The sequence below is a fragment of the Mesorhizobium sp. WSM4823 genome, assembly GCF_055811195.1.
The window spans coordinates 8,467-66,137 of the sequence record NZ_JBVVQL010000005.1 but is presented as its reverse complement, the minus strand read 5'-3'; the positions used below and the strand labels follow the sequence as shown (position 1 = coordinate 66,137).

43 protein-coding genes and 2 tRNA genes (1 of these 45 running past the window's edge) are annotated in these 57,671 nt (G+C 62.0%); 16 read left to right on the top strand and 29 right to left on the bottom strand.

The genetic code is table 11. The features are described from left to right. The 5 genes from AC0L26_RS15165 to tagH (AC0L26_RS15145) all read right to left on the bottom strand — a co-directional run. Positions 1-876 carry the start of a serine/threonine-protein kinase gene (locus AC0L26_RS15165; protein ID WP_473633263.1) on the bottom strand. Its footprint begins 1,671 nt before the window's first position, so the window shows 876 of its 2,547 coding nt (coding positions 1-876); it begins with the start codon at positions 874-876; its stop codon lies off the left edge, out of view. After that, a complete protein-coding gene (locus AC0L26_RS15160; protein ID WP_473633543.1) occupies positions 876-1,646 on the bottom strand; it encodes a PP2C family protein-serine/threonine phosphatase in 771 nt (256 codons plus the stop codon). Before AC0L26_RS15160 ends, AC0L26_RS15165 begins: the two co-directional genes overlap by 1 nt. Positions 1,647-1,804: 158 nt before the next feature. Further along, positions 1,805-5,356 (bottom strand): type VI secretion system membrane subunit TssM, encoded by a 3,552-nt coding sequence (gene tssM / locus AC0L26_RS15155; RefSeq protein ID WP_473633262.1) that lies wholly within the window; start codon positions 5,354-5,356, stop codon positions 1,805-1,807. Between the two features lie 22 nt (positions 5,357-5,378). Beyond that, a complete protein-coding gene (tssL, locus tag AC0L26_RS15150; protein WP_473633261.1) occupies positions 5,379-6,896 on the bottom strand; it encodes a type VI secretion system protein TssL, long form in 1,518 nt (505 codons plus the stop codon). A 401-nt stretch (positions 6,897-7,297) separates the two neighbouring features. Continuing rightward, positions 7,298-8,386 (bottom strand): type VI secretion system-associated FHA domain protein TagH, encoded by a 1,089-nt coding sequence (tagH, locus tag AC0L26_RS15145; protein ID WP_473633260.1) that lies wholly within the window; start codon positions 8,384-8,386, stop codon positions 7,298-7,300. Positions 8,387-8,632: 246 nt separating this feature from the next. On the opposite strand from tagH (AC0L26_RS15145), the gene AC0L26_RS15140 reads away from it, so the two are divergent. Genes AC0L26_RS15140 through AC0L26_RS15130 form a run of 3 tightly spaced genes read left to right on the top strand, consistent with a single transcriptional unit; the run spans position 8,633 to position 11,753 of the window. Then, positions 8,633-10,960 carry a type VI secretion system Vgr family protein gene (locus AC0L26_RS15140; RefSeq protein ID WP_473633259.1) on the top strand — a complete coding sequence of 776 codons (2,328 nt, stop codon included), beginning with the start codon at positions 8,633-8,635 and terminating at the stop codon, positions 10,958-10,960. An 8-nt stretch (positions 10,961-10,968) separates the two neighbouring features. Next, positions 10,969-11,409 carry a DUF6484 domain-containing protein gene (locus AC0L26_RS15135; protein ID WP_473633258.1) on the top strand — a complete coding sequence of 147 codons (441 nt, stop codon included), beginning with the start codon at positions 10,969-10,971 and terminating at the stop codon, positions 11,407-11,409. After that, complete coding sequence (locus tag AC0L26_RS15130) at positions 11,409-11,753, top strand: hypothetical protein (protein WP_473633257.1); 345 nt, start codon at positions 11,409-11,411, stop codon at positions 11,751-11,753. The genes AC0L26_RS15135 and AC0L26_RS15130 overlap by 1 nt, the downstream gene beginning before the upstream one ends. 3 nt (positions 11,754-11,756) lie before the next feature. Here AC0L26_RS15130 and AC0L26_RS15125 read toward each other — a convergent pair whose 3' ends face one another. The 17 genes from AC0L26_RS15125 to tssA are packed head-to-tail and all read right to left on the bottom strand — an operon-like array spanning position 11,757 to position 32,051. Then, complete coding sequence (locus tag AC0L26_RS15125) at positions 11,757-12,713, bottom strand: hypothetical protein (RefSeq protein WP_473633256.1); 957 nt, start codon at positions 12,711-12,713, stop codon at positions 11,757-11,759. Positions 12,714-12,744: 31 nt separating this feature from the next. Further along, entirely contained in the window at positions 12,745-13,812 is a 1,068-nt protein-coding gene (locus AC0L26_RS15120; RefSeq protein ID WP_473633542.1) for a DUF4150 domain-containing protein, read from the bottom strand. Next, the gene (locus AC0L26_RS15115; RefSeq protein ID WP_473633255.1) at positions 13,809-14,822 is read right to left on the bottom strand and encodes a 3-oxoacyl-ACP synthase; all 1,014 of its coding nucleotides are present in this window, start codon (positions 14,820-14,822) and stop codon (positions 13,809-13,811) included. The genes AC0L26_RS15120 and AC0L26_RS15115 overlap by 4 nt, the downstream gene beginning before the upstream one ends. Further along, positions 14,819-15,934 carry a DUF2169 family type VI secretion system accessory protein gene (locus AC0L26_RS15110; RefSeq protein ID WP_473633254.1) on the bottom strand — a complete coding sequence of 372 codons (1,116 nt, stop codon included), beginning with the start codon at positions 15,932-15,934 and terminating at the stop codon, positions 14,819-14,821. The genes AC0L26_RS15115 and AC0L26_RS15110 overlap by 4 nt, the downstream gene beginning before the upstream one ends. Continuing rightward, positions 15,934-16,461, bottom strand: coding sequence for a type VI secretion system-associated protein TagF (gene tagF / locus AC0L26_RS15105; RefSeq protein ID WP_473633253.1), 528 nt, complete (start codon positions 16,459-16,461; stop codon positions 15,934-15,936). The genes AC0L26_RS15110 and tagF overlap by 1 nt, the downstream gene beginning before the upstream one ends. After that, complete coding sequence (gene tssM, locus AC0L26_RS15100) at positions 16,458-19,994, bottom strand: type VI secretion system membrane subunit TssM (protein ID WP_473633252.1); 3,537 nt, start codon at positions 19,992-19,994, stop codon at positions 16,458-16,460. The genes tagF and tssM (AC0L26_RS15100) overlap by 4 nt, the downstream gene beginning before the upstream one ends. Before the next feature lies 1 nt (position 19,995). After that, entirely contained in the window at positions 19,996-21,318 is a 1,323-nt protein-coding gene (gene icmH / locus AC0L26_RS15095) for a type IVB secretion system protein IcmH/DotU (RefSeq protein WP_473633251.1), read from the bottom strand. Positions 21,319-21,322: 4 nt separating this feature from the next. Further along, entirely contained in the window at positions 21,323-22,657 is a 1,335-nt protein-coding gene (gene tssK, locus AC0L26_RS15090; protein WP_352931618.1) for a type VI secretion system baseplate subunit TssK, read from the bottom strand. A 39-nt stretch (positions 22,658-22,696) separates the two neighbouring features. Further along, positions 22,697-23,149: a type VI secretion system lipoprotein TssJ gene (gene tssJ / locus AC0L26_RS15085; protein ID WP_473633250.1), complete on the bottom strand. Its 453-nt coding sequence runs from the start codon at positions 23,147-23,149 to the stop codon at positions 22,697-22,699. A gap of 3 nt (positions 23,150-23,152) precedes the next feature. After that, positions 23,153-24,613, bottom strand: a complete 1,461-nt coding sequence (tagH, locus tag AC0L26_RS15080) for a type VI secretion system-associated FHA domain protein TagH (RefSeq protein ID WP_473633249.1) — start codon at positions 24,611-24,613, stop codon at positions 23,153-23,155. Beyond that, entirely contained in the window at positions 24,610-25,731 is a 1,122-nt protein-coding gene (tssG, locus tag AC0L26_RS15075) for a type VI secretion system baseplate subunit TssG (RefSeq protein WP_473633248.1), read from the bottom strand. Before tssG ends, tagH (AC0L26_RS15080) begins: the two co-directional genes overlap by 4 nt. Then, positions 25,695-27,569: a type VI secretion system baseplate subunit TssF gene (gene tssF, locus AC0L26_RS15070; RefSeq protein WP_473633247.1), complete on the bottom strand. Its 1,875-nt coding sequence runs from the start codon at positions 27,567-27,569 to the stop codon at positions 25,695-25,697. Before tssF ends, tssG begins: the two co-directional genes overlap by 37 nt. 1 nt (position 27,570) lies before the next feature. Continuing rightward, positions 27,571-28,326, bottom strand: coding sequence for a type VI secretion system baseplate subunit TssE (gene tssE / locus AC0L26_RS15065; RefSeq protein WP_473633246.1), 756 nt, complete (start codon positions 28,324-28,326; stop codon positions 27,571-27,573). Further along, the gene (locus AC0L26_RS15060) at positions 28,313-28,774 is read right to left on the bottom strand and encodes an Hcp family type VI secretion system effector (RefSeq protein ID WP_006329708.1); all 462 of its coding nucleotides are present in this window, start codon (positions 28,772-28,774) and stop codon (positions 28,313-28,315) included. The genes tssE and AC0L26_RS15060 overlap by 14 nt, the downstream gene beginning before the upstream one ends. Positions 28,775-28,823: 49 nt before the next feature. After that, the gene (tssC, locus tag AC0L26_RS15055; RefSeq protein WP_354487220.1) at positions 28,824-30,329 is read right to left on the bottom strand and encodes a type VI secretion system contractile sheath large subunit; all 1,506 of its coding nucleotides are present in this window, start codon (positions 30,327-30,329) and stop codon (positions 28,824-28,826) included. Between the two features lie 3 nt (positions 30,330-30,332). Further along, positions 30,333-30,872 carry a type VI secretion system contractile sheath small subunit gene (tssB, locus tag AC0L26_RS15050; RefSeq protein ID WP_352931604.1) on the bottom strand — a complete coding sequence of 180 codons (540 nt, stop codon included), beginning with the start codon at positions 30,870-30,872 and terminating at the stop codon, positions 30,333-30,335. Between the two features lie 6 nt (positions 30,873-30,878). Then, entirely contained in the window at positions 30,879-32,051 is a 1,173-nt protein-coding gene (tssA, locus tag AC0L26_RS15045; protein ID WP_473633245.1) for a type VI secretion system protein TssA, read from the bottom strand. Positions 32,052-32,386: 335 nt separating this feature from the next. On the opposite strand from tssA, the gene tssH reads away from it, so the two are divergent. After that, positions 32,387-35,152: a type VI secretion system ATPase TssH gene (tssH, locus tag AC0L26_RS15040; protein WP_473633244.1), complete on the top strand. Its 2,766-nt coding sequence runs from the start codon at positions 32,387-32,389 to the stop codon at positions 35,150-35,152. Between the two features lie 79 nt (positions 35,153-35,231). On the opposite strand, the gene AC0L26_RS15035 is transcribed toward tssH, so the two are convergent. The 3 genes from AC0L26_RS15035 to AC0L26_RS15025 all read right to left on the bottom strand — a co-directional run bounded on the left by AC0L26_RS15035 (position 35,232) and on the right by AC0L26_RS15025 (position 36,719). Beyond that, positions 35,232-35,906, bottom strand: a complete 675-nt coding sequence (locus AC0L26_RS15035) for a hypothetical protein (protein WP_473633243.1) — start codon at positions 35,904-35,906, stop codon at positions 35,232-35,234. Between the two features lie 414 nt (positions 35,907-36,320). Continuing rightward, positions 36,321-36,590 (bottom strand): hypothetical protein, encoded by a 270-nt coding sequence (locus AC0L26_RS15030; protein WP_473633242.1) that lies wholly within the window; start codon positions 36,588-36,590, stop codon positions 36,321-36,323. Between the two features lie 54 nt (positions 36,591-36,644). After that, positions 36,645-36,719, bottom strand: a tRNA-Asn gene (locus AC0L26_RS15025). A gap of 221 nt (positions 36,720-36,940) precedes the next feature. Between AC0L26_RS15025 and AC0L26_RS15020 the strand changes: the two genes are divergently transcribed. The 9 genes from AC0L26_RS15020 (at position 36,941) to AC0L26_RS14980 (ending at position 48,657) form a co-directional block, all read left to right on the top strand. Continuing rightward, on the top strand, positions 36,941-37,201 hold the full coding sequence (locus AC0L26_RS15020) for a hypothetical protein (RefSeq protein WP_473633541.1): 261 nt from the start codon (positions 36,941-36,943) through the stop codon (positions 37,199-37,201). Between the two features lie 331 nt (positions 37,202-37,532). After that, positions 37,533-37,606 (top strand) — tRNA-Cys (locus AC0L26_RS15015). 107 nt (positions 37,607-37,713) lie between these two features. Further along, entirely contained in the window at positions 37,714-38,382 is a 669-nt protein-coding gene (locus AC0L26_RS15010) for a protein-L-isoaspartate O-methyltransferase family protein (RefSeq protein ID WP_473633241.1), read from the top strand. 184 nt (positions 38,383-38,566) lie between these two features. After that, on the top strand, positions 38,567-39,967 hold the full coding sequence (locus tag AC0L26_RS15005) for a TolC family outer membrane protein (protein ID WP_473633240.1): 1,401 nt from the start codon (positions 38,567-38,569) through the stop codon (positions 39,965-39,967). A 212-nt stretch (positions 39,968-40,179) separates the two neighbouring features. After that, positions 40,180-41,040, top strand: a complete 861-nt coding sequence (locus AC0L26_RS15000) for a PopZ family protein (RefSeq protein ID WP_473633239.1) — start codon at positions 40,180-40,182, stop codon at positions 41,038-41,040. A gap of 297 nt (positions 41,041-41,337) precedes the next feature. Continuing rightward, positions 41,338-44,121: a valine--tRNA ligase gene (locus AC0L26_RS14995; RefSeq protein WP_473633238.1), complete on the top strand. Its 2,784-nt coding sequence runs from the start codon at positions 41,338-41,340 to the stop codon at positions 44,119-44,121. A gap of 432 nt (positions 44,122-44,553) precedes the next feature. Next, the gene (locus AC0L26_RS14990) at positions 44,554-45,819 is read left to right on the top strand and encodes an OmpP1/FadL family transporter (RefSeq protein ID WP_473633237.1); all 1,266 of its coding nucleotides are present in this window, start codon (positions 44,554-44,556) and stop codon (positions 45,817-45,819) included. A gap of 290 nt (positions 45,820-46,109) precedes the next feature. After that, a complete protein-coding gene (gene ilvD / locus AC0L26_RS14985) occupies positions 46,110-47,834 on the top strand; it encodes a dihydroxy-acid dehydratase (RefSeq protein ID WP_473633236.1) in 1,725 nt (574 codons plus the stop codon). Further along, positions 47,821-48,657 carry a tetratricopeptide repeat protein gene (locus tag AC0L26_RS14980; protein WP_352931580.1) on the top strand — a complete coding sequence of 279 codons (837 nt, stop codon included), beginning with the start codon at positions 47,821-47,823 and terminating at the stop codon, positions 48,655-48,657. Before ilvD ends, AC0L26_RS14980 begins: the two co-directional genes overlap by 14 nt. A gap of 81 nt (positions 48,658-48,738) precedes the next feature. Here the strand turns inward: AC0L26_RS14980 and AC0L26_RS14975 are convergent, their stop codons facing one another. The 4 genes from AC0L26_RS14975 to erpA form a co-directional block, all read right to left on the bottom strand. Beyond that, entirely contained in the window at positions 48,739-49,032 is a 294-nt protein-coding gene (locus AC0L26_RS14975; RefSeq protein ID WP_473633235.1) for a hypothetical protein, read from the bottom strand. 100 nt (positions 49,033-49,132) lie between these two features. After that, positions 49,133-49,927 (bottom strand): exodeoxyribonuclease III, encoded by a 795-nt coding sequence (xth, locus tag AC0L26_RS14970; protein ID WP_473633233.1) that lies wholly within the window; start codon positions 49,925-49,927, stop codon positions 49,133-49,135. 7 nt (positions 49,928-49,934) lie between these two features. Further along, on the bottom strand, positions 49,935-50,327 hold the full coding sequence (locus tag AC0L26_RS14965; RefSeq protein ID WP_352931574.1) for a VOC family protein: 393 nt from the start codon (positions 50,325-50,327) through the stop codon (positions 49,935-49,937). Between the two features lie 2 nt (positions 50,328-50,329). Next, positions 50,330-50,677: an iron-sulfur cluster insertion protein ErpA gene (erpA, locus tag AC0L26_RS14960; protein WP_126106215.1), complete on the bottom strand. Its 348-nt coding sequence runs from the start codon at positions 50,675-50,677 to the stop codon at positions 50,330-50,332. Positions 50,678-50,750: 73 nt separating this feature from the next. Between erpA and AC0L26_RS14955 the strand changes: the two genes are divergently transcribed. The 3 genes from AC0L26_RS14955 (at position 50,751) to AC0L26_RS14945 (ending at position 57,515) form a co-directional block, all read left to right on the top strand. Next, the gene (locus tag AC0L26_RS14955) at positions 50,751-51,965 is read left to right on the top strand and encodes a deoxyguanosinetriphosphate triphosphohydrolase (RefSeq protein ID WP_473633232.1); all 1,215 of its coding nucleotides are present in this window, start codon (positions 50,751-50,753) and stop codon (positions 51,963-51,965) included. A 62-nt stretch (positions 51,966-52,027) separates the two neighbouring features. Further along, entirely contained in the window at positions 52,028-53,785 is a 1,758-nt protein-coding gene (argS, locus tag AC0L26_RS14950) for an arginine--tRNA ligase (RefSeq protein WP_473633231.1), read from the top strand. A gap of 103 nt (positions 53,786-53,888) precedes the next feature. Next, positions 53,889-57,515 carry an SPOR domain-containing protein gene (locus AC0L26_RS14945; RefSeq protein ID WP_473633230.1) on the top strand — a complete coding sequence of 1,209 codons (3,627 nt, stop codon included), beginning with the start codon at positions 53,889-53,891 and terminating at the stop codon, positions 57,513-57,515. Positions 57,516-57,671: the final 156 nt, after the last annotated feature.

The window sequence follows — 57,671 nt, the reverse complement described above, 5'->3', positions numbered from 1 at the left end:
CGGAGGCGTTGTCTCCTCGCTGTCGTCACGCGTCAGCCTGGCGATGTCTGCCATGCTGACTGGCCGATCCCGCGGGTCCGGTTGCAGCATGGCTTCGACAATCTCGCGAAAATCGGCATCGATGTCGGACAGGTCCGGCACGGTTCGGCGCTTCTCAACGATCTCGAACTGGGAGCCGCCCATATCGATCGGCTTTCCGCGCAACGCAGCGGCCAGCACCAATCCCAGGCTGTAGATGTCGGACTGCTCGCTGACGTCGCCGCCAAACAGCCCGAGCTGTTCGGGAGAAACGTAGCTGTACTTTCCTGCGAACTTTCCGCCGATCAGGGTCTCCCCGCCGACGGTCGCCGATCGCGCGATGCCGAAGTCGATGATCTTTGCACGGTCGACCCGGCCTCCTGGCAGGATGATGTTATCCGGGGAAAGGTCGCGGTGTATTGCTCCCGCCTGGTGCACAGCGCTCAGACCGGATGCAAGGCGGTGGCAGAGCTTGCGCACATCTTCCGTCCGCATCGCGCCACGCCGCATGACGTCGAACAGCGATTCACCGTCGACGAATTCCATGGCAAGGTAGGGCCGGGCGATCCCGGGATCGATCGTGAAGACGTGATATCTGACGACCGCGTCGTGCGACAGGTGGTTGAGGATCGAGGCTTCCTTGCGGAACAGGGACAGGATCGTCTGGTCACGGGCGAACTCGGGCAGGACGATCTTGATCGCGACGTGGTCGCCGGTCTGGATGTTGTGGCCACGGTAAACCTCACCCATGCCGCCGGACGCGATCCGCTCGTCAAGTTCGTAGATGCCGCTGAGTTGCGTACCGACGGCGGTGTTTGCCAGGCCAGGCGATATTCGCGTCTTGTCGTCGGCGCTCATCAGCCTCCAACCTCCGCGGATGGATCAGTACGCGACCCATTGCTGCCGTCTCCGATCTTCACCAGCACAATCGTGACATTGTCTGTCCCGCCGCGCGCCAGCACTGTCTGCAGCAGGTTTTCGCACGCCGCCTGAGGTGTCGCGGACACCGCTGCCGCCTCGATCTCGGCGTCGGAGACGTGCGCCGTCAGCCCGTCGGTGCTCAACACGAAAATGTCCCCCGGCATGATTTCGCCTTGCTGGAAATCGATGACGATCTCGTCGCTGACACCAACCGCATGTGTGATGACATTGCGGCGCGGCCAGGTGAGCGCTTCGGCCGCGCTGATCATGCCTCTGTCGAGAAGTTCCTGAACCTCGGTATGGTCCCTCGAAATCTGCGAGATCGAGCCGTTGCGGATCAGATAGACCCGGCTGTCGCCCGCCCATAGGCAGGCAAACCGCCCATTCATAGCCAGCAAGGCAGCGACGGTGGAGCCTATGGTTACGCCGCGGGACTCCGATATCCCGCGGATTTCAGCATTGGCCCGACTCAGCCGGTCCTCGAAGCGCGCGCGAAGATCCGGTGCCGAACTTGCGATGCCGATCGTTGCCAGATGATCGACGATGCTGGCCGAGGCGACTTCTCCGGCATCATGTCCACCCATTCCGTCGGCCACGACCCAGAGGCCGGTTTCCGGCTCGACCAGATAGCTGTCCTCATTGAGCTCGCGGACACAGCCTCTGTGGCTAACGCCGAAGCTTTCAAAGGGAAGGGCGACATTGTTCATTTGCCACCAAGCGCTTCGCAAGCGTTCTCCGCGGCGCATTTTCCTGCGCTCGCTCGCGCCAGTTTGCCACAGGCGCGGATATTAGAATATCGAAATCAACGTCCGAGCGTCTGCGGCCCCTGGACGGCGTCATCATGCTGGAAAGCCCGAAGGCCATATCAAAAGGCCTTTGGGCAGCTGAACCCGGAAAGCGCGGGAAGGAGGAGGGGGTTGGGGTCCGAACCCGTCTGGATCCTATAGGCGACATCGCGCCCGCCGATCACGAAGCGGGCTTCCGTATTGCCGCCGGTGCTGGTGATATCAGCCTTGTCCAGCAATCGCTTCAGCGCCCACGGACCGTCGAACTTGATGGCGGACTCGCGGCCTGGCATTTCCGGCGTCAAGCTCAGGCTGGCGGACGCCGAAGTCCCGCTGCTCGGCCAGGTCACCGTGGTTGGCGCGTTGCCTGCCTGGTTGCTTTGGACGATCTGGCCGTCGACGTCGAGTATTGCCGCATCGGCATCGCCATGCAGTGAAACCGGCGTAAAGGTGACGCTCACCGACGGGACAGAACCACCGGAGGGAAAGAAGGCGTTGCGGATTTCGGCAGCAAGCTGGAAATCCTTCAAGGTCGACTTCGGAAGGTCGCGCCCCAAGCGCGCATCCTGTTTCCAACTCCAGTCCTGGCCGGTCATGTCGATCAGCGATGCGAGATTCTGTGCGAAGAACCGGTCCATCAGCCCGCCCGGAGCGAACAGTTTCGAGAAATCCGCCATTGCGATGTCCTCGGTGCCGTTGCCGGCGAAGGGATAATGTCCGTTGACCGCCTCTTCGCAGGCGCGCGTCACCGTCTGGTCGAGCATCTGGTTCAGATTCGCTACCGAGGTTTCGGCGACGTTGCCCTCAAACTCGTCGGCCGTCGCGTTGACCATCCGCGCGAGCTGCTTGGGCAGACGCGAGACATTGGCGCGAAGGGTGGATACCTGCAGTTGCAGATTCATGTTGACGCGTTCCGTCTGCGAAGGAACGTCGGCCGCCAGTTGCAGACTCTGGTAGATGTCACGGAAATTCTGGGTCAATGCATCTATCGGGCGGCGTCCGGAAGGACCGTTCACCAGCGTCTGGAATGACCTGAACTGCGCTTCGATCTTTGCTCCGGGATGCTGTGCGCTCGAGGACCCTGCGCCGGCGCGGCTTTGCGATTTGCCTGTGGCAATCTGTATGCCGATGCGCGCCAAGCCCTTGGCGATATCTGCAGACGCCTGCGGCTGGTTCTGAACCGCGCCGGATTCTAGCTCGGAGGCTCTGTTGCCTCCGGCTTCCCGCGTCAGGGCTGTCTCGTCGGCTATCGCCGTAAAAAGCTGGTCGATCGGCGAGGTTGGCGACGCGGCGGCGGAAAGCGCGAAATAATGCGGCTTGTCCTTCAGCATCGCTTTGAACCTCAATTCATCGAGAACGGCGTTCCACGCCGCGGTGAACTCGTTTCCGTACCGATCGAGAAGTTCTGGACCGAGCTTGAGCAATTCCTGATCGATGCCGCCTTGCTCGCCGCCACCGCCGAGGACCCATTGGTCGTCGACCAGCATCTGCGCGACGCGCGAGAGTTGCCCGAGGTAGAAGTCGTTGAAGCCGGCATGGGTGTAGATGCCGGGAACACCAACATCAGCCAGATCGCTGCCGTCTATGCGCTCGAACAGCAATTTCGCTTCCGGGCCACCTTTCGTTGAAACAGAAAAATCGTCCAGCGCCGCCGCGTATGTAGCCGACTTGATCAATGCGGAGGCACGATCGGCTAGGCTCATGCGCCCGAGCGAGCGCTGGGCGGATTCGACAAGCGGTCGGTTGAGTTCGAAAACCGGATCATAGGCGTCGTCCAATGCAAGCATGGCGCGCAAATGCTTTTCGAGCTGCGCCCGTCCCTCGCGGTTGTTTTCGCCCGGATACCGGTTCTGCTCCCAATCCTGTCTCATCCAGGAAACGATCAACGCGTCGTCGACCTTTGGCGCCTTGCCGCCAAGCATCAGATAGATTTTCAACGGTTCATAGAGCGCGGCGGGGTCAGCCATCTTGGCCTGGATCGTCCGCTCGGCCTGTATCAACAGGCGCGCGCGGAACGTGCGCTCCAGCGCTTGGCGGTATGCGGTTTTGGATGCCGAAAGAAGTCTTTCCCGCTGGCTGAGGCCGAACGTCTCCTCAACCGGCGTCGGCAAGTCGCCGGTTTCGAACCCTGCCGGCAGATTGCGCAACTGGTCGAGCGGGCCAATGACGTTTTCGAGATCGACATCGGTGACTTCAGTACTTTTGAGCAGCGGGCCCGCTGTCTCGCGATACTGGCTGATCTCCTGGGTGGTGGCGGCGATCAGCGATCTGTTGGCCGTGTAGCTCACGGCCATGGCGCCCAGGGCCACCGCGGCGATCAACGCGATTATGCCAAGGCCGCCATATCTGGCGACCGCCGCACGCCTTTCAGCCGATTTGTCGTATGAAACCCACCCGGCCTCGGCAAAAATGACACGGGTGAGAAGGTCGTGCAAAAAGAAGCTTTTGCCGGCGCCGGACAGATGCGTCCCGGGACTGCCGCCGAAACTGCGGCCGATTGCGCCGAGCACCTGGTCAATCGGTGTTCCTTCCTGCGTGCCTGATGAAAAATAAAACCCACGCAGACTAACATTCACCTGGCTGCGGGCCGGATCGAACAGGCTGGCGACGAAAGTGGCAATCCGTCCCTTCAGCGCGCCGAATTGCGCCGGAAAGCCGAAGAGGGCTATGCGCGCGACTGGATCAGCCTCTTCCTGCAGCCGGTCGGGTATCTCCTCCGTCAGCCGTTTTGCCAGGGCCTCGAACTCGGCCGGGGCCGCGCCGACCATGTTCTTGCCGCGATCCGTGGTCTGGAATGTCGCGCCCCACACCTTGCGCCGGCGCGGTTCGTCGAACCCGCCGAAATAATCCATGAACCCGGAGACAAGGTCGGCCTTGGTGAAAAGCAGGTAGACCGGGAACTGGACTTTCAGCGTTTCGTATGTTTCCCGCAAGCGGCTGCGTATTTCGCCGATATGGGCGTTCAATTGCTGATCATCGAAGCTGATGAGGTCGGCAAGGCTGATGGCCAGGATGACGCCGTTGATCGGTTGCCTAGTGCGGTATCTCTTGAGCAGCGCTAAAAAGCCAAGCCAACTTTTTTTGTCGCTCTCGGCGTGCGAATCCTGCGTTGTGTAGCGTCCGGCGGTGTCGATCAGCACCGCCTCGTCGGTGAACCACCAGTCGCAGGACCGTGTGCCGCCGATCCCGGCCACCGGTTGGGCGTCACCCGACCCGGCAAGCGGAAATTTCAGACCCGAATTGACCAGTGCCGTTGTCTTGCCAGCACCAGGCGGGCCGATGATGATGTACCAGGGGATCTCATAGAGGAAGTTGCCCCTGCCGCTCGACCGCTTCAGCGTCGCAATGGCCTCCTTCATGCGGGCCTCGAGCATCTGCGTCTCGCCATCTCTGTCGTCGCTGCGGACGATTGCCGCCTCGAGCGCTTTCTGCGCCTTTCGCATTTGCCAGAAACGGAAGCCGTAGAAGAGCGCCGCGATCGCCAGGGTGACGCCTATGATCGTGCCACGCAGCCAGACGGAGCCGAGCGGGCGGGTGTCGGCAAAGCGGATCAATGGCCCGGCAAACCAGACGGCTGCCGCGAAACCGGCCAGCGCGATGACGCTGAATATCTGCAGCAGCCAACGCGTCATGGGCGCTTCCAGCCGGCCGCGATCACAACGTCTCCTCCTTGGGGATCATCACGTCGACACGGCGATTCTGAGCGCGACCTTCCGGCGTCGTATTGTCGGCGATCGGCTCGTCCTCGCCCTTGCCCTCGACCGTGATCCGTGAAGGCTGGCTGAATTGCGGCGCCATCATTGCTTCGACAGCCTTCGCCCGGGCGACGGAAAGGTCGAAGTTGGATTTGAACGCGCTCGACTTTCGCGGTTTCACATTGTCCGTATGACCGACGATCCTGATCGGTCCGGGCTCGGTTTCCAGCGCGGCGGCGATGTCTGCAGCTATCGGTCCAAACTCTGGCTTTATCTCGGCCCTGCCGGACTGGAACAACAAGAGATTGTTGATTTCCACGACGATGAACCTGCCTTGCGTGCCGACGATCAGCCCGCCGCGCGCGATATCCTTGGCCAATGCGGTGCGGATGCGATCGATCTGGGTGACGGCGGCGGCGACAGGCGGAGCGGCTTTCACCGGCGCGGCCAACGGCGCCACGCTGGCGCGTTCGATGGTGACCGGCGTTGATGGATTGAGCGCCAGCAGTTGGCCGGCAGCGGCATCGCCCTCGTTGGTGACGAGAACCCGCAACGCGAAGAATGCTGCCGTCAGCAGCGCCGATGCAGCAGCCGCAACGGCCCAGAGCGGCAGCCGGGTGGACGATTTCGTCATTGTCGCCGCCATGCCCTGCCAGTGCGGCGAGACCTCTTCGTCGGTGCGAGCCCTGAAGTAGCGAAGCGTCTCATAGACGTCGCGTCGGACGCGTTCGAGGTCGGTGTCCTCGCGCGTCAGGCCTCGATATTGGCCTTCGAACCCCAATGACAGGCAGGCATGCATCAATTCGAGCAAATCGTAGTGTGCCTCCGGCGTGGCCAGCACCTTGTTCAGCGCTTCAAAAAAGCCCGTGCCGGTGGGTTCGACGTGAAAGAACCGCGACAGCATGCCGTGCTGCGCCCAGTCGTCACTCTTCGGCCAGGGCAGGTTGCCGATCAGATCGTCAGCGGTTTCGCAAAGGGCGAATACTGCGATCCGGGCATCCTCTTCGGGAACGTCTGACTTCTCCATTGTCCGGTCGAACTTTTCAATCGTATCGGCGACATGCTCCGCCAGTGGCTCCGCCTGTCTTTCGACTGACAGGAGCCTGAGCTGGCCGAGCAGCATCAGCAAGGGCACGGCCGCGGCGAGGATCGGGTTTGCGGCGGAATAGCTGACGCTGTCCGCGGCATCGAGCAGAACATCCTGCTGCATGGCTGGCGTCGCCGCGGAAGAGCCGGTTACCATCGCGGCATCGGAAGATGCGCCTTGATAGATCACAGTTCCGGATATCCAGCCCGGGGGCGCATGCCGGCCGACACCTGGATCGAAAATTGTTGAATCCTTGACTGGGGAGGGATCGCGCTGCCCGCCGCCAGTAACAGGCCCCTGAGCAGCTGGCGCCGATTTTTGCTCGCGTCGTGGATTTGCGCGAATGACCGTTTTGCCCGCCGGGCCGAAAGGATTGTCCTTCGAGCTCATTGCAGGTATTCCGTCCGGCCGCGATGCCCGCGTTTGCGCCAGATGGGCGCAGAGCGGTTCCTGGTCATGTGCAGGAAATGCAGGCGCTGCTGACGAGGGCAGTGTCTGGAAGAAAGTCGGCTACAAAACACTATCCCGCCGTAACATGACATTTGCCGCAGACCCCTAGGTCAATCAGCCTTACCCGCTGGCGAACTGTCGTATGTGATCGTAATCTCAGAAGCTGTCGATTGGAACCTAAAGCAGTGCTGCCAAAGGATTTTTCTTTGTCAACTTAAGCGCCGCGCGTCCTTTTGGACCGCAAAGGACTTTCCAGTTGCCGCCTAATTCGTTTCGCAACCAAAGGTCAACGCAGCAAACGATCCGATTTCCGGGGCATGCGCCCGATTCAGTCTTCCAGCCTATTTTTGCTTGTCGGCCTTGGCATAGGCTTCGCTGAAATAGGACAGGAATATATCCAGCATGCCGTTTTCGTGGGCTTCCTCCATGGTCCGCCATTTCGCGACAAAGGCGTCCCAGGCCAGGCCCTTCTTCGAACTGAACGAGGTCGGCGGTAGCTTTTTGCCGATCGCCTCGGGCGACAAGTCGTCAAGCAGCCGGGAGAGAGCAGCTTGCATGGCTGCGTAGGTGGCAAATTCGTGCGTCTTGAGATCACGGAATGCGTCTTCGATGCTGCGCTTGGCATCGAGATAGCCGGCTCTGCGCCGTGCGAACATGATCTCAAGGATGTCGTCGGTTCCCGGGACGAACTTTAGGGGATTGTTATCCTCAGCACTTATCATCGTCCGGTGTGTGCTCTTGGCCAGTATCTTCGCAGCCGCCCGTGCTTTCAGCAGCAAGGCCAGCTCCTCGACCACCGTCCGCAGCACCGCGCCGATTTCGGCAGCAACTTCATGCTTGTCACGCGATTGAAGCAATTCCGGTGAAATGCCGGCGGCGATCGCGATTACCCGCAGCAGCTCGTCTGCGTCAGGGCGGCGGGATGCGGACCCCGCCGAGGGCGGAGGAATGGGCTGCAGCAAGGAAGACGTCGATGCTGGCGCCTGCTGCCCGGCCCGCTGCTCCGCCGGACTGAAGAAAGGCTCGTTGCCGACGTCCAGCGGCCGGCCCGTGGCAACCGGCATTTCCCGTTGCGTCGAACCGCGATTGCCTTGAGCTTGGCCTGTCGCCGCTCGCTCGTCGTCAATCGCTACGGAGATGACGTAGCGGCCAATCAGCAGCCGGTCGCCATGACCGAGCCGATGCGGGCCGGCCATGCGCTGGCTCGATCCGTTGATGAAAGTTCCATTGCGCGAGACATCGTGCAGCCAGAACGCGCCCGCGTCGTACCTGATCTCGCAGTGCCGGCCGGAGATGAATTTGTCCGGGTCGGACAAGGTCCAGTCACAAGCCTCGCGTCCGATCTCGAAGCTGCGGTCACGGGCTGCATAGCCGGTTGAGATGCCAGCGGGCAGGGCGTCGACATTGTTGATCTGCAGCCTGATGAACATCCAAAATCGCCATCGATCGCCGATCGATACGCTACCATTCTAGCAGCTTGCAAGTAAAACAGGACAGCAGCGTTTCAAGTCGATGAAATCGATAAGGCAGGGTTCAACTGCCGCTCGTTCTTTTTGGTCGGCAGGAAAACTTGTGGTAGTCTCAACATGGCGTGGCGTTCCTGAAGGTGATGCTGATCACATAGCAGGAACTCCAAATCCGCTACACTGCGGCCGCGTCCAGGAGGGGCACGACCCATGCCGAACGAACGTGCTACGGTTGTGCAGACACCGGTTGGCGCCGAGTTGTTGACCTTCACCCATCTTGTCGGGCGCGACGAGATCAGTCGTTGTTTGGCCTATACTGTCGGGTTCGTCAGCAGCAGCCCCGATATCGACGCGCTCAAGATGCTGGGCGGTGCTGTCTCGATCGAAGGTGAATCCGATCCGAAACGCTGGTTCAGCGGGCTGATCTCGGAATTTCGGCTCACCCGGATCGAGGATAGGCTGGCATATTACGAAGCGGTCATCAGGCCATGGCTCTGGTTCCTAGGCAACACGACTGACTGCCGCATTTTCCAGAACATGAGCGTCATCGAGATCGTCGAGGAGGTTTTCTCGAAATACAGCACGGCAAAATTCGAGAAGCGCCTGCAAGGATCCTATCCGCCGCGCGAATACTGCGTGCAATATGACGAGACCGATCTCGATTTCGTGCAGCGGTTGCTCGAGCACGAAGGCATCCTGTATTTCTTCGAGCATGACGATGGCAAGCACACGCTTGTGCTCGCCGACGCAATGAACAAGCTGAAGCCCGCGCCGGGCTATGAGAAAGTACCCTATCACTTTGAAGGGCAAGGCTCCCGGCGCGATGTCGAGTATATAACGGAATGGATACCGGGCAGTTCGGTGCGGCCGGGCGCCTATGCGCATACCGACTATGATTTCCAGAAACCGGGCGCCGACCTGATGGCCAAATCCGCCCAGCCGTTCGGTCACAAATTGGCGGCGGGCGAAAACTACCGCCAGCCCGGCGCGCATCTTGACGTTGGCCGCGGCGATAGCCTGGCTGCGATCCGCCGCGAGGAAATCCAGGCCGTGCACCAGCGCATCGCTGCTGTCGGAACCGTGCGTGGGCTGTATTCGGGCTGCACGTTCCAACTGGACGGCTTCCCGCGTGAGGACCAGAATCAGGAGTACCTGGTGGTCAGCGCCGAATACAGGCTGTTCGATCCGGGCTACAGGGCCCTTGCCGACGTCGGCAGCGAGAACTTCAAGGTGATCCTCGGCGTGGCGCCGGCTGCCTTGCCCTATCGTCCGCCACGGATCACACCACGGCCGATCATGCGCGGTCCTCAGACGGCGACGGTGGTTGGCCCATCCGGCGAGGAGATCTTCACCGACAAATATGCCCGGGTGAAGGTCCAGTTCCATTGGGATCGTCTGGGCAAGAAGGACCAGAACAGCTCCTGCTTCGTGCGCGTCTCGCAGACCTGGGCCGGCAGCGGCTGGGGGTTCATCCAGATACCGCGCATCGGCCAGGAGGTCATCATCGATTTCATCGAAGGCGACCCGGATCTGCCGATCATCACCGGCAGGGTTTACAACGCCGCCCAGATGCCGCCGTACGGTCTGCCGGGCAGCGCCACGCAATCCGGCTGGAAGTCGGACTCCTCCAAGGGCGGTGGCGGCTATAACGAGCTGATGTTCGAGGACAAGGCCGGCTCCGAACTGGTCAATTTCCAGGCGCAGAAGGACCACAACCTGCTGATCAAGAACGACCGCACCAAGCTGGTGCAGCACGATCAGTCCGACCGCATCGACCACGACGCCAAGCACTCCGTCGGCCACAACCTCGACGAGGACGTCGGCAACAACAAGACGGTCAAGGTCGGGGTCGACCAGACCACCGACATTGGCAACAACGATACCGAGACGGTGGGGGTCGATCGCTCGCTGACGGTGGGGTCGAACGAGACGATCAATATCGGGTCGAACTCGACGGAGACGATCGGCATTGCGCATACACAGACGGTGGGCGCGCTTCAGACGATCACCGTAGGTGCGGCCCGCATCGACAGCGTCGGCGCGGCGGAGCAGCGCAGCGTCGGAGGTCTTCAAAGCAATACGATTGGCGCCACGCGATCGGTGACGGTGGGCGCAAGCCAGACGCACAGCATTGGTGCCGGTGACAATTGGACGATCGCTTCGGACCAGGGGGTTCAGATCGGCGGCGGTCAGACCTTCAAGATCGCCAAGGATCAAGGCACCCAAATTGGCGGCGGACGCTCGACCACAGTTGCCAAGGATGATTCAACGGAGATTGGCGGCGCGCACACCCTCAAGGTCGCCAAGAAGAGCTTTACTGAGGTCGGGGATGATGCGGCCATAGTGGTCGGCAAGAACCTCACCATTGAGGCCAAGGATTCCGTCACCATAAAAACCGGCAGCGCCGAGATCATTATGAAAAAGGACGGAACGATTACCATCAAGGGTAAGGATATCACTGTTAAGGGTTCGGGAAAGATAAACGTCAATGCTTCGAGCGATATCATCATGAAGGGCTCGGAGATAAAACAGAACTGAGGGCGCCCATGAACAATATCGACGAACGGATCGATGGCGTGGTGATTGGTCTGCTGCTCGGATTCGACGAGGGCACGCCGCTTGTGGTGTTTCCCGGCAATCCGGAGGAAGCAGCCTTGCCGGCGCGCAGTCTGACCGAACTGTCATCCGACATGATCGGCTCGCAAGTGGCGTTGCTGTTCGAAAACGCCGATCCGCTGAAGCCGCTGATTGTCGGGCGTATTGTCGATCCCGCAAAACGACAGACAAATAGCCCTCGTGCCGAGGCTCATGTGGTACGCGATGGCGAAACGGTGAAGATCAGTGCCAGCGAGCGGCTGGAGCTAAGATGCGGCAAGTCGGTCATCATCATGGAAAAGGACGGTCACCTCACCATTCGGGGTACATACCTGGTCAGTCACGCCAGCGCCTCCAATCGGATCCGGGGCGGTTCGGTGAACCTAAACTGATGCCCAAGCCGCCGGTTCTCGAAAACGTCGTGCGTCAGCATGCGGAGATGGCCGCTTTTTTGTGGACTGTTTACGACGGGCATCTGCTGAGCCCGGATAAAAATCCTGAAATGGACGAGGAACGCCTGAGCCGCCTTATCGAGCGTCTGGAGGCGCATCTGGACGGCTTGCGTGTAGCGGGAGCCGATGGGCTCCGGATCGCCGAGGAGCGCTATGCAGAATACCCTGACGCGGGCGAGCTGTTCGTGCTGCGCATGCTGGTGGCGGGGAAGCCGATCCTGGTCGCGGAACTCGACCTAGAAAAGGTGCGGGCATATCTCGACGCGCACCGGCGCGCGGACTGAGGATCAGCCGCCTTTGGGCCAGACGCCGCTGCGCAGATCGTCTACCTCCACAAGCGTCCAGGTGCCACCCGACAGCCGGAACATGCCGATCGTATCGATCGCCCAAAGCGCGGCTCCCGTCGACGACAACGAAATCAGTTGTAGCGGTTCCCTCGCGCAATCGGTCTCGATGGCAACGAGTTCACCTTTTTCATGCACATAGAGGTTGTGAAGGTCTGAGGGCGGATACTCTGCGATGCCGATGTAGCGGCGACCCGCATGAATCGCCGTGCGATGGAGCGAGCGCTGATTATCCGAGAAGACAACCTCAAAGCCCTCATCGAAGCCTCCAAGATAGATTTCAGCGCGGGGACTGTCTGCGGAAAGCGAAATCTGCGCGCCCTCGACGCGACCAGTCACCAGACGCGCGCCGGTGTCGATTGCCTGGGTTTCGACGGACGTGCCGCGGACCCGGGCCAGAGCGCCCAATGCACCGCAGAAGACATAGTCATCGCCGACCTTGAAGCCAAAATAATAGGGCGGATACTTCCGGGCGTATGTCCGTACCCGCCGCGTCTGCTGTTTCGGGTCGTCCGACCTCGGGGGCTTCGGCGCTGGCGTGTGCAGCGGCTCCCAATGTAGCCCAGAAACTGTAATCCGCCAGAGATTGGAATATTCGCCGCTGACATAGATGTGGGTACCTTCGCCGATTACCGAATAGACGTAAAACGGCTCCGGCGGCGGCGATATCTCGAACATCTTCTGCTTTGAGCGCTGGATGGCGAAAATCGTACCGTCAACGATGACCCAGATCAGCCCGCGACCTGCGTCGTAATGCGCCGACTGAACAGTCCCCAGCCCTTCGACGGAAAAGCTTTCGATCGTCTTGGCCTCGAAGTCGACGACATGAACCCACCAGGAATCCTCCTCGTCGTCGTCAATTGCGATGGCCGTGGTGTCGGAGATGGGCAGGGTGTACATGGTTCCCTCTTAGGGTTGGTTTCTTTCAGGATTATACGTCGAGCCGCTCAAGGCGCCTTTCGATCGACTCCTCGCTCCTCGGCGTGATCTGCTTGAGCTTGGCGCCCTTCTCCTTTGCGGCCGCGAATTGCTTGCTGATGCATTCCTTTGCTTTTTCGGCGCATTCAGCGTCGACGCCGCCTTGTTCGTATTCGACGATCTCGTCCAGGAGGTCGTTTGCGGTGTCCAATGCGTTGTCGACTGTCGGGCTCAGCTTACGGAATTTGTCGTCGAACTGATGTAGGAAGCCATGACCGCGCAGCGTCGCCAGGCTCTTGCCGCCAGAAGTCTTGGCATGGGCCTTGCCTTTCGCGACGATCGTGGTTTTCGCCTGCTTGCCCTTCTTCGTGGTCGGACTCGCCTCGTTTGCCGCGGCGCCGTTGGCGTTTCCGCCGACGCAGATGCAGCAGCCCTGATCGATCCTAGGAAAGGTGTCGTCCAATCGTGTCGTATCCTTCTTTTTAGTGCCCGCCACCCGTTTTGCTGTAGCCTCGGCCTTTTCCCGGTTCGTCTTACGAAGATACTCATCGGGAATGATATGGTGCGCCTGACCTCCGCGATCGGCACAATCGCCCTGGGTGTCCTCGTAGGACCCGACGAGGCAGGTGTCCGTTTTGAAGGTCGGCGGCGCGGGCATGCCAGCGATGACCATCGGCGGCGCATCGCCCGTATTGCTTGCATGATTGCTGGTGGACATGTCACCCAGCCGCGCAACGCCCTTGCTCTCGACCTTGACATCAGATGACCAAGCCTGCGCGTAGATCTTGCCGGTGTTCTTCGAAGTAATGATGCCCTTTTTGGCGGCCGCCCCTGCCTCATCGCCCGAGCATTTCTTGTATTTGCTGCTATTCTCCTGGCTTATCGGCTTGCCACCGATCTTGACGGTACCGCTGCCGGAAGTTAGATCGGAGTCGAACCCGAAATCGGGATAGGGAACGGGCACGCCCGGTGGCGTTGCAGGATTTTCGGGCGGTGTGAAACAGACATCGGGAAACGCCGCAATTACCTTGCACCCTTGCGCCTCGGATGAGATTTCTCGCCCGTTTGCGAAAACCGTCATTTTGCCGCCACCACGGCGGCCCCGCAGGCGCCGTCGTCGCCCGACGCCTCTACCAGGATCGGTCCCGGAGGTGCGTAGCCACGCTCCATCGCGGCGAGTGTCCAGCCAAGCATGGCAGGAACAGCGGCAGCCCCGATATTCCCCAGGCTCCCACCCAATGTCCATATTGGCTGAACCGGCGACCGCTCGCGCTGGGTGCGCAGCATGGCCAGGGCGGTCTGTTGGAACCAGTACGTTTCGCCGATCAGGTCTCCCATTTTGAGAGTGACATCGGAATGGAGGCAGCCTGATCCGGCAAACGCGCCCTTGTAGGCTGTTGCCATCCCTTCACCTCGGAAGGGAATATCCGCCTCATTGTAGATGGGAGCTTTCTCCCGTGCGAGGCCTAGGCCTGTGAGCCGGACGCGGCCGCCCGAGGGCGCGCAGAGGATCGCGGCAGCTGCCTCGCCCGGGATGAAACCGTTCGAGTTCTTCTTTGTCAGCAGTCGATCCCGCTCGAGATAGTGACTGATGCACTGCGCAGTCAGATAGCTGTCGACCCCGACGATCATTACGAAGGCAGCCGCCCTCGAGACAAGCAGACGGCGAGCTGCATCGAGGGCGACGTGGCCGGAAGGGCGGCCATGCGCGACGACGCGAGCGGGAATTGGGCTGCCGATCTCGGCTATTTGCTCGATTTTGATGAGCAACTGCTGGCTGTCAGGTGCTTGGCGCCCGGGGCGGCCCTCCTCGGCGAGGCAGAGTATGAGGGCCGTTCGGCCGCGGGCCTCGGGCACAGCGTCGAATGCTTCGACGATGGCGGCGGCCGCCATATGGGCCATGCGCTTTTCGCCCATCCAGTCTCGTGGCAGCGGGACAGGCGCGCCTATCAGCCGGTCGCCGTCGGGGCCGAGAAAGCGGGTCTCTTGGAAGCCATCAAGTCTGGCGCGCATGGCTGCACAGCTCGAGGGCGCATCCAGCCCAACGGCAGTGACCATACCTGCGGATATGATGCTGAGTGGAGCCGTCATGCCGCCTCCGACTCTCCGCCCTCCTCGACGCGAGGACGCATCTTTGAGAGGCCGACATACTGTTTGCCGGTTGCCCGTGCGTGCCTCATGCCAGGCGTCGGTGGACCGACCCAGCCTTCAGAGAACTCAAGAATCGTGCGTTGTAGACGTTGAGACACCCGCCACACCAGCGAGAACCGCCGCTTCTCCAGATCGAACAGGATCGTGTCGGGATGCAGCACCCCCTCGAAGGCCTTGGTGCTACCTTTGAGTAAGGTCATCTCCAGCCCGGTCGGCGGCAAGCGGAAAATTACGCGTCCTTCCGGCGTCAGGTTGACGAGTTGCACCTCCTCGCCGCCGCGCGGGAAATCGATCTGCTGGTCAGGCGGGGCCATCTGGAAATAGCGCTCGTCAAAATCCTGCGGCAGGAAGGGGAAGACGTTGTCGATCCAGTTCTGGTCGTAGGTGCCACCATATTCAATGCGGCCCGGCCAACCGCGGCCCATCGGCCCGAAACTCATCGGGTAATAATCGCCGAAGGGCGTGCGGATGTCTTCGCCGGGCTTCTGCGTGTTCGGTAGGCGCAGGCCGGGAATCAGGCGTTGATTTTTTGTCTGCGACCAACCGGTGCCGACTGGATTGCGCAGATAAGCGCCCGGCAGTTTCTCCTCCGGGTTCAACCGGTCGATGCCACCCCAAGCCCGATCGTAGGTGATCGGCATTTTGAGGAAGGGCTGCGGCGATGTGGCTGTGAAAAGCGGGCCGATGGAGCGCCATTCGCGATTGCCCACCACCTCGAAGAGTTTCGACCAGTTGCCGATCTTGATGCCGACAGGCACCCGCTCGGCCGGCCGGCCGCCAGGTGCGTAAGCACAGCCGTTGGCAATCACGTCGCAGCGCGGCTTGCGAAATGCGAAGTCGGTTTCCCAGAGTGTGGCGGAATAACCCGGTTCACCTGTTTGCGTGTCGGCGAAAACCAGCGGAACTTGTTCCGCCGATTTGCGCACGTTTCCGCCAGGTGTCTCCGGAAAATCGAAGGTACCCTTCACCACCACGACAAGCCAATCGTGCCCTGCAACATCCGTTGCTGCCGTGAACTGGTGTGGATAACCCATCTGGTTCCAGATCTGCATCAGCTGGTCTCCCAGTTGGCGGCGAAAATCTGCTCCAGCGTCGCTTGCGGCGATTGCGGGTCGACGTCGAAAATGTCCGAGCGGGCGGTCCACATCACCATGTCGTCGATGACATCTCCGTCCTCCTTAATGGATGGCACCGGCAGGGCGGTCAGTGCGGCATCCAGTTCGTCGGGTGTGAGCACACCGCGTTGGGCGGCGAAGGCCGCAGCCTCGATGCTGTCGAACCAACCGTCGCCATGAGTAAGCTGGAAGGAAGCATCAGAGAGCTGCGCGACGACACTCAGCGGAAACTGCCTCCCGACCCTGTCGGCGCTCTGCAGAACAATGCCTGCTGATGCGCCGAAGCAAGCCGGGCCGGCCAGGAAGCGCAACGCGGTGCTGCCGGGCCACCCATCTCGGCCCATCAGCGGGACGATGTGGAGCGCCAGCCAGCGGTCCCAGACGCGCACAAAGTCCCCCGGCAGCCGCCGCGTGACGAAATCGCCGGTGGCAGGCATTTTGCCGTAGAAGCCGGGCAGGATCATATCTGGGGCGGACATGAGAACTTCTTGAACATCTGAAGATTGTAGGGGTTTTCGACGCTTGCTGCCTTGAGTTCGAAATCGGCGTACATGCCTTGCGTCCCCAATCGCAGGCTGTAGACATCGGACAGCGACGTACCGGTGAAGCGGCCGCTGCGCAGCATCCGCAGCCATGCCCAACTGCCGGTCTCGTTGAGCATAATTTCGGGTGAGCCGTCGATCGGCTGGAAGGCAAGCGAGATGACGCCGGTGCCGTCCTTGCCGGGCCATGTCATCGGTTGCGGGCGCGTCGCGTTGTTGAAGTAGACGAGGTTCTGGCCATCGAGATTGAGCGTGACGCGTGTGACGTTCGGAGACAGATCTTTGGGCTCGAGCGTGAAGTTCATCACCGGGCCGGTACCGCCGGGAAAGAGGTCGTCGCGGATCCGCCTGGCCTGTTCGAACGCTGCCAGAGCCGCCGGGTCCAGGCCGAAGTCGGCACGCCATTTCCATGGCTGGCTGGCGGTGTCGACATAGCTGATCAGGTGATCGTTGATGAAGGCGTCGATCATCCCGGCCGGTCCGAACAGGCGAGAAAAATCGCGGACATTGACGTCGACCGCGCTTTCAGGGCTGAAGGGATATCGGTCGTTCAGCGCCGCCTGGCAGAATGGCAGGATATCGGCGCGCCAGATGGCGTTGAGCTCCGAGGTGACCGCCTTCTGCGTTAGGCCGCTGGTATCGCCGGCGATGCCGCCGAGCCAGTCGTCGACCGGATCGGGCAGGATCTGCGCTTGCCTGGCGACCGCTCCCGTCAGTTCGGCGAGGCCGCCCTGCTTCTTGATGGCGTCCTGGGGGTCGGGATTGGCCGTGACCGTCTGCAGCACGTTGGACAGGGCGGTCAGGGCCACCACCGCTGCGTCGAGTGCCGGCGGCTGGCCGTCAACTTCGGCGATTGCGCCCTTGAGCGGCTTGAAGTGTTCGGCCACAAGATTGCCGGTAAGATCCACTTCGTCGGGGGAGCCGGCGCGTGGCAGTAGTTTTGCGCCCGTCTTGACGATTTTTCCCAGCTTCCCCAGCTTGCCGAGTAGTTTCGAGCCGCCCTTGGCCGCTGCCTTGTTATCGGCGGGTGCTTCATCGGATCGGGTAAGGTCGGTCTCCTGAATGACTGCCGTAAGCAGGCGTTTCAGCGCGGAATCGGCGCTTGAAAGGTCCTTGAGATTCTCGCTGGCGACATTCAGGTCGGTCAATGGCGCGAGCGTCATATCGCGCAGGAAACTGTCCCATTGGGCGATGTAGTCTTCGTAATAGAGCTTCAGAATATCCTCGGACAGCGCCGAGACAGAGGTTTCGGAATTCTCCGAGCAGCCGCCGGCGAAGACCGCTCGATCCAGCGCCGCCTGGGCGGCGACATCCTCTACCCGGTCGAGAATGGCATCGTGGAAGCCGGAATAGGTGAATGCTCCCGAAATGCCGACGCGAAGCGTCTTGTCGGAACGCCGCGCAAAAACCTTGCCGCCGTTGGGTCCGGCAAAATTCGCGGGGATCCATTCCTTGAGCCCGGCCACCGCCGGGTCGGCCAGCAGCTGCCTGTAGGCACGCGCCGGCAACGAAATCGTGCAGACTGTTTTCAGCGCCTCGGCAACCAGCGCCTGATCCGGCGCGATATAGCTGTCGTCGACCGCCATGCGGCGGATCGCGGCAAGCTGGTGCTCTTCCGCGTCGGCGGTCGGGAAGGGCGCCGCCGGTGCGAATTCGGGCAAGTCGTTCACCCACCAGTTCTGGACGAAATCGGGATCCATCTGCGACAGGCCTGTCATCATGCGATAGGTCTTCAGCGCCCCCAGCATGAAATCCGGATCGCGGATCTGTCGCCACATGGTTGCCTCGAGCAGAGCGATCATGTGCGGCTCGAGAACGTTGCGCAGAGCGTGGTCGTAGGTGTCGGCCTGCGCGCGCAGCAGTTCCGCCGAGGCCGACGGTCCGAGCAGATCCTGGGCGCTGCCAGGCGGTTCGGTTCGGGCATTTGCGACCTCGGCCATCGCGTTCAGCGCGCCATCGATGGCCGGCTGCTCCACCGACGCCGGGGTTGCCGCGACCGTGGTCAGAGGCGTCTGCAGCGCTTCGAACTGGCTTGCCTGCGCCGCGATCGCATTGCGATTGTCATAGTAGGACCAACTGAACATTGCGCCGGCCAACAGCGCCGCGGCGGCACATGCGGCTGCGGCGCCACGCCAGATCCAGGTGCGGCGACGCTGCGCCAGCGGATCGAACGTCCCCAGGCCCGCTTCCCTGAAGATGACCTCGGTCAGCAGGTTCTTCAGGAAAAAGCTGCGTTTTTCGATGCGCTGCGCTGGCATGGCCCGTCGCGGCGGAAGACCGAAGGAAGAAGACAGCGCCGCGGCCAGCCGGTCGATGGGCGCCCCTTCCTGGGTTGCTGACGTCAGATAGAGGCCGCGCAGCCAGGCGGCTTCCTCGTACCGGCTTTCGCCGAACATTGCCTCGATCAGCACCTGGATTGGTTCGGACAGACTTGCAAGCTGGGCGGGAAACCGGAAGATCTCGGCGCGGGCGGCGAGTTTGTCCTCGTCCTCCAGGCGCGGCACCAGCCGCCGCTCGAGTTCCGTCGCCAGAGTGGCGATTTCCCGCTCTATGGTCTTTGCGTCGACACGCGCATCCAGCGCGAAGGTCGTGCCCCAGACCTGCTCGCGCGAGGCCGTCGAAAGGCCGCCGAAGAAAGCCTCGAAACCCTTGATCAGGTCGGCCTTGGTCAGCATCAGATAGACCGGAAGACGGATTTCGAGCCGGTCGTTGAGCTCTGCCAGCCGACGGCGGATCTTGCGGCCATGTGCCTTGATGGCTTCGTCGCCCTCCGAAAACACGTCGATCGATAGCGCGACGATCACCCCGTTCAGCGCCCGGCGACCCCGGTGTTTCTTCAAAAGGTCGAGGAAACCTAGCCATTCCGCCGCATCGACGTCGGGCTGGCTCTCCTGCTGGACATAGCGGCCAGCCGTGTCGATCAGAACCGCGTTCTCCGAAAAGAACCAGTCGCAGTTACGCGTTCCGCCAACGCCTTGCAGGTCGTCGGTGAGATCGATCGGGAAGTTCAGCCCGGACTGCCGCAGGGCCGTGGTCTTGCCTGTGGCCGGCGGCCCGACGATCAGGTACCAGGGCATCTCGCGCAGGAACTTGCGCCCGCCCAGCTTGCGGCGCTTCAGTTCGGCCATCACTTCGGCGAACTTGGCACCGACGGCGGCGACGTTCTCCTCGCCTGGGCTGAGCGGCTTTTCCACCGCTGGCGCGGCGATCTCGGCGACGAACATGCGGTTGGCGCGGATCGCCCGGCGCTGGGCGACGATCAGCCAAATCAGCCAGAAAATGACCAGCAGCGCGATGATGACGATGCGCACATTTTCCGAGGCGAAGGGTTCGTAGGCGCCAACCCTGACGATCGGACCGAACACCCAGATAACCAGGGAAAGCAGTGTGATGCCGATCAGCGTCCAAAGCCAGCTCGATGTCAGAACCGCCCAGAGGAAGCGCAGGATGAACATCTCACAGCCTCTTTTCGACCAGCACCTCGACCCGGCGGTTGAGGGCTCGGCCTTGGCGTGTGCTGTCTTTGGCTACGGGATCGGTGGCTGCGCGGCCTTCGGAACGAACGCGGTCCCGCGGCACTCCGTTCTGAACCAGCATGTCGGCAATGGTCGCCGCGCGCGCTTCGGACAGCCGCTGGTTGGTGGAGAGCGGATTGGAGCTTTGCAGCGGAACGCTGTCGGTGTGACCGACCACCGTGATGTCGCCGATCAGTTCCTGATTGGCGAGGATCACCTTGGCGATAGAACCGATCAGCGGCTCGAAACCTTCTGTCAGTTGTGCTCGCGACGACTGGAACAGTTCGGGGTTCGAGGCCTGAACGACCAGCTTCGCCAGCGAGACGCTCTCGGTGCCTCTGAGGGCCGACTTGAGGTTGGCCGGCGCCCCGGCCTGAAATTCCGGCAACAGCGCAAAATCCACAGCCTCCGGCGGTGGCGCGTCGACCTGTGGCGACGTGCGACTGATATCACCGCGGGTGGGAGGCGGCAGAGCGCGAACAAGGGCGGAAAGCTCGACCGCCTGGCTGCTCAGTCCCATCGAGAGCCCGATATGGATTGCGGTGGCGACAACGGCGGCGGCGAGTGCCATCACCCAGATCGGAACGATGAAGCGCTGCGGCTCGTCAGAGGCGATCACGCCTTTCCAGTTCGGCGACAGCGGCGCGGCTTCGGCGTCGGTGTCGCGCAGGAAGCGTGCCGCCGCCACGCGAACGGCATTGAGCGAACGGTCGCCCGACCGGCCGGGCACGCGATATTTGCCCCGGAAGCCGAGCGCCAGGCAATGGTATTGCAGTTCCAGCAATTCGCGGTCTCTGTTCGGGTGACGCTCCAGTTCATCAAGCCGGGTGAAGAACTGCGTGCCGGCATCGACATCGCCACGAAGCATGACCACAAGCGGCTGACGCGGCCATGCGCTCGCACCGCCCCATGGCGTGTTCAACGCCAGATCGTCGAGCAGCGCCGCCACCACCCAGGCTGCCTGATCGGCCCGCTCCAGCGAGGATCCCGCCGCCATTGCCGTATCGCGTGCCCGAACCAGTTCGTCGAGCAGCCGGGTACGCAGCGCTTCCGGATTCTCCGGCGGCAGCGCGCTTTCAAGTTCGGGCGCGAACTCGAGCAAAGGTGCGAATGCATTCACAAGTGCGTTCGGATGGGTGCGGGACCGTTTTATCGGCGCGCCTGGCAAGAGCGGCGCCATCGGGCGCGGCATCGGCGCACCGGTCAGCCGTATGCGAGTGCGTTCACGATCCTCCGAAAGCCCGAATGGATCATCCCGGCTCATGATTTCACCTGTTCACCGAATAGCAGTCCACCTGCGGCTCGCTCGGCAACACGCCCGAAACGCCGATGACGAAGCCTGGGGCATCGAGCAGCGAGGCCCAGTGCTCGCTCTTCTGGTCCAGCTCAAGGCACAGCCGATCGCCATCGTAGGGGATTTCGCGGGGTTGCGAATGCAGCGGTTTAAGCGGGATGCCGGGCAGGCGGGACTTCCATAAGCCTTCGAACTGATCGGCTGCGCCGACAGTCGCCTGGTTGACGAATATCTTGCGCAGCGCGTCCTCCGACAGCTCGGACCCGACCCGGATGACGATCCGGCTGGCCACCAGAAGCTTCGGGTTGTCGATGCGGATTTTCCAGACATTGGTCGAATGCCGCATGACGGGCAGGGCGCGTGATTTCGGCTCGATGTAGCGCAAGCTCAGGATGAGCGAGCGTAGCGCATCCGCCAGCGCTGAATATGCGGGGCCGGGTGACATGTGATCGTAAGCCGGCAATTCGCCCAGCCGCCGCGCGCTGGAGCCATAGGTCGCCATCGAGCCGGCGAGACCCGCAAGCTCAAGATAAAGTTCGGCCGGATGGAAAACATCCTGCGCCAGCATGTGGGCCAGTCGGGGACGCGCTGCATTGGCGAGATTGAGCATCAACAAATCTTCGACGCTGCGGCCTGGCCCGCCCATGACCATCTTGCCATGCGCCTCGGCGATCTGGTCGAGGCCCGTAACGACTTCCAGAAGCAATTGCCGATACCAGGCCACCGCGCCGGTAACCAAGGTCGGGGGCAGGAACGTCTCATCCAGGGACACCCCACCGTCGGCTCGGACGCCCTTGATATCGGCTATGGGCAAGGCGGTGTAACCGCCAACCGATTTTCCGGGGGCAAGCAGCAATGCCTGAGGACGAGCGATTTCGATCTCTTCAGCGTCCGAACCGCCCTGGACAGCGTCGCGGACCGAAACGATCTTTCCGTGATAGCGCGCGCCCGTGGACGCAGCATGCGCTGGATCGAAGCCGACGCCGCCGGGAGGTTCGAGCGGCAAGGCGACCAGCACCGCTCCGGCGCCCGTATCCGGCGTCACCGGCAGCGGTCGCGGCGCGTCCATCAGGTCCGGGATCGAAAAGGGGGTTCCGTCCGGAAAGATGCCCCGTGCCGACAGGATCGAGACCTGGCCGGCATCGAGCATTGCCTGATCCAGCGTCAGCTGCTGAAAGCCGAACGTGTGCAACTGCCCGGCCTGCAAAGCGCCGCGCACAGTCGCCTCGAAAAAACGATCCTGCTGCTGGAAATGCTGGGTCCGCAGAAACAGTCCTTCGGACCACAGCACCCTGTTTGCATCGCTCATGCCGCCACTCTCTGCATCGAGCACCCCTTGCCTCGGCCGCTAGGCGGAAATTCCGCCGCTACCGAGCGTTACATTGACGGTAAATTGTGATCCGGGCGAAACGGACTTGGTTGTCCGCCAGTTTCTGCCGCCGGGCTCGCGGATCAGCGCAACGAAGCCCAACGCAGTTGCGTCCGGCTCGACGGTAATGATCTTGGTCACGGTCTTTCCCGGCGCGACTGACATCTGGTCGGATCCGATGAGATCGCCTGCGAGCGCGGAGCCGGCATCGCCCTGCAGCGCGAAATAATCGGCCGAATTGAACTTACCGGTGCTGCGCAACCGCATCACCAGGACCGTCACCGGCCGGTCGCCGCCACCTGGTCCCGGGTTCATGCCGGCCGCGCCGGTCAGGTTGACCGTGATGGCCGACGGCTTTGGCGGACCGCTCTGGCAAGCGGTAAGCAGCCCCGTCGCGCCCAGGGCAATGACGAATTCGCGTCGATCGATCATGTCTCACTCCTCCTCATATGCGTCCCGAAAATCCGCGCCAATTTCACCAAGAAAGCTCGTCTCCGCGCTCTGGGCGATTTCACGATGGCGTTTCTGGTAGAGCTCCCACAGCTTGGCGCCACGTCCGCCTGAAAGCAGGGTGCCGATCGCGGAATTCGATTTCAGCTCTTCCTCGATCGCCGCCGGGTCAAACCGGTCAATCATCCGCCGCAAGGCGGTCTGCACGCCGCGCCAGGCGCGCACGTGATGTTGCGCGAGATCGCGGACCGCGTCGGCGATTGCTGCTTCGCCGGCGAGAAATCCGGGGCTGCGCTCGGCGATAATGGTCACGATGGCATCGTCGACCGTCGGCAGAAACTTGAGCGGATTGACCTCAGAGGCCCCGACCATCGTCTGGGCGACGCGAGCGCTTCCCTTTTCCTCTGCTCGCTTGCGCAGAAGCTGCATCAGGCCTTCCATCATCAGCCGATACTCGCGACCGAACTTCTCCATTTCCGCGGCGGTGTCGCGCCCTGGAAAATCGGCTTCCTCGATGCCCAAGCCACGCAGGAACGCCGTGCGAAGCGCCATGTCATTGAGCCCCGCCGCTTCCGTTCGGGCAGCTTTGGCAGCAGCACCCGTTTTTGGTGGAGGAGGCGCCTTAGCCGGTTGCGCGGGCAGGTCCCACGGATTGGCGGATTGCGGTTTTACGGCGACACGTTCGCGCTGATCGGTCGAGCCGGCGCCGTTTCTCAGATCGGGCGTCGCTGCCGGCCCGAAACCGAAATCATCATCGAATTCGGATGGCTTTCCTGGAAAGGACTCGGTTGCACCGTTGCCGGATGGCGCCGGATCGAGGCTGAATGGATCAGCGGGGCCCGGCGCACCACGTGGTTCGGGATAGGCTGCGCCGTTCGGCGCCGGCGTTGCTACCGGGTCGAGGCTGAACGGGTCGTCGAAGGCAGGCGAACTGCGCTGGTTGGCACGCTCGAACGCCCCCGGCACCGGTTGCTCGAACGGGTTCGGCAGATCGGCCGGCCGCGGTCGCCGTGGCTCCTCTTCGATCTTGGCTGAAAAAAAGTCGTCGTGGCCGATGCTGATCGGTACACGAGACGCTGGCGGCGAGCGTTCCGCGACCGACTGACTGCTTGCCGGTGCCTGGGCTACCGGCGACTGCAGGTCGACGCATACGACGTAGTCGCCCAGTCTGAGTCGCATGCCGCTTTGCAGCCGCGCGGACTGGCCAGCGCCGAGCGGGCTGTGGGAGTCGTTTATGAACAGCCCGCTGCTCGACGTGTCGGTAACGAAGTATCCATCCCGCCCGCCGGTGATCTTGCAATGGGCGCGCGAAACGAACATGTCGGGATCGTCGATCTGCCAGCCCGCGTCCGCGCTGCGGCCGATCACCAACTCACCCTCGTCCAGCCGGGTCTGCCTAACCGCCTGGGTACGGGGTCCTTGCTCCAGCGTCAGCAGCAGGCTCATGCCGCGACCTCCGCCAATTCCGGCCGCCATCCGACGATCGTCCGCAGCCGCATATCGTCAGCATCTCCCCTTTCGGGGGGCCGCGCAAGCCAGGCGGTCCGGCCAAGCTGTATCGTTCCGATACGCGACGGCGGCACGGCGTCGCGCGCGAGCACGATCCGCAGATCGACGTCGAGCGCCTCCCCGACCATGTCGCGAACGGCCTGCTTGAACAATTTCAGACGCTGACCACCCGGCAGGAACGCCGTGAAGTCCTCATATCCGAGCGGGCCGACGCGGAGTTCGATCCGGCTTTGACGGCTGAAGACGCGCGGGCCGATCGTCGCCCCGCGACCGAGCGCAGCGTAGGCTTTGCCAAGGCCAGTCTGAAGCGTGGCCGGTATGGTTATCCAAGCGGCGACGAACTCCTTTATCTGGACCGGCACTTTGAACGCTTCCGCCAGGAACAGAGTCAGCCGCTCCGGGCCGTCGACTTGGCTGGCGAGCGAAGCGGCCTGGCGAAGCTTCACCGTGTCGAGATCGGGATTCCCGGTACCAGGCAAGCCGATCCCGGCCATGGCTTCAAGCATGGCGCGAACGCGACCGCCGACCGCGCGTTCCACCTGTACCGCAGGATGAGCATCCGCCCAGGCCCGATAGTATAGGGCGATCATGCGGTGCTGAAGAATATTGACGAAATCCACGAAGGTCGTGTCGCTGGTCTGCCGCGCTTCTGCCCCGGTGAACCAGCGCTGCGACAGGCGATCGAGCACCCAACGCGTCAGATGCAGCGGCAAGGGGCCTTCAGGTCCCATCAGCCCGAGATTTGCAACCGTGACCCGGGCCGGGGCCCTGTCGTTTCCGAAGGACTTGTCCTTCCCCGAGGACTTGTCGTTCCCTGGGGTCTTGTCCTTTGCGTCGCGGAACTCAACTACGTCCTTGGCGGTAAAGCTGAGACGCACATGTTGTCCGAGCCTTGCCGGCTCGCGATCCGGCTGGCCGGAATAGCCGAACAGCCCGCCTCTCCGTTCGAGCCGACGCAACAGTTCGAAGAAGTCGAACGTTTCAGACAGCTCCTCGGCCCGGTCCGGGTCGAATGTGTCTAGATCAGGTAGCGATTGCCGGGCGTCATCGGCCATGGCACATCCTCCTGTTTCTGCAGCAGCCGCGTGCGGGTCCGCACAAAGCCGTTTATTCCGGCGTGGCGGGCAAACAGCCGCGCGAGCAAGGCCGAAAGCAGCAATGTGCTTTGCCCCGCCAGCACAGACTGGTCCACATGCAGCGTCACTTCAGTGCCCCGTCCGAAGCACATCGGCCCATCGATCTGTAGCCGTTCGATGACCGGCCGCGAGTCGATGCGAACGATCGAATGCACGTTGCGGGCGAGGCTTGGATCTCCCCGATCGGCGTAAAGATCGAGCAGCGCATGCAGCGGGTCGACTCCGCGACCTTCCTTGGCAAGGCTGAGAAAGTTGAGCGCGAGTTGCGCCACCAGTCTCCAGGCGAGATTATCGGCGCGGGACTCGTGCTCGGCGCCCGACGGCAGCGCTGCGGGGATAGCCGACTGGGGCGGGCGCAACGCGCCGAGAAGCCTGACCGCTTCGACCGGATCGCCTGTCTCCAGCGTCAAGGTCGGGTTGTCGTCGAGTATCGGCAGATCGCGATTGGTGCAAAGCGCCATAACGTCGAGACGTTTCAGCGGCCGGTTTACCGGGCTTGCGACCGGACGTGAAATCGCCAGGAAGACATCATCCCCGGTGTATGAAGTGCGGGTCAGGCCGTCGCGCCGTTCATCTTCGGTGGCCCGGCGAGGGCGCCGTTCGGTTGAATAAACCCAGCCACTGCCGCGATTTTGCCCGAGGCTGAAGAGTTCGGGAATTTCGGCTTCGTTGCCTTCAGTATCGGCATCCTCGACGCGGGTAACCCGGTAGATTTCGAAATCCCGCGCTCGGGTACGGTCGGCGTGCAGCACCTGGCGCGTCCTGCGGGGATCGAGCTCGATGACGTTGCACTCACGTTCGAACAGATTGATGATCGGGGTTGCGAAGAGCTCGAAATCGGCCGCCGTCACGTCCGCCAGCTCAGGCACCGGACGCCGGAACATGAAGAGGATCTCGATCCCTGCCTCGCATTTGCGGATGACGGGTCGCAGCCCCGAAACCCGTACGTAGTGGAAGCGCTCGGGCATCATGAAATATTCGCGCAGCAGACGGTACCCTTCGAATGTCGGACGGGTACGAGGCATCAACGCCTCGTCGTCGCCGATGCCGACCATTTCGGGTCCCGGCAGGGCAAATAGCGGGTTGGTTTTGCCTTCGGCGCGTGCGCCAACAGCCGAGCACGCGCCGAAGATCGCGTCAAACAAAAGCGGCGCCTTGGTGCGCCCGGCAAAATAGAGATCGAGCCGGTCGAGCGCCAGTTCGTTGAGCTTGCCTTTTCCGGTTCGAGCCAGCGTGATGCGGAGCGCGGCCTCGCCGCCCACACCGCCGATCGGTGTTATGCCGGCCGCTGCCAACCCGCTGCGATCCTGGAAATAACTGACCGACGTGATTGTGATCGGCCACAGCGTCATTTCCTGCGCGGTGGTGAATGTGCAGCGCGTCGACAGGCCGGGTTGTAGGCTGGAGACCAGCCGCGTGTTCCGCTTGATGACATGGCCGGCAATCATCGACTGGACCTGTTGGCCGGGCTTCAGCACGGCCATCGCCGTTGCCGGCGCCGGCGAAACCAGATCGGGATAGAGGACATCGAGCACGCTGCGTGAAAACCGTGAGCGCTCCGCATCGACTTTCAGCCGGGTGCGCGCGGCAAGGAAAGCAACGCCGTCAAGCAGCCGCTCGACATACGGATCCGGACACGGGACCGTATCGAGCGAAAGATTGCGCGCCACAGCCGGATGCATGTCGGCAAATTCCGCCGCGAGTGCACGGATATGGGTCAGTTCCTCCTCGTAATATTCTACGAAGACCCGATCCATCTCAGGCTTCCCTAAATTCGGTCCGCGCCAAGCCGTTATCGAGATTGATCGTGGTGCGCAGGCGCATGCGTTCCGGCGTCGGCGTCATGATCAGCACAGCGTCTATCTCGATCTTCAGCCCCACGGTTCTGTCGCCAAGGGTCACCGTAACCTTTGTTGCGCCCTCCTTGAGACGTGGTTCGAACGTGGCGAGGATGGAACGGATCTCGCGTGCCAGGGCTTCGCGATCAAAGTCGCGGGAGGATCGGCCTGAAAACGAAGGCACGCCGTAGTTGACCACACTTCGGCGAACCTCCGGAAAATCGGCAAGCGATGGTGGGTTGTCGGCGGCCTGTTCGTTTTCGAGATCGGAAAGAAGTGGAACAGCCTCGAAGCGCTCGGTGTTGAACAGCGCCTCGATGTCGCGTCGCACGGCCTCCCTGAGCACGCGGGCGGATACGACCACGCCGCGGCTTTCGATCTCCGCGCGATGCTGGGTTTGAAAGATCAGGCGGTGCAGACGCTGCTTCTGATCGGATGTGAGCTCGGCGTCGGCGTCGATGATCCGCGGGGTTCCCGCAACAAGGATGTCCAGCCGGTCCGCGCCAAGCTCGTCGTGCAAGACTTGGCGCAGTCCGTCTATCTCCGAGGTCACGCCCGGCAGGTCATTGACGAGGCGATCCCAAAGAGAGGGCTGAACCGCTTCGCGTTTCGCTCGCGAACTGCCGGTAACCTGTGGCTTGTCGGCGCCGGGCCGCCGGGCCTCACTTGCCGACATAGACATCCATTTCGATTTCGTCGTCCTTGTCATAGACGAACTTGATCTTCTTGTAGGCGAAGCTGACCTCCTCCTGGATCAGGTCTTCCTCGTCCTCGGCCTGCGACATGTCGTATTCCATGATCGAGGCGTCGGTCAGGGTGACGACCAGGTAATCGCTGGTCTCGCCGTCGATTGTCCGGCGGGCGGAGAACACAACTTCGTCCAGGGCCTTGTTGTCGAACAGCGCCTTTTTCAAATAAGGCGACGACTTGTCATAGTGCTTGGTGAACTTGATCATGCCGAGGGACACACGACCGCGGCGTGAGAGCGAATTCGGATCGTATGGCGCGATTATCTTGTAATCGACCCCGTGGACTTCGATTTCATCTTCGTGGCCGTCTCGAACGCTTGGACCTTTGATATCCGGAACCTTTAGAAAGCCATCGATCTTCACTGTTGTGGGCATAGTCTTTCTCCACCGCTTTTAAAACAAAACAAGATGCTGCTGCTGCAAATCAAGTCTTCACGGACGGTAGTTCCGACACCAACCGGAGCGAGGCGTTGATGCCTTCCAGCTGGTAGTGCGGACGCAGATAGAAGCGGGCATTGTAATAGCCCGGCCGACCCTCGACGCTGTCCACCTGGACCTCCGCAGCGGCAAGCGGGCGCTTGGCGCGCGCCTTGTCGTCGGCGAAGGCCGGGTTGGCCAGCACGTAACGGTTGATCCACTCGGTCAGCCAGATCTGCATGTCCGAGCGCTCCTTGAACGACCCTATCTTGTCGCGCGCGATCGCCTTGAGGTAATGCGCGAAGCGCGAGACCGGGAACAGGTAGGGCAAGTTCGCGCTCAGCCGCTCGTTCGACTGGGCATCCGGGTCGACCAGCCGCCCGGCGCGGGTCTCGTCGTCCTGCAGCGAATGCGCGCCGATGAAGGCCGCGAGATCGGTATTCTTCCGGTGCAGGATCGGCATCAGTCCAAGCTTGGCGAGCTCCGCCTCGCGCCGGTCGTCGATGGCGACCTCCGTCGGGCATTTCATCGCGATCGATCCGTCATCGGTCGGGAAGCTGTGCACCGGCAGGTTGAGCACCGTGCCGCCATTCTCGACGCCGCGGATCTGCGTGCCCCAACCATAGAGCTTATGGCTGCGGTTGATGTTGACGCCCATCGGGAAGGCGGCATTCATCCAGACATATTTGTTATGGTCGCCCTGCACCTCTTCCTCGAAGGTGAAGCCCTTCACCGGAACTGTGTCGGTGCCGTAAGGCAGCCGCGCCAGCACACGCGGCATGGTAAGGCCGATATAACGCGCATCCTCGCTCTCGCGAAGCGATTGCCACGAGGCGTAGGCCGGATTCGACACGATCATCTGCAGGTCCTGCGGGTTCGGCAGTTCCTGCCAGCTGTCCATTCGGAACAGGCGAGGCGAGGCGGCCGCGATGAACGGCGTATGCGCGGAGGCACACACACCCGACATATTGCGCAGTAGGCCGACGTCGCGCGGATGGTTCGAGAATTCGTAGGCGCCGACCAGGCAACCGATCGGCTCGCCGCCCAGCATCGAATACTCGTCCGTGTAGACCTTCTTGAAGATCGGGCTCTGGTCCCACATCTGGCCTTCATAGTCTTCGAGCGTGTCGGCCAGCTGTTCCTTGGAAATGTTCATCACCCGGATCTTCAACTTCTGATCCGTCTCGGTGTTGTTGATGAGGTACCAGAGGCCACGCCACGTGCCCTCCATCTCGCGCACTTCCGGCGCGTGCAGGATCTCGTTGACCTGCGTCGTCAGCATCTTGTCGATGCCTGCGATCAGCGACTTGATCGACTTGATCGCATTGGACGAAATGGTGGTGGTATCGGAACGGGATTGCGCGGCCAGTGCCAGGTTGCGCACGAGTTGCTGCAGCTTCTCGCTGTCGTCCTTCTTGACCTTGAAATCCTTCTCCAGCAGCCCGCTGAATTCTCCGAGGTCTATTGCTTCCGCCTCAGCGGTGACGGCTGCGGTTTTTTGCTGTTCGGCCATGACTTACTCCCCAGCCTTGTCGTCGTCGGATAGTGCCTGGTTGGCGATCTTGCCGAGAAGCGGCTCGTTGTTCAGAAGTTGTGCGATGCGCTTTTCGGCGTCGACACGACCATCCATGAAGCCGAGCAGTTCCTCGAGCTGACGACGCATCTTGAGGATCTCAGCCAATTGCGGGACCTGCTCCGCGATCTTGTCCGGGGCGAAATCGCCCATCTTGGTGAAGGTGAGGTCAAGCGCCAGTTCCTCGTCGCGCTCCTGGCCTTCGGCTTGCGGCAGCGTGTTTTTCACCCGCGCCTTCACCCGAGGCCCGAGCGCCTCCATGAACTTGGGAAAGCGGTTCGCATCGGTCTCGACGAAGGCGCGGTCGAGCACCGACTTCATCGCTTCCTTGGTCTGCGAGGCGCCGGAAAGATCGGCCATCACCCCCATGACGAACGGCAATTCGATTGTCGTCGGGCTGCCGTAGGTTTCAACGTCGTAGGCGATCTGTACGCGAGGGGCGCGATTTCGTTCGATGACCTTCGCTTTGCTTTCGGCTGGCATGTGTTGTTACCTTTCATCCTTCTGGGCCGCCTTCTTGGCATCGGGAACGCCGGCCAGGAGCCGGAATTCCTTCAACCCCGACGGGGCGAGGTCTTCCATCAGTTCAACGAAATCCATGTGCACCATCCGGCGCACGCGCCGCGCCAGATGCGGGATCGGGCTCGACGGTTCGGTGCGGTCGTAGAAGGCGACGACGAGGTCGAGGCATTTGACGACGTCGTCGCGGGACGAGATCCGGTCGGGCAGGCCGCTGCTGCCGGACTCCGCGTAGCTTCCCGCACTTGCCATCGTATCGGCTCCATGACCGTTTCGAACAGACGTGGCCGGTTCTGCAGGTGCCGAAGTTGGCTTTGCGGCGCCATTCGGTGTGGCGCCAACGACCGAGTTTCGTTCGAGGGTCGTCAGCAAACGCTGCAGAAATCGTTTTAATTCCGGAACGGTGGCGCCGCTGCCCTCGATACGGGCATTGAGGGCGATCTCCACCGCCTCCAAGGCCGCGATCGCGGCACGAGCATCGCTGACGAGCGATGTCATCTCCGCGCCGGCCTGGTCGATTTGTGCGACGCATGCGCTGCGCACCCGGTTCACCAACTGGCTGTGCGCGCTCGCCAGAGCCGCTTTTTCGGTCGCGTTCAGTCCCGAGGACGCCTCCTGAAGCATGATACGCTCGTCGAGCGCGCCCTTCTCCAGGTCCTCGCCGAGAATCGGACCGATTGCACGCGGCGCGAAAAACGTCAGTTTCCGCAGATCCTTGAGCAGGCCATCCTGGCTGTTCTGGAGGTCAGCCAGCGCATTGATGCGGCGCAGGGCAGCGTCGCGCGGGGTAGCACCGAGCCGCAGGGCCGGATGCATGGTTGCCCAATGCTGGTCGAAGGTCTGCGCTATGAGGGTCAGGCCGTCAGCCAGCCCGGCCAGCCGATACTCGTTGGCCAGAGCACGCGTGACGATGACGAGCAGGCGCAGGTCCCGGCCGTGTGGGCGCAGCTCCTCGGCCTTGGCGAGCACGGCCGGCCAGTCGATCGGAACGTCAACTTCTGTGTTCTTGCTTCCTTGAAACTCGACCTTTTTCTGCTGCTCCGTGAGGCGCTCCAGCTCGTGGAAAGCCGGGTCGTTGCGCAAATCCTCCCCGGACGGATTCTCACCGTCGACAGGATTGAGCCAGAGTGCGAGATCAATCACACCAACCCCCAACTAGCGGCCCTTGGACCCCTAAGTGACCCAACGTTATCACACGCCATCACTTTATCACAATTAAGCAGTTGCTCAAAAACTAACAGAAGCTAAACACGGCTGTTTACCTTCGCTGAAACCGTTGCGCGATCGCCGGACCGTGTATGTGAAATGCTTCGCATAGCGGGGAGGCAATCGGGTGTTTGTTGCGCCGGAATACGGCACGTCACCTGACCGGGAGACGCCGCGTGGGTCGGCATCCGGGCGGCTTATCCATCACATGCTTTGTCAAGCAGCGGCTTATGTGGCAGGGTATCGATTGCCAGATCTCGGGAGCACGTTCAATGGAACAGCGCCGGTCATCGCAGAGCGTCAAACGCAAGGAACTGGTCGGTAAGCTAAATCCTGTCTGTGTGCGCGCCTTCAAGGCCGCGGCCGATACCGCAAAGCTGCGCGGCAATCCCTACGTCGAACTCGTCCATTTCATCGAACAACTGGTGCTTTCCGATCGCTCGGATGTGCAAATGGTCATTGCCGATGCGGGAGTGGACGCAAGCCGGCTTACCGCCGACATGACCCGCGCCGTCGACAAGCTGCCCTATGGCGCGACTTCGATCGAGGAATTCTCCGACCATATCTTTCATGCCATCCAGGAGGGTTGGAACCTGGCGGGGCTGGAGTTCAACGTTGAGGAGGTCCGCAGCGCCTATATTCTCCTCGCTTGTCTGAAGACGCCAGTGCTGGAGGGCCTGCTGTCGAAGATCAGCGGAGAATTCGACAAGATCGACGCCGACGGGGTTGTCGCGCGATTCACCGACGTGGTGGAGGGGTCGCTCGAAGCTGGCGCCTCCGCGGCAGCCCCTGCTGCCGAGACCCCTAGGCGGGCTCCGGGAGGCGACTCGGCGCTGGCGAAATATGCCACCGATCTGACCCAGCGCGCCCGCGACGGCAAGATCGATCCGGTCGTCGGCCGTGATCCGGAGATCAGGCAGATCGTCGATATCCTGATGCGACGCCGGCAAAACAACCCGATCCTGACCGGCGAGGCCGGCGTCGGCAAGACAGCTGTGGTCGAGGGGTTTGCCTTGCGCATTGCCGAGGGAGACGTGCCGCCGACGCTGCAAGGTGTCAGCGTGCGTATGCTCGACGTCGGATTGATGCAGGCAGGCGCAAGCGTAAAGGGCGAGTTCGAAAAGCGGCTGAAGGCGGTCATCGACGAGGTTCAATCCTCCGAGACGCCAGTCATCCTGTTTATCGACGAGGCTCATACCTTGATCGGCGCGGGCGGGGCGGCCGGAACGGGCGATGCTGCCAATCTGCTGAAACCGGCGCTGGCGCGCGGCGAACTTCGCACCATCGCGGCGACGACATGGGCCGAATATAAGCAGCACATCGAGAAAGACCCCGCGCTGACACGCCGCTTCCAGGTGGTCAAGATCGACGAGCCGTCTGAGGCGGTGGCCGTTCTCATGTTGCGCGGTGTGGCCGGCGTGTTGGAGCAACACCACAAGGTGCAGATACTCGATGAGGCGATCGAGGCGGCGGTCGGCCTGTCGCACCGCTATATCCCGGCGCGGCAATTACCGGACAAGGCGGTGAGCCTTCTCGACACTGCCTGCGCCCGTGTCGCCATTTCGCAGCATGCCACCCCGGCCGAGGTCGAGGACATTCTGCGCCGCCGTCAGGCACTGGAGGTCGAGCGCGGCATCATCGGCCGCGAGGCGGCGATCGGCATCGAAGTGGCTGACCGGCAGGCGCGGGTCGAAGCGGGACTTGCCGAAGCCGAAGGCATGCTTGCCGCTGCGCAGGAACGTTGGGATCGGGAAAAGGCGCTGGTTGGCGAGATACTCGAACTGCGCGCCAGGCTGCGCGGCGAGGGTGTGCCGCTCGATGCGGTGGAAACTCCGGAGGCGGTCGCCGAAACAGCAGGCGCCGATGCGCCTGAGATCAAAGCACCTGAGATCGAAACGCCTGAAACCGATGCGGGTGCAACGGCCACTGCCGGTCCTTCTCCACCCGATCCGGCTGCTGACCTCGCGCGGCTGCGGGAACTGATGGCCGAACTGGCCGAAGCGCAGGGTGAGACGCCGCTGATCCTGCCGTCAGTCGACCGCAACGCTGTGGCTGCCGTGGTCCAGGACTGGACTGGGATTCCCACTGGCAGGATGCTGTCGAGCCAGACCGAAAAGGCGCTACGGCTCGCCGCAACCTTGTCCGAACGCGTGGTCGGCCAGGATCACGCCATGGAAATGATTGCCAAGCGCGTGCAGACCAGCCGCGCCGGGCTCGGCGCGCCCGAAAAACCAGTGGGGGTCCTTCTGCTCTGCGGTCCATCGGGCGTGGGCAAGACCGAGACCGCGCTGGCCTTGGCCGAGACGCTTTACGGCGGCGAGCAAAACCTGATCTCGATCAACATGTCCGAGTTCCAGGAGGCGCATACGGTCTCCACCCTGAAAGGCGCACCGCCCGGATATGTCGGCTATGGCAAGGGTGGCATCCTGACCGAAGCGGTGCGGCGCAAGCCCTATTCGGTGATCCTGCTCGACGAGGTCGAAAAGGCGCATCCGGACGTGCACGAAATCTTCTTCCAGGTTTTCGACAAGGGGATGATGGATGACAGCGAGGGCCGCCGGATCGATTTCAAGAACACGCTGATCCTGCTCACCTCCAATGTCGGCTCCGAGGTCATCATGGATCGGACCAGGAACGGCACCGTCCGCTCCGGGCTCCAAGATCTCGACACCGCCCTGCGCAGCCCGCTGCTAAAGGTCTTCCCGGCGGCCTTCCTCGGCCGTGTCGTGACTATTCCTTATTACCCGCTTTCGGACACGATGATCGAATCAATCACCCAGCACCAGTTTGCCAAGATCGCCCGCCGGCTGCGGGCAACCAACGACGCCGAGTTGGTGATCGGCGACGGTGTCATGGACCTGGTCAAGGCCCGCTGCACCGAGATCGAATCCGGCGGGCGCATGATCGATGCCATTCTGACGAACACGCTTCTACCGGAATTAAGCCGCGGGGTGCTGAACCGGTCGCTCGAGGGCAAAAAGATGACAAAGGTGACGGTTGGAGCCTCCGAAGGCGGTTTCACCTATTCTTTCGAATAGTTGAGGAGCGACTCTGACGAAACATCCGACGGCTGCTTCAGCCGACGCGTCGGTGCGCTAGATGCGGCGGGTGGGGCAGTCAGCCTGTAGAGCTGGGGTCGGCTGGATCTACCCACGGGCGGCCCAATCGTGTCACCATCGCCGCGTATCCAATGGCACCTGCCGCCCAAAGGAAGATGCCAAGCTCTTTAACGGCGTCTTCGGCGATGGCGACCGCCGAGCCCGGGGTAGGAAACAGTTCTCCCAGCTGGTCGATCGATGCTGACATCGCGAGTAGGAAGCCTGCAACTACAAATACGATCGTGCCGTCGAATGTCTTCCGTCGCAGCCGAAAGAACCAGAACAACCCGGCGGCGGCGTAGGCAATCATCGCAACGATCTCTGGTATCGCAACAATGGGCAGCACCTCCTCATGGATCAACAACAGGTCATCAAGGCCCAAGAGCAGGGTAAGGCCGCCGAGGAAAGTGCAATCCCATCGGTGCGTGAGCAGGCCAGCAAACAGGGTCACCGCGCCGGAGCCGATCCATAGTGAAGCACCTAGGGACGAAATCCACCCCGTATAGAAGCCGACTTCGGCGGCTGCATATGGATCTCGATAAAAGATCCAAGCGTCCAGACCACGAATTTGCGCGAAGAACAGCGCGGCTAAGAGCATCACAACTTTAACCGCCGCCGCCGCCAGTATGACTAAGCGCCAGGGTATCGTCCATTCGCCGCCATCCGTTGTGTTCAGCGCGTTCTTGTCTGGCATTGTCTATTGTCATTGAAAACTGAGACGAATTACATTCTGACCCAAATGATTAAGAAGTACTAGCTGGCTCTTAAACACCTTCAAGCACGCTCAAACCGTGAAGGCGAGGCCCTGTTCCATTAAAGTTTAACGACTGCGAAAGCGCACTGGAAAGCACGTGCGGTAACAGTTGGTTCAACCATTGCTGGTATTCTAAAGGAGTAGTGTGGAAGCGGCTCCGGCAGTGAGGCGGGTTGCTGAATTGCCGGAGCCGCCTGCGCAGCCTTTGGGGTTAACCGCGCTGTCCCAGAATAGGACAGCGCGGTCAACGATTCGTTAAAATGCGAACTAATTTAGTGCATGCTAATTTGAAACGCAGTCTTGCGAGTCAATGCATGCGCATCAGTCTCAAAGGCGACCAAAGTGCGCGTTTGCTCAGGCCTCATGCCTCAGCCAGTCACGCGTCTCGTTGAGACGCCGGATCCAGACTTTGTTTTCCTCGATAGGCGAGATGGGTGTCCCGAATGGAAGCCCAAAGGCAGCCCGTCTTCTCAGACCCATGTCGTCGGCAGCTCCTGCCAGCGTCACAGTGACGGCAAACTGCCCAGCGCGGAACGCAGCAATTGCGGCTTCGATCTGTTGAACAGCCGCTTCGTGCTTGGTGGCAATGAAGACCCGGTAGAACGGCCGATTCCCTCTAGCCATGTTGCCCCGGAAGGGATGGGCAATTTCTTCTAAAAGCTAAGTTTTTGAAATTGTTGGCTCCCCGGGCCGGATTCGAACCAGCGACCAACCGGTTAACAGCCGGTTGCTCTACCACTGAGCTACCGGGGAACAGAGGCTCTCATGTGAGTGGCGCAGCCTATAGCAAACCCGTTTCGGCTTTGCAAAGAAGCATTTCGTTTTTTTCGGCGCTTTTTCACGCCCCGATTTCTGGCAATCATGTGCGGGCGGCCTCATATGAGCCGTCTGACAGGAAGCGCGGAACCGAAAAGCGGTTGCGGCTTTTGTTAGCTGGTGCTTTTATTTTGCCCGAACGGACCCGCCAACCAGACATGAGCGCAGCAAGCCACAACCATCCACCGGCACGCAAAATATCGATCTTCGGCCGTCAGTTCACGATGCCGCGCTCGCGCGGCCTCAGGATTGCGATCGGCGCCGTGCTGATTTTCGGCGGCATTCTTGGCTTCCTGCCGCTGCTGGGCTTCTGGATGATACCGGTTGGGTTGCTGGTGCTCTCCTACGAGTTTGCCCTGGTGCGCCGTCATCGGCGCCGGCTCGTCGTGTGGTGGGAACGGCGGCGGCGGCCGAACTGACGGTTTGCACCGCGTGGTAAGCCTCCGGGATGGGGCGTCTTTCCGGCTCGACCTAAGCCCGGCTAATGCCCGGAGCGCTTTCCCAGCTGGCGCAATTCTCCTTCAGAACGGCGGAACCTTCTGCTTACCCATCGTAAGATCCGGGCGCCAGACTTTACCTTTGCCATATTCCGTACTTAACGCTTAACTAATGTATTAGATGCAGCATGTATGTCGACGATTCGACACGTGGCAACATGGCCCAGGGGAAACCGTCCGGAATGCACCATGGCCGCTTGACGGCATTTTCGCCGCAACCTATTGGAACCGGGTGGAACGCCGGGAGCAATGAGGCCTCGTGGCGGAGTGGTTACGCAGAGGACTGCAAATCCTTGCACCCCGGTTCGATTCCGGGCGAGGCCTCCAATTACCCAAGCTCCCGCGCACCGGCGCCAGGGAGCTTGAGTTCCGGTCGAAATGAGCCGCGGTCTTGGCGCGGCAAGCAGATTGGTTTTGGGCGGATTGGTTGGAACATGAGCGCTGATTTTGCCGAACGCCGGGTAAAAATGGTCGATGGCCAGGTCCGCACCACCGACGTGACCAGCGCACCGTTGCTCGACGCAATGCTTGCCGTGCCGCGCGAGGCCTTTGTCGCCCCCGGCCAGCGCGATCTCGCCTATATCGACGAGGACATCCGCATTGCCAATGGAGCGGATGGCCCACGCTATCTCATGGAGCCTTCGCCGCTGGCCAAGCTGATGCAACTGGCCGAAATTGACCCGGGCGATTCGGCGCTCGATGTCGGCTGCGGCACCGGCTATGCTGCGGCGATCCTGTCGCGGCTGGCAAAATCGGTCGTTGCGCTGGAAAGCGATCCGGCATTGGCCGAGACCGCCATGTCGACGCTTTCGGCGCTGGGCTGCGACAATGTCACCGTGGTCAAGGGATCGCTGCCAGAAGGCCATGCCGCGGGGGCGCTCTACGACGTCATTTTCATTGGCGGCAGTGTGGAAAAGGTGCCGGCGGCGCTGCTCGACCAGCTTGCCGAAGGCGGCCGTCTCGTCGCCGTCGAAGGGCAGGGGAATTCGGGTGTAGCCCGATTATTTTTTAAGACAGGGGGGGTTGTAACCGGAAGAGGCGCATTTAATGCGGCAATTAAGCCACTACCGGGATTTGAACGTATCCGTGCGTTTGAGTTCTGAATGATTTTGGCTTGCAGCAAAGGCGTTGTCATGTTCGCTTGCGCTTGAACAATCGTTGCTGATCCGCATGACTGGGGTACTCTTGGGGGCTGACAGCAGGGAACCTGAAACACATCGCGCCGGCTGCTCGAATGGCAGGAGCCGGCGCGGTGTGGTTCCCATGCAAAACGAATGAGGGAATAACGTGCCGTCTTTACGCAAGAGTCTTTTTACCGCCGTCCTTGTCTCCGCGACCGCGCTTTCTCCGGTGGCCGCCTCGGCGGAAACCATTCTTGGCGCACTTTCAAAAGCCTACCAGAACAATTCCCAGCTCAATTCAGCCCGCGCCGGCGTCCGCGTTACCGACGAGGGCGTTGCCATCGCCAAATCCGGCTGGCGCCCGACCATCAACGGATCCGCGGACATCGACTTCTCCAGAAGCCATTTCGATGCCCGTAGGGGGTCGAACCGAAACATCTCATTGACCACCGGTAACTTCGGCGTCCAGATCGACCAGACCCTGTTCGATGGCTTTCAGACCAGGAACAATGTCGCCGCCGCCGAATCGCAGGTCCGCGCCTCGGTCGAGAGCCTGCGCAACACCGAAGAGAACATTCTGTTCAACGCGGCAAGCGCCTACATGGACGTGATCCGCGACCGCCAAGTGGCGGTGCTGACGGAGCAGAACTTGCAGTTCCTGACCGAGCAGGCGCGCGCGGCGCGTTCGCGCTTCGAGGTCGGCGAAGGCACCCGCACCGACGTGGCCCAGGCCGATGCCGAGCGCTCCTCTGCCGTGGCGGAACTGGCCGCCGCCCGCGCGCAGGCGCTGGCAAGCGCTGCGACCTATCGCCAGATCGTCGGTGACGAGCCGGGCCGGCTCAGGGCCGCTTCACCGCTGTCGAAGCTGTTGCCGTCGAACCTCGATGCGGCGATCGCGATCGCATCCAGCGAGCACCCCGCCATCCTCGCCACCCAACATCTGGTCGACGCGGCTGCGTTTTCGGTGAAATCGGCCGAAGGCGCGCTGCTGCCGCAGCTTTCGGCTTCCGCCGGCGTTTCCAGCGCCTTTCGCAGAACGGCTCCGGGCTCTGCCGATACAGGGCAGGATGGTACAACCAATTCGGCCAGCATCGGCGCCACGTTGACTATACCGATCTATTCGGGCGGCCGGACCTCGGCGATAGTGCGTCAGAACAAGGAATCGCTCAGCCAGGCCCGGATCGAGGTCGATGTCAGCCGCGACACCGTGCGGCAAGCCGTGACCTCGGCATGGACGCAATATACTGCCGCTCAGCAGACCGTGGTGGCCAACAGGCAGGTGATCGCCGCCGCGCAGCTTGCCTTGAGCGGCGTCATCGAGGAGCGCAATGTCGGCCAGCGCACCACGCTCGACGTTCTCAACGCGCAGGCCACTCTCATCACCGCCAAGATCAACCAGGCCAGTTCCGAACGCGATCTGGTGGTGGCGAGCTATGCCATCCTGTCGGCGGTCGGTCGTCTGTCTGTCGATCGTCTCGCCCTTAAGGTGGTTAAATACAAGCCCGAAGAACATTACAATGCGGTCAAGGACAAGTGGATCGGCCTGCGCACGCCCGACGGCCGCTGATCGCTCCACCAGTTCCAAATTCCGTCCAATTTCCGGCATTAGAGCCCGCGCGTTCCCAAGGAATGCGCGGGCTCTAATCTGTTGAAATCCGATACGCCCTCAGTTTGGGGATTCTCGTAGGGCGATCCGTGGGTTACGCTGTCGCCATGATTCGAATCCGGCTTGGCCGGACAGGAAATCTGCAACGAGTCACAAGGGCGGCGGATGTGACGATGGGAACGGCAAGCAGCGTGCAGCGCGAACCTTCCATGGAAGAAATACTGGCTTCCATCCGGAGGATCATCGAGGACAACGATACCGGTCGCAAGCAGCCGGACGAAGCGGACGATCTGCTGCAGAATCTGGCGTCGGTTGCGATGCCGACGTCGGCGACAGGCGGCGCGGCACCGGAGGCAGGCAAGGCGCTGCCGGAGGCAGGCGGGGCGGCGCCGGAGGTGGGTGCGTTTCGCGCCGAATTGCGTCCGGGATTTGACGCGAGAAAGCCGGCCACGCTGGCTGAGGTGCAGGCGCCACGGTCGGGCGTCGAGCCCGCCGTCGCGCGCATGGAGCCGCCAATGCGTTCCGGCCCGGCTCCGCTCAAAGCTCCGGGGACGCTTGCCGGGGGCGCCGCCGTTCCGGCGCCGGCCGCCAAGCCGGATGCGCTTGCGACGGAGACCGCTGCGGAGACGACCGACAGCATCGTTTCCGATTGGCGGCGTGAAATCGCCGCAGTCGGCGAAGCGATGAACGTGGCCAAGCCGGACGAGACCCCGGACAGGGCCGAATTTATCGGGGACGCGGCCGAATCTGCTTTCGAGCCGGAGCCGCCACGAAGCGGGTTGACGCGTCCGGCGGCAAACGAGGCATCGTCCACTCGTCCGGCAATCCTTTCCGAACATACGGGCCAGCAGGTTGCCGCCGCCTTCGGCGAGCTTTCCGATGCGTTCGCCAGCCGCAGCAAGAAAACCTTCGACGAGATGGCCGAAGAGATGCTCAGGCCCATGCTGCAGGATTGGCTGGACAACAATCTGCCAACGCTGGTCGAGCGGCTGGTGCGCGAGGAAATCGAGCGCGTGGCGCGCGGCGCGCAATAATTTCAGAGACCAGTCTAGGACAAAACGCCGCCTCCGGGCGGCGTTTTATTGAGCTGCCCTTCATCTGCCTGCGGGCTTCTTTCTCCCGTCACTATGCGGGGGAGAGATGCCCGGCGGGCCAAGGAGCAGCGCAAACCTGAAGCGATTGCCCCGCGATGATCACTTCGGTGAGTTGTCTCGAACTATCCAGGCGCTATCTATTAGCCACCGCTGTCTGCCGCTCGCTTGCGGTTGACTTGCCAACTGCCTTCCGATTTACACCGAACCAACATCTCCCGACAGCTCGGACCTCTTTCCATGCTCGAAAAAACCTACGACGCCAAAATCGTCGAGCCGAAGATCGCCAGAATCTGGGAGGAGGCCGACGCCTTTCGCGCCGGCGCAGGCGCCGAAGAGGGCGCGGAAGCCTTCACCATCGTCATCCCGCCGCCGAACGTCACCGGCTCGCTGCATATGGGCCACGCGCTCAACAACACGCTGCAGGACATTCTGGTGCGCTTCGAGCGTATGCGCGGCAAGAACGTGTTGTGGCAGCCCGGCATGGACCATGCCGGCATCGCCACCCAGATGGTGGTCGAGCGCCAGCTCATGGAAAAGCAGATCCACCGCCGCGACCTGACGCGCGATGAGTTCATCGACAAAGTCTGGGAGTGGAAGGCTGAATCCGGCGGCGCGATTTTCAACCAGCTGAAGCGGCTCGGCGCCTCGGCCGACTGGAGCCGAGAGCGTTTCACCATGGACGAGGGCCTGTCCAAGGCGGTGCTCGAAGTGTTCGTCACGCTCTACAAGGAAGGCTTGATCTACAAGGACAAGCGCCTTGTGAACTGGGACCCGAAGCTGCTCACGGCGATCTCCGACCTTGAGGTCGAGCAGCAGGAGGTCAACGGCAACCTCTGGCATTTCCGCTATCCGGTCGAAGGCGTGGCCTTCGATCCGGAAAACCCTAAGACCTTCATCACCGTGGCGACGACGCGTCCCGAAACGATGCTCGGCGACACTGCTGTGGCGGTGCATCCCGAGGACGAGCGTTTTCAGCATCTGATCGGCAAGAACCTCGTCTTGCCGATCGTCGGCCGCAAGATTCCGGTGGTGGCGGACGACTATTCCGATCCTGAAAAAGGCAGCGGCGCGGTCAAGATCACGCCGGCGCACGATTTCAACGACTTTGAGGTCGGGAAGCGCCACAAGCTGCCGGCGATCAATATTCTCACCGTCGAGGCGGCGGTGAACCTGACCGACAATGAGGATTTTCTCGCCGGGCTGGAGGTGACGCCCGAGCGCCAGGCCGTCTGGGGTGAACTCAACGGCCTCGATCGTTTCGTGGCACGCAAAAAGATCGTCGAGCTGATGGAGGCGGGCGGTTTCCTCGAAAAGGTCGAGCCGCATCGTCACGCCGTGCCGCATGGTGATCGCGGCGGCGTGCCGATCGAACCGCTGCTGACCGACCAATGGTATGTCAATGCGGCCGAGCTCGCCAAGCCGGCGATCGCATCCGTGCGCGAAGGCCGCACCAAGATCATACCCGGCAGCTGGGAGAAGACTTACTTCCAATGGATGGAAAACATCGAACCCTGGTGCATTTCGCGCCAACTCTGGTGGGGACACCAGATTCCGGCCTGGTACGGGCCGGACGGGCATGTCTTCGTCGAGAAGACCGAAGAGGAGGCGCTCGGAGCCGCGGTTGAATATTATCTGGCTCTGGAAGGGCCGTGGAAGGCCTGGGTCGAGGACAAGCTTGAAAACTTCAAGCCGGGCGAGATCCTGACCCGCGACGAGGACGTGCTCGACACATGGTTCTCGTCGGCGCTGTGGCCGTTCTCGACGCTCGGCTGGCCGGAAAAGACGCCGGAGCTGAAGACCTACTACCAAACCGACGTGCTGGTGACCGGCTTCGACCTGATCTTCTTCTGGGTCGCTCGCATGATGATGATGGGCCTGCATTTCATGGACGAGGAGCCGTTCCATACCGTCTATATGCACGCGCTGGTACGCGACAAGAACGGGCAAAAAATGTCGAAGTCGAAAGGCAACGTCATCGACCCGCTCGATCTCATCGACGAATACGGCGCCGACGCGCTGCGCTTCACGCTGACGGTGATGGCGGCGCAAGGGCGCGACGTGAAGCTCGACCCGGCCCGTATCGCCGGCTACCGCAACTTCGGCACCAAGCTGTGGAACGCAACGCGCTTTGCCGAGATGAACGAGGTCGCGAGAAACGACGATTTCTGGCTGAACGATGCCAAGCTGGCGGTCAACCGCTGGATCCTGACCGAACTGACGCGGGCCGCACGCGAGATCACCGATGGCATCACCTCATACCGCTTCAACGAGGCGGCGGGTGCGGCCTATCGCTTCGTCTGGAACCTGTTCTGCGACTGGTACCTGGAACTGCTGAAGCCGGTCTTCATGGGCTCGGACGAGGCTGCCAAGGCCGAGAGCAGAGCTTGCGTCGCCTTCGTGCTCGACGAGATCTACAAGCTGCTGCACCCGATGATGCCGTTCATGACCGAGGAACTTTGGGCTGAGACATCAGGCGAGGGCAAGCAACGGCCGTCGCTGCTTTGCCATGCGGCTTGGCCGTCGCCCGATTTCGCGGACGAGGCAGCGGCCGCCGACATCAACTGGCTGATCGACCTCGTCTCAGGCATCCGCTCCGTGCGCTCGGAGATGAACGTGCCGCCGGCGGCGATCGCGCCCTTGATGGTGATCGGCGCCAATGCCACGACACGGGAAAGGCTTGAGCGCCAGGCATCGGCCATCAAGCGGCTGGCGCGGGTCGGCGACATCTCGCTGGTCGATACGGCGCCCAAGGGCTCCGCGCAGATCGTGCTCAACGAGGCGACAATCTGCTTGCCGCTCGGCAGTCTGATCGACCTTGCTGCCGAGGCAGCGCGGCTGCAGAAGGAATTGGCCAAGGTGACCGAAGAGATCGCCCGTCTGCACAAGAAGCTGTCCAACGAGAAGTTCGTCGCCAACGCACCGGAAGATGTGGTGGAAGCCGAGCGCGAAAAGCTCACCGATTACCGCGAAGCGCAAGAAAAACTTTCCGTGGCGCTGACACGAGTGCGCGAAGCCGGTTGATCCTGTCTTTAGGTTCGGCACCGGATTGTCTGAGCATCGAACTGTCCCAAACCGGCGTTCCGGTTTGGTCCGCTGCTCTGGATTCGCGAGTCTTTTGATCTGCCTCCGGACAGGGCTTTTTGCCACGAAAATGGGCATTCCGCAGCGTAAATCTTGGACGTAAACGGAATGTTTTGGGCCCATTGTTGCCATAATGTAACAATGAGGCTGGTTTTCGCAAAATGGCCCATTTTTGCCTCGTTCTATGCGAGTTTTCCGAATTTTTTCGTCGATTTGCGTCCAAATAGGCCATTTTCCGGCTTGCGGCGAAAGCTGCAACTTTGTCGAAAATGCGGTCGGCCAAGGCGTACGTGTACACATCGAGAATTCATTGTTGCGCCGTTAACCTGAATTGGTTCTAGCTTGATCCACTCGTATTCGGGGAGGACATTCATGAACAATTTGCGTCTGAAAGCGCTGCTGGGGGCAGGGTGCTTTTCGCTGGCTTCGATAGGGGCGGCGCATGCCGGCGGCCTCGAGCGCAGCGGCTACAACATCGACCTGCTTTTCGATCCGGCGCCTGTCGCTGGGGAGCTTTCGGGCACTTATGTGATGCCGGAACGGAAGATCAAGAATGCCGTAGACACAGATACTAGCAGTGGTTTTCCACCACCCGGTACTGGTCCTGGCGGTGGCGATTTGAACTCTCGGTCCAGTTCTGCCGATGACTCGGAGAGCTATTTTGTTCCCCGCATGGGAATCAAGGTTGGAGTCGGCCCCCACCTCGATTGCATGGGCGATTATTCTCAGCCTTGGGGGATCCATTCGGCCCCCGGTCTGAATTGGGCAGGCGCCAACAGCAATATCGAAACCAAGATCAAAAGCGAAAATTTTGCAGGCACCTGCTCCTACAAGATGGATGTGGGCAAAGGCCAGTTTCGCTTCATTGGCGGTGTGTTCTACCAGGATATCAGTGGCTTCAAGGAGCGGTTAGTCCAAGATTTTACTGGCCTTCCTGTGCCCCTCTCCGGCGTAGGTCGGATCGACCTCGAAGGCAACGGGGTTGGCTGGCGCATCGGCGCCGCTTATGAGATTCCGGAAATCGCTCTCCGTGCCAGCTTGGTCTACAACAGCGCCGTTGATTTGGGAGACGTGACCGGGGACGTCGACCTTACGCAGGTTGGCCGGGGTGTAGTTCCTGTGATCGGCACGGCGAGCATGCCGCAGTCGGTCGAGTTCAAGGTCCAGTCGGGTATTGCTCCGGACTGGCTTGCCTTCGGGTCGGTGAAGTGGGTCGACTGGAGTGTGCTGCAGATTGTCAATTTCTGCGCCGTCGGCGCTCCGGTTCCCTGTACCTACGGGGGGCCGAGCTTCGTCACGTCTCTGGATCTGCTCTATCGCGACGGATGGACCGTCTCCGGCGGTATCGGCCACAAGTTCAACGACCGGTGGAGCGCTGCAGCGACGCTTACCTGGGATCGCGGAACGACCACGGGCTTGAGCACCCAAACCGATACCTGGACGGTTGGTGCCGGCGCGTCCTTTTCGCCCAACAAAAACGTCGAAGTCCGCTTCGGCGGTGCCGTCGGCATCCTGACCAGTGGATCGGTCGGCGTGGTCCTTGATAAGGACGGCATTCCTCACGGCACAGACGTTTCATACGATTTCGGCAACGATCTCGTGACCGCCCTTTCAGCTTCCTTCAAGGTCAAGTGGTAGGCTACTAAAATTAAACGATAAAAAGGCCGGGCACTGCCCGGCCTTTTTGGTTGAATGGGCTTTCTGGCTGCCGGTCCCAAGCCGATGGCATCGGTCAATCATTGCAAACACGCCGTATCCCGCTGCCTTCTACCATTGTGACGTTTCGGCAACAGTTCCTGCACATCGGTCGCGCCACAGGGGTGCCCGGGAACATTGCCTATTTCCCGCCATAAACCCGGCGCACCTCGAATTCGTCTCGGGGCCAAAAGGCAAAGGGGCAGGCCGCACCGCCAGCGGCAAGGAAGAGCATGGACGTCAAAGTCATCTCCAAGGCCAAGCTGCCCAGCCGCTATGTGACCGTCGGTCCGGCGCGCGCGCCGCACCGCTCCTATCTCTATGCGATGGGATTGTCGGCGGCCGAGATCGCACAGCCGCTGGTCGGCGTCGCGAGTTGCTGGAACGAGGCGGCACCCTGCAACATCTCGCTGATGCGTCAGGCGCAGGTGGTCAAAAAGGGCGTCGCCGCGGCTAACGGCACGCCGCGGGAATTCTGCACCATTACCGTCACGGACGGCATCGCCATGGGCCACCAGGGCATGAAATCGTCGCTGGTGTCGCGCGAGGTCATCGCCGATTCCGTCGAACTCACCATGCGCGGCCACTGTTACGACGCGCTGGTCGGCCTTGCCGGTTGTGACAAGTCGCTGCCCGGCATGATGATGGCCATGGTGCGGCTCAACGTGCCGTCGATCTTCATTTATGGCGGCTCGATCCTGCCCGGTTCCTACAAGGGCCGGCAGATCACCGTGCAGGACGTGTTCGAGGCTGTCGGCCAGCACTCGGTCGGCACGATCGGCGACGCTGAACTGCTTGAAATTGAGCAGGCCGCTTGTCCGTCGGCCGGCTCTTGCGGTGCTCAGTTCACCGCCAACACCATGGCCACCGTCGCCGAGGCTATTGGCCTGGCGCTGCCTTATTCCTGCGGGGCGCCGGCGCCCTACGAGATGCGCGACCGCTTCAATTTCGCCTCCGGCGAAAAGATCATGGAGCTGATCGCAAAGAACATCCGTCCGCGCGACATCGTCACGCTGAAGGCGCTGGAGAATGCGGCAACCGTGGTTTCGGCCACCGGCGGCTCGACCAACGCTGCGCTGCATTTGCCGGCGATCGCGCATGAGGCCGGGATAAAGTTCGACCTCTTCGACGTGGCCAGGATCTTCGAGAAGACGCCTTACATCGCCGACCTGAAGCCGGGCGGCAAGTATGTCGCCAAGGACATGTTCGAGGCCGGCGGCATTCCGCTTTTGATGAAGACGTTGCTCGACCACGACTATCTGCATGGCGACTGCCTGACAGTGACCGGCCGCACTTTAGCCGAAAATATGGAGCACGTAGCCTGGAATGATAGCCAGGATGTGGTCCGTCCAGCCAATCGACCAATCACCCAAACGGGTGGTGTCGTGGGTCTGAAGGGAAACCTTGCCCCCGAAGGCGCGATCGTGAAGGTCGCAGGCATGTCGGAGCTGAAATTCTCCGGCCCGGCGCGCTGCTTCGATTCGGAAGAGCAATGTTTCCAGGCGGTTACGGATCGCAGCTACAGCGAGGGCGAAGTCCTCGTCATCCGCTACGAGGGGCCGCGCGGCGGTCCGGGCATGCGGGAAATGCTATCGACGACGGCGGCTCTCTATGGACAGGGCATGGGCGGCAAGGTGGCTCTCATCACCGACGGACGCTTTTCGGGCGCGACACGCGGTTTCTGCATCGGCCATGTCGGGCCGGAAGCCGCCGTGGGTGGTCCCATCGGGCTGCTCAGGGATGGCGATTTGATCTCGATCGACGCGGTGAACGGCACGATCGAGGTTGATCTGTCCGACACCGAACTGGCGACCAGAGCAAAGGCATGGAAGGCGCGCGCAACCGACTATCAGTCGGGCGCGATCTGGAAATATGCACAAACGGTAGGGCCTGCCCGCGACGGCGCGGTCACCCATCCCGGTGGTGCGAAAGAAACACATTGTTATGCGGATATCTGAGTTGCTGAGGTTGTCTGTCTTTTCGGCACTGGTCGCGATCGCCACTTTTGGCGCGACCTTGGGCGCCGCGGGCCAGGCCATGGCCTTCGACGACAAGGTGTTCGACGACAAGACCGGCGTGAAGCCGCAGTCTAGCCCGTGGGCGGTGTTTCAGTTCGGCTTCTCCGCCTACAAGAACGGCCGCAAGGAACAGGCTGCGGAGGCTTATAAATACGCGGCCGAAAACGGCCAGATCGGCGCCACCTGGAAGCTTGCGCGTATGTATGCCGAGGGCGACGGCGTAGAGCGCGATGACTACGCGGCGTTCAAGTTCTTCTCGGAGATCGTCGATCAGGACGTCGAGCCCGGTTCGCCGGAAGAGAGCTATGTATCGGATGCGCTCGTGGCGCTCGGCGATTATCTGAGGAAGGGCATCCCCGGCAGCCCCATCACAGAGAACGAGGTGGCGGCCCAAGAATATTACATGCGCGCCGCCGCCAACTACCGCAACCCGAATGCGCAGTTCGAGATGGGCCAGATCTTCCTGAACGGCAAGGGCGGCGTCAAGGCCAGCATCAAGCAGGCCGGACGCTGGTTCCAACTCGCTGCGGAAAAGGGCCATGCCGGCGCGCAGGCGACGCTCGGTAACCTGCTCTTCCAGAGCGGCAAGATCGTTCGGGGGCTGGCAATGATGACCGCGGCACTTGAGCGGGCTTCACCTTCGGACCAGCCATGGATTCGCGGCATGCAGGAAGAAGCGTTTGCCGCCGCGGGCGAGGCCGACCGCCGCACCGCGATTTCACTGGCCGATGACATCCTCACCAAAGGTAGCGGCGACCAGTAGGATTGGCGCTCGCTGAGGATTGAACTGGAACTCTTTATTGTGGCGAGTTTCAGTTTCCGAAGCTTTGCGCCGCGCAAATAATCAGTTCTCGATGGGCTCCGCCGGCACCGTGCTTGCCGCCGGTGTCGAGATTGGCGTCGCGTGCGGACGCGGCGTCGTATTTTCCGGACAATCGTCCCGAATCTTTGTCCACGACGTGTTGTTGAGAACCATGTCGCAACGGGCGAGGTGGCTCTGGCCGGAAAGCGTCAGGCAGGCGACCTGGCCGATCTGGAATGATTTTCCGTTGGCCAGGCATTCCGCATCGGCAAAAGCCGGGGTCGCCGCGAGGACGAGCGCCGCAGCACATGGGCAAAGCGCAAACCTGATCGTCATCCTGAATCCCAGCCGAACCCGAATTGCAGCGGAACCCTGGATTGTGGCGATATGACGGTCTATCGGCCGGAATTCCGGGCGATTCGAAACCTCGAAACGATCAGATTGGCGCAAAGGCCAGTTCGACGGCCACCGGCACGTGGTCGGAGGGTTTTTCCCAGGCGCGCACGGGCTTTTCGATCGAGGCTGAGGAAAAGCGGTTGGCGGCTTCGGGCGAAAGCAGCAAGTGATCGATCCGGATGCCGTTGTTCTTCTGCCAGGCGCCGGCCTGATAGTCCCAGAATGTATAGGTGTCCGCCGCGTCGGTGACTGCGCGCACGGCTTCGGTGAAGCCGAGATTCTTCAGCCGCCGGAACGCCTGCCTCGTCTGCGGCTGGAACAGCGCATCGCCCAGCCAGTTCTCCGGGAATTTTGCGTCGATCGGTTCCGGTATGACATTGTAGTCCCCGGCCAGCACCAGCGCCTCTTCGAGCGCGAGCCGTTCTTCGGCCCAACGCTCCAGCCGCGCCATCCAGGACAGTTTGTAGGAGAATTTCTTCTCGTCTTCGATCGGATTGCCGTTCGGCAAATAGAGCGAGGCAACGCGTAACGCGCCACTGTCGGTCGAAAACACCCCCTCGATGAAACGCGCCTGCTCGTCGGCATCGTCGCCCGGCAGGCCTCTGATGACTTCGTCGAAGCGCAGCTTCGACAGGATGGCGACGCCGTTGAAACCCTTTTGGCCGTGGGTTTCGACATTGTAGCCAAGCGCTTCGATCTCGGCCCGCGGAAACTGCTCGTCGACCGTCTTGATCTCCTGCAAGCAAGCGATATCGGGCGCGCTTTCCGTCAGCCAATGGGTCAAGTTGCCGAGGCGGGCCCGAACGCCGTTGATGTTCCAAGTGACGATTTTCATGACGGCCTCATTGCTGTTCCGGCTTCCGGCGTTCGACGAGGCCGATCGTATTGCCTGCCGGGTCCTTTAGGAAGGCCATCCATTCGCTTTCCCCTGCCGGCCCGAACAGGCCTTCGGTATCGCGATGGACGAGCATCGGCGGCGCAGTGAAGGGGACACCGGCGGCTTTTGCCGAGGCGTGGAAATCGTCGATGCCTGATATGTCGAGATAGACGGTGCCGGCCGGCAGGCCATCGGTGAACAGCAGCCGCACGTCGCCGGCCATGATGAAGGCGATGCCGGGCGGATCGAAGCGCACGTGGACTGCCATGCCGAGCACGTCGTGCCAGAACGCCAGCGTTGCATCGAGATCGCGCCCGGCTGAAAGCGCGACCTGACGGACCGCGCCAATGGCAGGCATTTCTATATGCTGAAGCTGGTGCCGCAGCCGCAGGAGGCGACCGCATTCGGGTTCCTGATCTGGAACGACTGGCCCATCAGATCGTCGACGAAATCGATCACCGAGCCGCCCATATAGACCAGCGAGAGATCGTCGATCAGCACGGTGGCGCCGTCTTTCTCAATGGCGACGTCGTCATCGTTGCGGGTGTCGACCAGATCGAACTTGTAGGAAAAGCCGGAGCAGCCGCCGCCCTCGACCGAAACGCGCAGCGCCTTCTTGCCGGCTTCGCCAGATACGATCTTGGCGATCCGCCTGGCGGCGGCGTCGGTCATCTCGACTTTCATAGCAGTCTTGGCATCAGCGCCCATGGGCGTCACCTTGCTTTCGGTTTTACATGATAGGTATGAAGCGCAAGGAAGCAAGTCAACTGCGGTATCGGCGATGACCAACGAGTTGGGCGACATCGGGTTCGGCTATCGGCCGCGCGCAGCCTATGCTTGCGATCCGGCAAAGTCGCGCGGGCGGCTGTTCGACGAGGTGGAGAGCCCGACCCGCACGCCGTTCCAGCGCGACCGCGACCGCATCATCCATTCGACGGCGTTCCGCCGGCTGAAGCACAAGACGCAGGTGTTCGTCGCGCATGAGGGTGATCATTACCGCACCCGGCTGACTCATTCGATCGAGGTCGCGCAGATTGCGCGCGCCCTGGCGCGGGCGCTGCGCGGCGACGAGGACCTGGCTGAGGCGGTGGCACTGGTGCATGATTTCGGCCACACGCCCTTCGGCCATACCGGCGAAGACGCGCTTAACGAGAAAATGGCAACCTGGGGCGGCTTCGACCACAATGCGCAATCGCTGCGCGTGGTGACGCGGCTGGAGAGCCGCTACGCCGAGTTCGACGGGCTTAACCTCACCTGGGAAACGCTGGAGGGATTGGTCAAGCACAACGGACCGCTGACCGACGCCAGGGGAAAGGGCTTGAAGGGGCCGGTGCCGCAGGCGATCCGCGACTATTCGGAGTTGCACGACCTCGAACTTGACCGCTTTGCCGGTATCGAGGCGCAATGCGCGGCGATCGCCGACGATATCGCCTACAACACCCATGACATCGACGACGGCCTGAGATCAGGCCTCCTGACGCTGGACATGCTGGAGAAGATCTCGTTGCCGGGGCCGATCCTGGCAGGCGTGCGCCAGCGCTATCCGGCGTTGGACGATGTGAGGACGGGGCACGAACTGATGCGACGGCAGATCACGATGATGGTCGAGGATGTCATCGTGTCGACCACCGCCAACCTCGCGCGCATCAAGCCGGAGAGCGCCGATGCGGTGAGGGCGGCAGGCGAGACGATGGTGACCTTTTCCGCCGAAATGGCCGCCGCGGAAAAGGAATTGAAGGCCTTTCTCTATAAGCATCTCTACCGGCATAGCGAGGTCATGCGCGTGCGCACCGAGGCCGAGCAGATCGTCAGGGACCTGTTCGACGTCTATTTCGCCGATCCGCGCGCCATGCCCGATGGCTGGCGCGAAGGGCTCGACCGGGCCGACGATCGCATCAAGGCGCGCAGCGTTGCCGACTTCCTGGCGGGCATGACGGACACCTACGCTTTGAAGGAACACCGCCGTTTGTTTGACCATACGCCTGAATTGAGCTAGGGCGGGCTCGATTTTGCCGGCCGATGAGCCGGATTCCTGCAAAGCCGTCAGAGCCACATCCAATGAACATCTTCGCCGATTTCAACGCGCGAATCACCAGAGCTGTCGAAGCGCTTGATTTGAAAGACAAGGACGGCGGTACGCTGGACCTATCGCGCATCGCCGTCGAGCCGCCGCGCGATGCCAGCCATGGCGACCTGGCGACCAATGCGGCAATGGTGCTGGCCAAGCCGACCGGTCAGTCGCCACGCGTATTGGCTGAAAGGCTGGCGCAGGCGCTGCGCACCGACACCGACATCGCCGCCGCCGAGGTTGCCGGTCCGGGCTTCGTCAACCTCAGGCTCAAGGATGCGTTCTGGCAGGTGCATCTGACCACGCTGCTCGGCGAAGGCCGCAACTACGGCCGCTCGACGGTCGGCGGCGGCAGGAAGGCCAACGTTGAATATGTCTCGGCCAATCCGACCGGACCGATGCATGTCGGCCATTGCCGCGGCGCCGTGGTGGGTGATGCACTCGCCAATCTGATGGCCTTCGCCGGTTATGAGGTGACCAAGGAATATGTCATCAACGACGCTGGTTCGCAGATCGACGTGCTCGGCCGCTCGGTCATGCTGCGTTACCGCGAGGCGCTCGGCGACGAGATCGGCGAGATTCCGGCCGGGCTTTATCCAGGCGATTATCTGATCCCGGTTGGCCAGGCATTGGCAGGCGAATTCGGCCGCTCCTTGCTGCAGATGCCGGACGAGGAAGCGCTTGCCATCGTCAAGGACAGGACGATCGACGCGATGATGGCGATGATTCGCGAGGATTTGGCGCTGCTCAACGTGCATCACGACGTTTTTTTCTCGGAACGCACGCTGCATGCGGACAATGCTCGGAAAATCCGCTCGGCAATCAGCGACCTGACGCTCAAGGGCCATATCTACAAGGGCAAGCTGCCGCCGCCCAAGGGCGAGAAGCCGGACGATTGGGAAGATCGCGAGCAGACGCTGTTCCGCTCGACGGCCGTCGGCGACGATCTTGATCGGCCGCTGGTCAAGTCCGACGGCACCTTCACCTATTTCGCCGCTGACGTCGCTTATCTGAAGGACAAGGTCGATCGCGGCTTCGTTGAGCTGATCTATGTGCTTGGCGCCGATCACGGCGGTTATGTGAAGCGCCTGGAAGCGCTCGCCCGGGCGATCGCCGGCGACGAGGTGAAGCTTACCGTGCTGCTTTGCCAGTTGGTGAAGCTGTTTCGCGACGGCGAACCGGTGCGCATGTCGAAACGGTCGGGCGATTTCGTGACGCTGCGCGAAGTGGTGGAGGAGGTCGGCCGCGATCCGATCCGCTTCATGATGCTCTACCGCAAGAACGATGCGCCGCTCGATTTCGACTTCGCCAAGGTAACCGAGCAGTCGAAGGACAATCCGGTGTTCTACGTGCAGTACGCGTCGGCGCGCTGCCATTCGGTGTTCCGGCAGGCGAGCGAGCAGCTGGGCGAGGCCAATTTCGATCGCAATCGGCTGGCCGCGGCCACCGCTTCGCTGACAGACGAAGGCGAGATCGGCCTGATCAGGAAGCTTGCGGAATATCCACGGCTGATCGAATCCGCGGCCCTTGCGCTCGAGCCGCACCGGCTGGCATTCTACCTCTACGATCTCGCCTCCAGCTTCCACGGACATTGGAACCGCGGCACCGAAAATCCGGACTTACGTTTTGTTAAGGTTAACGACCGACAATTGACGCATGCCAGACTAGGGCTGGTGCAGGCTGTTTCGGACGTTTTGACGTCCGGCCTGACGCTGATCGGAGCCGAAGCGCCCACCGAAATGCGTTAGGTTTGACTAAAAAACCTGTCACCTTTTGCCCACATTGCGCTGGTAAGGGCCAACCCTACGCGACGTCCATGGCGTCCGAATGAGTGCGAGTTCGGGAACAATAATGGCAGACAGAACCCAGCTGAGAGCAGCCGCCCAAAACGATATCGCCGACGATGATCCGTTCGCGGAATTGACCAGGATCATGGGGTTCGACCCGCGCCAGCCGGTCAAGCCGCAGGCCCAGCCGAAGGCGGCTCCCGACAGCCAGCCCGTCGACGAGGGCAATTTCGACATCGATCTCGAGAAGGAGTTGATGGGCGAATTCGGCACCGAGGACGATGATCGCGCCGCCGAGGTCCGCGAGCCGGCTTTCGAAGCCGCTGACGCGTTGGACGACGAGCTTGGGGACGACGAGCTTGGGGACGACGAGCTTGCTGCGTCGCTCGAACAGGATTTCCTGCTGGAGGACGATGCGGCGGATGAAACCGCCCATGCCGTTGCTGCCGACGACCCGCGTTCCGGTGTTGCCGAAACATTCGCGCCGGCTGCCTTCGATGACGATCTCGACGATGCACTCGCCAGTTCGCTCGAAGATGTGTCGCCGTTCGAAGACGATTTGGCAACGGACGACAAGTTTGGGGACGACGAGCTTACCGCGTCGCTCGAACAGGATTTCCTGCTCGACGATGTGGCGGACGAGGTCGAACAGAATACCGCCGCCGCCGGTTCGGCGTCGACCGCAGACCCCGTCCTCGACGATGACTTCGATAACGCGGTCGCAAGCTCGCTCGAAGACGAACTGATGCTGGACGAGCACGTGCCGATGGAGCACGCCGCTGCCGTAGCCGCCGCGCCGGCTGCCGAACCCGCTTTCGACGATGACTTCGACAACGCGGTCGCAAGCTCGCTGGAAGACGAGTTGACGCTCGACGAACATGTGGCGATGGACCATGCCGCCGTTGCCGAAGCCGCCGCGCCGGTCGCCGAATTCGCCCTCGACGATGAATTCGACAATGCCGTCGCAAGCTCGCTCGAAGACGAGTTGATGCTCGATGAACATGTGCCGATCGAGCAGGCCGCTGTTGAAACTCCTGCTGCACCTGTTCGGGCCGTTTCGGAAGAGTCCGAGGAGGAATTTGTCGGCCATTTCGACGACGCCATGGCCGATATCGACATGGATTTCGACGTTCGCACGGCTGAACCAGTCGAAATTGACGCGCACGAAATTGACGAACCGGAGGCGATCGCCGCCAATGACGAGCGGTCCGCCGTGATCACGGAAGACGCGTTCGACGACGATTTCGACTTGAATTTCGATGACGCGCTTGCCGAGGAGCCGGTTGCTCAGGCCCCCGTCGTCGAAATCCAGCCGACGGCGCCAGCTGCCGCGGTCCAGCCGGCCGCGCCAACCGCCGTCGCTGACGAGCGGAGCCTTGAAGACGAACTGAACGTGCTGTTAGGCACGATGAGCACGCGGGCTGCCCGCGCGGCGGCATCCGCGACCAGCGGGCCCGCCACGGTTCAGCAGCCTGTGGCCGCGGCTGAAAAGGGCGCCGGCAAACCAGTGGTCGACGAACTGGACTGGAGCCTTGACGAGCAAGAGCTTTCGGAGCAGCCGGAGGATAGCGCGGTTCAGGTCGCCGATGCCGATTTCGACACCGTCCTCTTCGATGAGCTCGAGGGCCAGGATTTCAGCGCTGAAGATTCCACCGGACCGGCCGATGTCGATTTCGACGACGATGCGTTGCATGCTGCCTTCGCCAAGGACATCGGTCTGGATCATGGCGACGACGATAGTGCTGCGGCGGCCGCTCCCAGGCACGACTCGCTCGACTGGCTGGCGGCACGCTCCGCCACGCCGGAGCCGGCCCGTTCGTGGAGCCGCGTAACGCCGGTCGCACAGTCGCAGCCTGCCTTTGCAACCCAGCCGACGGCTTCGGCGAGGACCGCGGAAGTGGCCTCGGCAACGCCGCCAATGGCTGCGGCGCCGTCTTATCAGGATGAGCCGGCGCAAGACGATGCCGCCAATGCAGCATCTGCGCCAGCGCAAAGCGAGCAGCCTTCGGCGTATGACGAGATGCCCGATGTCGAGACGGTCGATGTGCCCGAGCGCGTCGTGGCGCTGGCGGATGACCTCGATATTCCGGAACTCGACTTCAACGAAGACGAACCGGCGGCGCCTGCTTATGACGATCTCGATACCGAGTTCGCCAGTCTTCTCACCGAAATGAACACCGTGGACGTCGCTGCCGCCCCGGCGCGCAGCGCGGCGTATGACGACGAATCCTACAATGCTGGCTTTCAATCGGCCACTGGGTTCCATTCGGCGGCTGCGTTCCCATCAGGGACTGGGTTCCCATCAGGCTATGAGCCCGACCGCGTTGAAACGCGGACCTACGCGGCGAGACCCGCAGACGCCTCCGTCAGTTCGGCTTATGCCGATGCTGCCAGCGGCTTCGACCTGCCAACCGGCCGGCCGGTTTCGCAGGCCGACGACTTTGGCTTGGACGAACTTGACTATGATCCCGAATTGGATGAGGCCATGTCGGTTCCAGGCCTGGCCGAGCACGAGGCTGCGAGGCCGCGGAGCCGCGGCCTGCTGGTCGCTGCGGTCGTAGGCGCTGTGGCGGTCGCCGGCGGTCTCGGCGCCTTCGCGCTGTCTTTCGGCGGCAACGGCGGCAGCGCTGCGCCGGTCATCGTCAAGGCTGATAACGCACCGATCAAGGTCAGGCCTGAAAATCCGGGTGGCACCGTCGTGCCGAACCAGGACAACAAGGTCTATGATGCCGTGGCCAAAGGTGGCGCGAAGCCTGCCGAACCGGTCCAGGAAAAACTGGTCACCAACACCGAAGAGCCGGTGGATGTGACGGCCAAGGAGCCGCCGCAAAGCCGTGTGGTCGATCTTTCGCCCGACGATGTCGCCGCCGCTGAAGGCGCCGATGCGGCCGGCGGCACGCAGGCGGCCGGGAATACCGACATCGCCTCCGCCCCGACAGCCAAGTCCGAGGATCGTATAGCCCAGGTTCTTGAAGAGGCCGACAACGGCATCGAACCCGATGTCGTCGCCGTTGCGCCGCGCAAGGTGAGAACCATGGTCGTCAAATCGGACGGTTCACTGGTTGCGCGGGAGGATCCGGCGCCTGCGACAGCGCAGGTGGCCGCCATCGATCCTGTTGATCCGGCGCCGCAGCACGTGGCTCCAGCCGGTCAGGTTGGCGAGGCGGAGCAGACCGGTACGGTGCCGCCTGTTGCCGACCGGGCTGGTGGTAGCCCACTGGGTGGTGACCAGACTGAAACCGCCAATCCGGCAGCAGCAGCCGATCCGGCGGCCGCGCCCGCGCCTGAAGCCCCAGCCGCTGAAACTCAAGCCGCCCAGCCTGCCAATACACCGGCCACGGTTCCGGTGGCGCCGCAACGTCCGTCCGACCAACCGGTCGATGTCGTCGGCGAGGTCAAGCCCGATCAGGTGGCATCCATCGATCCAGCGACGGCCTCTACCGGCGGTGGCTCATGGTCGATGCAGATCGCCTCGCAGCCGACTGTCGAAAGCGCGCAGTCCAGCTATGCGGACCTGCAGCGCCGCTACGGCAGCGTGCTTTCCGGCCGCACCGCCAACATCGTCAAAGCCGAGATCGCCGGCAAGGGAACATTCTACCGCGTCCGCGTGCCGGCGAAGTCGCGCAACGACGCGATCGATTTGTGCACCAGCTACAAGGCTGCCGGCGGCAACTGCTTCGTGTCGCGCTAAACATTCCAAATGTCCCCGCTCTTGGGCGGAAGAAACGGGGGGGGGGGGGGGGGGGGCGGGGGGGGGGGGGGTGGGGGGGTGGGGGGGGGGGGTGTTGGGGGGGGGGGGGGGGGGGGGGGGGGGGGCGGCCCCCCCCCCCCCCGTTTGGTCTCCGAC

Excerpts from the sequence above, each read along its gene's own strand:
- AC0L26_RS15060 (WP_006329708.1), bottom strand. The coding sequence starts at position 28,774 with ATGCCCACAACAGTGAAGATCGATGGCTTTCTAAAGGTTCCGGATATC.
- tssE (WP_473633246.1), bottom strand. The coding sequence starts at position 28,326 with ATGTCGGCAAGTGAGGCCCGGCGGCCCGGCGCCGACAAGCCACAGGTT.
- argS (WP_473633231.1), top strand. The coding sequence starts at position 52,028 with ATGAACATCTTCGCCGATTTCAACGCGCGAATCACCAGAGCTGTCGAA.
- AC0L26_RS15010 (WP_473633241.1), top strand. The coding sequence starts at position 37,714 with ATGAGCGCTGATTTTGCCGAACGCCGGGTAAAAATGGTCGATGGCCAG.
- AC0L26_RS14990 (WP_473633237.1), top strand. The coding sequence starts at position 44,554 with ATGAACAATTTGCGTCTGAAAGCGCTGCTGGGGGCAGGGTGCTTTTCG.
- tssG (WP_473633248.1), bottom strand. The coding sequence starts at position 25,731 with ATGGCCGATGACGCCCGGCAATCGCTACCTGATCTAGACACATTCGAC.
- AC0L26_RS14975 (WP_473633235.1), bottom strand. The coding sequence starts at position 49,032 with ATGACGATCAGGTTTGCGCTTTGCCCATGTGCTGCGGCGCTCGTCCTC.
- tssM (WP_473633252.1), bottom strand. The coding sequence starts at position 19,994 with ATGTTCATCCTGCGCTTCCTCTGGGCGGTTCTGACATCGAGCTGGCTT.
- AC0L26_RS15000 (WP_473633239.1), top strand. The coding sequence starts at position 40,180 with ATGGGAACGGCAAGCAGCGTGCAGCGCGAACCTTCCATGGAAGAAATA.
- AC0L26_RS15135 (WP_473633258.1), top strand. The coding sequence starts at position 10,969 with ATGAACAATATCGACGAACGGATCGATGGCGTGGTGATTGGTCTGCTG.
- tssJ (WP_473633250.1), bottom strand. The coding sequence starts at position 23,149 with ATGATCGATCGACGCGAATTCGTCATTGCCCTGGGCGCGACGGGGCTG.
- AC0L26_RS14955 (WP_473633232.1), top strand. The coding sequence starts at position 50,751 with ATGACCAACGAGTTGGGCGACATCGGGTTCGGCTATCGGCCGCGCGCA.
- AC0L26_RS15140 (WP_473633259.1), top strand. The coding sequence starts at position 8,633 with ATGCCGAACGAACGTGCTACGGTTGTGCAGACACCGGTTGGCGCCGAG.
- AC0L26_RS15130 (WP_473633257.1), top strand. The coding sequence starts at position 11,409 with ATGCCCAAGCCGCCGGTTCTCGAAAACGTCGTGCGTCAGCATGCGGAG.
- icmH (WP_473633251.1), bottom strand. The coding sequence starts at position 21,318 with ATGAGCCGGGATGATCCATTCGGGCTTTCGGAGGATCGTGAACGCACT.
- tagF (WP_473633253.1), bottom strand. The coding sequence starts at position 16,461 with ATGATCCTGCCCGGCTTCTACGGCAAAATGCCTGCCACCGGCGATTTC.
- AC0L26_RS15120 (WP_473633542.1), bottom strand. The coding sequence starts at position 13,812 with ATGACGGTTTTCGCAAACGGGCGAGAAATCTCATCCGAGGCGCAAGGG.
- AC0L26_RS14995 (WP_473633238.1), top strand. The coding sequence starts at position 41,338 with ATGCTCGAAAAAACCTACGACGCCAAAATCGTCGAGCCGAAGATCGCC.
- AC0L26_RS15020 (WP_473633541.1), top strand. The coding sequence starts at position 36,941 with ATGAGCGCAGCAAGCCACAACCATCCACCGGCACGCAAAATATCGATC.
- xth (WP_473633233.1), bottom strand. The coding sequence starts at position 49,927 with ATGAAAATCGTCACTTGGAACATCAACGGCGTTCGGGCCCGCCTCGGC.
- tssH (WP_473633244.1), top strand. The coding sequence starts at position 32,387 with ATGGAACAGCGCCGGTCATCGCAGAGCGTCAAACGCAAGGAACTGGTC.
- tssC (WP_354487220.1), bottom strand. The coding sequence starts at position 30,329 with ATGGCCGAACAGCAAAAAACCGCAGCCGTCACCGCTGAGGCGGAAGCA.
- AC0L26_RS14980 (WP_352931580.1), top strand. The coding sequence starts at position 47,821 with ATGCGGATATCTGAGTTGCTGAGGTTGTCTGTCTTTTCGGCACTGGTC.
- tagH (WP_473633260.1), bottom strand. The coding sequence starts at position 8,386 with ATGTTCATCAGGCTGCAGATCAACAATGTCGACGCCCTGCCCGCTGGC.
- AC0L26_RS15110 (WP_473633254.1), bottom strand. The coding sequence starts at position 15,934 with ATGCAGATCTGGAACCAGATGGGTTATCCACACCAGTTCACGGCAGCA.
- AC0L26_RS15160 (WP_473633543.1), bottom strand. The coding sequence starts at position 1,646 with ATGAACAATGTCGCCCTTCCCTTTGAAAGCTTCGGCGTTAGCCACAGA.
- tssL (WP_473633261.1), bottom strand. The coding sequence starts at position 6,896 with ATGAGCTCGAAGGACAATCCTTTCGGCCCGGCGGGCAAAACGGTCATT.
- erpA (WP_126106215.1), bottom strand. The coding sequence starts at position 50,677 with ATGGGCGCTGATGCCAAGACTGCTATGAAAGTCGAGATGACCGACGCC.
- tagH (WP_473633249.1), bottom strand. The coding sequence starts at position 24,613 with ATGAGCCTGCTGCTGACGCTGGAGCAAGGACCCCGTACCCAGGCGGTT.
- AC0L26_RS14965 (WP_352931574.1), bottom strand. The coding sequence starts at position 50,327 with ATGCCTGCCATTGGCGCGGTCCGTCAGGTCGCGCTTTCAGCCGGGCGC.
- tssM (WP_473633262.1), bottom strand. The coding sequence starts at position 5,356 with ATGACGCGTTGGCTGCTGCAGATATTCAGCGTCATCGCGCTGGCCGGT.
- AC0L26_RS15125 (WP_473633256.1), bottom strand. The coding sequence starts at position 12,713 with ATGTACACCCTGCCCATCTCCGACACCACGGCCATCGCAATTGACGAC.
- ilvD (WP_473633236.1), top strand. The coding sequence starts at position 46,110 with ATGGACGTCAAAGTCATCTCCAAGGCCAAGCTGCCCAGCCGCTATGTG.
- tssB (WP_352931604.1), bottom strand. The coding sequence starts at position 30,872 with ATGCCAGCCGAAAGCAAAGCGAAGGTCATCGAACGAAATCGCGCCCCT.
- AC0L26_RS14945 (WP_473633230.1), top strand. The coding sequence starts at position 53,889 with ATGGCAGACAGAACCCAGCTGAGAGCAGCCGCCCAAAACGATATCGCC.
- tssK (WP_352931618.1), bottom strand. The coding sequence starts at position 22,657 with ATGAGCGATGCAAACAGGGTGCTGTGGTCCGAAGGACTGTTTCTGCGG.
- AC0L26_RS15115 (WP_473633255.1), bottom strand. The coding sequence starts at position 14,822 with ATGACGGCTCCACTCAGCATCATATCCGCAGGTATGGTCACTGCCGTT.
- AC0L26_RS15035 (WP_473633243.1), bottom strand. The coding sequence starts at position 35,906 with ATGCCAGACAAGAACGCGCTGAACACAACGGATGGCGGCGAATGGACG.
- tssF (WP_473633247.1), bottom strand. The coding sequence starts at position 27,569 with ATGGATCGGGTCTTCGTAGAATATTACGAGGAGGAACTGACCCATATC.
- AC0L26_RS15030 (WP_473633242.1), bottom strand. The coding sequence starts at position 36,590 with ATGGCTAGAGGGAATCGGCCGTTCTACCGGGTCTTCATTGCCACCAAG.